Annotated in this window: 55 protein-coding genes, 2 tRNA genes and 2 pseudogenes (2 of these 59 running past the window's edge); 35 read left to right on the top strand and 24 right to left on the bottom strand. The window is 37.1% G+C overall.

All coding sequences use genetic code 11. The annotated features are described in order from the left end of the window. The 5 genes in view from ileS to murJ are tightly spaced (at most 46 nt apart) and all read right to left on the bottom strand, a layout consistent with a single transcriptional unit that may run on beyond the window. Positions 1-2,380, bottom strand: the 5' portion of a protein-coding gene (gene ileS, locus KKW16_RS05270; RefSeq protein ID WP_215768011.1) for an isoleucine--tRNA ligase. It extends 446 nt beyond the left edge of the window; only the first 2,380 of its 2,826 coding nucleotides appear in the window; its start codon is at positions 2,378-2,380; its stop codon lies beyond the left edge, outside the window. A gap of 26 nt (positions 2,381-2,406) precedes the next feature. Next, on the bottom strand, positions 2,407-2,655 hold the full coding sequence (locus KKW16_RS05265) for a DUF2442 domain-containing protein (protein ID WP_005639170.1): 249 nt from the start codon (positions 2,653-2,655) through the stop codon (positions 2,407-2,409). Then, positions 2,639-2,881 (bottom strand): DUF4160 domain-containing protein, encoded by a 243-nt coding sequence (locus KKW16_RS05260; RefSeq protein WP_106013899.1) that lies wholly within the window; start codon positions 2,879-2,881, stop codon positions 2,639-2,641. Before KKW16_RS05260 ends, KKW16_RS05265 begins: the two co-directional genes overlap by 17 nt. 2 nt (positions 2,882-2,883) lie before the next feature. After that, positions 2,884-3,810, bottom strand: coding sequence for a bifunctional riboflavin kinase/FAD synthetase (ribF, locus tag KKW16_RS05255; protein ID WP_215768010.1), 927 nt, complete (start codon positions 3,808-3,810; stop codon positions 2,884-2,886). 46 nt (positions 3,811-3,856) lie between these two features. Then, on the bottom strand, positions 3,857-5,431 hold the full coding sequence (gene murJ / locus KKW16_RS05250) for a murein biosynthesis integral membrane protein MurJ (protein ID WP_215768009.1): 1,575 nt from the start codon (positions 5,429-5,431) through the stop codon (positions 3,857-3,859). Between the two features lie 266 nt (positions 5,432-5,697). Here murJ and rpsT point away from each other — a divergent pair, with 266 nt between their 5' ends. Continuing rightward, entirely contained in the window at positions 5,698-5,961 is a 264-nt protein-coding gene (gene rpsT, locus KKW16_RS05245) for a 30S ribosomal protein S20 (protein WP_005548279.1), read from the top strand. Between the two features lie 54 nt (positions 5,962-6,015). On the opposite strand, the gene bamC is transcribed toward rpsT, so the two are convergent. Beyond that, positions 6,016-7,017, bottom strand: coding sequence for an NlpB/DapX family lipoprotein (gene bamC, locus KKW16_RS05240; RefSeq protein WP_215768008.1), 1,002 nt, complete (start codon positions 7,015-7,017; stop codon positions 6,016-6,018). Positions 7,018-7,104: 87 nt separating this feature from the next. Then, on the bottom strand, positions 7,105-8,001 hold the full coding sequence (dapA, locus tag KKW16_RS05235; RefSeq protein WP_048952704.1) for a 4-hydroxy-tetrahydrodipicolinate synthase: 897 nt from the start codon (positions 7,999-8,001) through the stop codon (positions 7,105-7,107). A 101-nt stretch (positions 8,002-8,102) separates the two neighbouring features. Here dapA and bcp point away from each other — a divergent pair, with 101 nt between their 5' ends. The 4 genes from bcp (at position 8,103) to KKW16_RS05215 (ending at position 10,410) form a co-directional block, all read left to right on the top strand. After that, complete coding sequence (gene bcp / locus KKW16_RS05230; RefSeq protein WP_048952705.1) at positions 8,103-8,570, top strand: thioredoxin-dependent thiol peroxidase; 468 nt, start codon at positions 8,103-8,105, stop codon at positions 8,568-8,570. 163 nt (positions 8,571-8,733) lie between these two features. Next, positions 8,734-9,186 carry a TonB-system energizer ExbB gene (exbB, locus tag KKW16_RS05225; protein ID WP_048952706.1) on the top strand — a complete coding sequence of 151 codons (453 nt, stop codon included), beginning with the start codon at positions 8,734-8,736 and terminating at the stop codon, positions 9,184-9,186. Between the two features lie 3 nt (positions 9,187-9,189). Then, a complete protein-coding gene (gene exbD, locus KKW16_RS05220; protein ID WP_065265468.1) occupies positions 9,190-9,627 on the top strand; it encodes a TonB system transport protein ExbD in 438 nt (145 codons plus the stop codon). A gap of 9 nt (positions 9,628-9,636) precedes the next feature. Beyond that, entirely contained in the window at positions 9,637-10,410 is a 774-nt protein-coding gene (locus KKW16_RS05215) for a TonB family protein (protein WP_048952708.1), read from the top strand. 85 nt (positions 10,411-10,495) lie between these two features. Here the strand turns inward: KKW16_RS05215 and KKW16_RS05210 are convergent, their stop codons facing one another. From KKW16_RS05210 to mutY, 7 genes are all read right to left on the bottom strand, one after another. Beyond that, the gene (locus KKW16_RS05210; protein ID WP_048952709.1) at positions 10,496-11,320 is read right to left on the bottom strand and encodes a class II glutamine amidotransferase; all 825 of its coding nucleotides are present in this window, start codon (positions 11,318-11,320) and stop codon (positions 10,496-10,498) included. Positions 11,321-11,422: 102 nt separating this feature from the next. Continuing rightward, the gene (locus tag KKW16_RS05205; RefSeq protein ID WP_048952710.1) at positions 11,423-11,800 is read right to left on the bottom strand and encodes a cytochrome b562; all 378 of its coding nucleotides are present in this window, start codon (positions 11,798-11,800) and stop codon (positions 11,423-11,425) included. A gap of 67 nt (positions 11,801-11,867) precedes the next feature. After that, positions 11,868-11,943, bottom strand: a tRNA-Asn gene (locus tag KKW16_RS05200). A gap of 2 nt (positions 11,944-11,945) precedes the next feature. Beyond that, positions 11,946-12,021: transfer RNA gene (locus KKW16_RS05195), tRNA-Phe, on the bottom strand. 239 nt (positions 12,022-12,260) lie between these two features. Continuing rightward, complete coding sequence (mltC, locus tag KKW16_RS05190; protein ID WP_048952711.1) at positions 12,261-13,334, bottom strand: membrane-bound lytic murein transglycosylase MltC; 1,074 nt, start codon at positions 13,332-13,334, stop codon at positions 12,261-12,263. Positions 13,335-13,348: 14 nt separating this feature from the next. Beyond that, positions 13,349-13,621, bottom strand: a complete 273-nt coding sequence (locus KKW16_RS05185; protein ID WP_048952712.1) for an oxidative damage protection protein — start codon at positions 13,619-13,621, stop codon at positions 13,349-13,351. Further along, positions 13,599-14,735, bottom strand: a complete 1,137-nt coding sequence (gene mutY / locus KKW16_RS05180; protein ID WP_215768007.1) for an A/G-specific adenine glycosylase — start codon at positions 14,733-14,735, stop codon at positions 13,599-13,601. The genes KKW16_RS05185 and mutY overlap by 23 nt, the downstream gene beginning before the upstream one ends. Before the next feature lie 173 nt (positions 14,736-14,908). On the opposite strand from mutY, the gene rpmE reads away from it, so the two are divergent. The 4 genes from rpmE to KKW16_RS05160 all read left to right on the top strand — a co-directional run bounded on the left by rpmE (position 14,909) and on the right by KKW16_RS05160 (position 17,747). Continuing rightward, positions 14,909-15,121 (top strand): 50S ribosomal protein L31, encoded by a 213-nt coding sequence (rpmE, locus tag KKW16_RS05175; protein WP_005625828.1) that lies wholly within the window; start codon positions 14,909-14,911, stop codon positions 15,119-15,121. Positions 15,122-15,216: 95 nt separating this feature from the next. Continuing rightward, a complete protein-coding gene (locus tag KKW16_RS05170) occupies positions 15,217-16,029 on the top strand; it encodes a glycosyltransferase family 25 protein (RefSeq protein WP_048952714.1) in 813 nt (270 codons plus the stop codon). A gap of 3 nt (positions 16,030-16,032) precedes the next feature. Beyond that, positions 16,033-17,004: a glycosyltransferase family 8 protein gene (locus KKW16_RS05165; RefSeq protein WP_048952715.1), complete on the top strand. Its 972-nt coding sequence runs from the start codon at positions 16,033-16,035 to the stop codon at positions 17,002-17,004. Continuing rightward, positions 17,001-17,747: a glycosyltransferase family 25 protein gene (locus KKW16_RS05160; protein ID WP_048952716.1), complete on the top strand. Its 747-nt coding sequence runs from the start codon at positions 17,001-17,003 to the stop codon at positions 17,745-17,747. The genes KKW16_RS05165 and KKW16_RS05160 overlap by 4 nt, the downstream gene beginning before the upstream one ends. A gap of 38 nt (positions 17,748-17,785) precedes the next feature. Here KKW16_RS05160 and hemN read toward each other — a convergent pair whose 3' ends face one another. From hemN to KKW16_RS05140, 4 genes are all read right to left on the bottom strand, one after another. Beyond that, entirely contained in the window at positions 17,786-19,153 is a 1,368-nt protein-coding gene (gene hemN, locus KKW16_RS05155) for an oxygen-independent coproporphyrinogen III oxidase (RefSeq protein ID WP_048952717.1), read from the bottom strand. Continuing rightward, complete coding sequence (locus KKW16_RS05150; RefSeq protein ID WP_048952718.1) at positions 19,153-19,599, bottom strand: DUF2489 domain-containing protein; 447 nt, start codon at positions 19,597-19,599, stop codon at positions 19,153-19,155. Before KKW16_RS05150 ends, hemN begins: the two co-directional genes overlap by 1 nt. Positions 19,600-19,602: 3 nt before the next feature. Beyond that, the gene (yihI, locus tag KKW16_RS05145) at positions 19,603-20,163 is read right to left on the bottom strand and encodes a Der GTPase-activating protein YihI (protein WP_048952719.1); all 561 of its coding nucleotides are present in this window, start codon (positions 20,161-20,163) and stop codon (positions 19,603-19,605) included. A 120-nt stretch (positions 20,164-20,283) separates the two neighbouring features. Further along, on the bottom strand, positions 20,284-21,810 hold the full coding sequence (locus KKW16_RS05140; protein ID WP_048952720.1) for a catalase: 1,527 nt from the start codon (positions 21,808-21,810) through the stop codon (positions 20,284-20,286). Between the two features lie 248 nt (positions 21,811-22,058). On the opposite strand from KKW16_RS05140, the gene KKW16_RS05135 reads away from it, so the two are divergent. The 9 genes and pseudogenes from KKW16_RS05135 (at position 22,059) to KKW16_RS05100 (ending at position 34,063) form a co-directional block, all read left to right on the top strand. Further along, complete coding sequence (locus tag KKW16_RS05135; protein WP_215768006.1) at positions 22,059-23,216, top strand: EmrA/EmrK family multidrug efflux transporter periplasmic adaptor subunit; 1,158 nt, start codon at positions 22,059-22,061, stop codon at positions 23,214-23,216. Between the two features lie 9 nt (positions 23,217-23,225). Then, positions 23,226-24,758: a DHA2 family efflux MFS transporter permease subunit gene (locus KKW16_RS05130; protein ID WP_215768005.1), complete on the top strand. Its 1,533-nt coding sequence runs from the start codon at positions 23,226-23,228 to the stop codon at positions 24,756-24,758. Positions 24,759-24,884: 126 nt separating this feature from the next. Continuing rightward, a complete protein-coding gene (locus KKW16_RS05125; RefSeq protein ID WP_226385908.1) occupies positions 24,885-26,045 on the top strand; it encodes a CRISPR-associated endonuclease Cas3'' in 1,161 nt (386 codons plus the stop codon). A gap of 2 nt (positions 26,046-26,047) precedes the next feature. After that, complete coding sequence (locus tag KKW16_RS09040) at positions 26,048-26,347, top strand: HD domain-containing protein (protein ID WP_288144745.1); 300 nt, start codon at positions 26,048-26,050, stop codon at positions 26,345-26,347. A 333-nt stretch (positions 26,348-26,680) separates the two neighbouring features. Further along, positions 26,681-27,247, top strand: a complete 567-nt coding sequence (locus tag KKW16_RS09035; RefSeq protein ID WP_353886248.1) for a CRISPR-associated helicase/endonuclease Cas3 — start codon at positions 26,681-26,683, stop codon at positions 27,245-27,247. Further along, positions 27,217-27,387, top strand: a pseudogene (locus KKW16_RS05115) (aminopeptidase PepB); the annotation flags it as partial. The gene KKW16_RS09035 and the pseudogene KKW16_RS05115, both read left to right, overlap by 31 nt. 16 nt (positions 27,388-27,403) lie before the next feature. After that, positions 27,404-27,661, top strand: a pseudogene (locus KKW16_RS05110) (nucleoside-diphosphate kinase); the annotation flags it as partial. A gap of 259 nt (positions 27,662-27,920) precedes the next feature. Continuing rightward, positions 27,921-29,516, top strand: a complete 1,596-nt coding sequence (locus KKW16_RS05105; protein ID WP_048952724.1) for a ShlB/FhaC/HecB family hemolysin secretion/activation protein — start codon at positions 27,921-27,923, stop codon at positions 29,514-29,516. A gap of 173 nt (positions 29,517-29,689) precedes the next feature. Next, the gene (locus KKW16_RS05100) at positions 29,690-34,063 is read left to right on the top strand and encodes a two-partner secretion domain-containing protein (RefSeq protein WP_215768004.1); all 4,374 of its coding nucleotides are present in this window, start codon (positions 29,690-29,692) and stop codon (positions 34,061-34,063) included. A 91-nt stretch (positions 34,064-34,154) separates the two neighbouring features. Here the strand turns inward: KKW16_RS05100 and ligA are convergent, their stop codons facing one another. Together ligA and zipA are read right to left on the bottom strand one after the other, a co-directional pair. Then, the gene (gene ligA, locus KKW16_RS05095; protein ID WP_139989621.1) at positions 34,155-36,173 is read right to left on the bottom strand and encodes an NAD-dependent DNA ligase LigA; all 2,019 of its coding nucleotides are present in this window, start codon (positions 36,171-36,173) and stop codon (positions 34,155-34,157) included. 110 nt (positions 36,174-36,283) lie between these two features. Further along, positions 36,284-37,267: a cell division protein ZipA gene (zipA, locus tag KKW16_RS05090; RefSeq protein ID WP_139989622.1), complete on the bottom strand. Its 984-nt coding sequence runs from the start codon at positions 37,265-37,267 to the stop codon at positions 36,284-36,286. Positions 37,268-37,419: 152 nt separating this feature from the next. Here zipA and cysZ point away from each other — a divergent pair, with 152 nt between their 5' ends. From cysZ to pnuC, 6 genes are all read left to right on the top strand, one after another. Beyond that, positions 37,420-38,238 (top strand): sulfate transporter CysZ, encoded by an 819-nt coding sequence (cysZ, locus tag KKW16_RS05085; RefSeq protein ID WP_139989624.1) that lies wholly within the window; start codon positions 37,420-37,422, stop codon positions 38,236-38,238. 99 nt (positions 38,239-38,337) lie between these two features. Further along, positions 38,338-39,288, top strand: coding sequence for a cysteine synthase A (cysK, locus tag KKW16_RS05080; protein ID WP_139989626.1), 951 nt, complete (start codon positions 38,338-38,340; stop codon positions 39,286-39,288). Between the two features lie 154 nt (positions 39,289-39,442). Then, positions 39,443-40,216 carry an amino acid ABC transporter substrate-binding protein gene (locus tag KKW16_RS05075; protein WP_065265444.1) on the top strand — a complete coding sequence of 258 codons (774 nt, stop codon included), beginning with the start codon at positions 39,443-39,445 and terminating at the stop codon, positions 40,214-40,216. Next, complete coding sequence (locus tag KKW16_RS05070) at positions 40,200-40,916, top strand: amino acid ABC transporter permease (RefSeq protein ID WP_215768003.1); 717 nt, start codon at positions 40,200-40,202, stop codon at positions 40,914-40,916. The genes KKW16_RS05075 and KKW16_RS05070 overlap by 17 nt, the downstream gene beginning before the upstream one ends. A gap of 9 nt (positions 40,917-40,925) precedes the next feature. Next, complete coding sequence (locus tag KKW16_RS05065; RefSeq protein ID WP_215768002.1) at positions 40,926-41,693, top strand: amino acid ABC transporter ATP-binding protein; 768 nt, start codon at positions 40,926-40,928, stop codon at positions 41,691-41,693. Positions 41,694-41,844: 151 nt separating this feature from the next. Next, positions 41,845-42,522, top strand: coding sequence for a nicotinamide riboside transporter PnuC (gene pnuC / locus KKW16_RS05060; RefSeq protein ID WP_140581959.1), 678 nt, complete (start codon positions 41,845-41,847; stop codon positions 42,520-42,522). A gap of 71 nt (positions 42,523-42,593) precedes the next feature. Here the strand turns inward: pnuC and gorA are convergent, their stop codons facing one another. The 3 genes from gorA to ispB form a co-directional block, all read right to left on the bottom strand. After that, a complete protein-coding gene (gene gorA / locus KKW16_RS05055) occupies positions 42,594-43,964 on the bottom strand; it encodes a glutathione-disulfide reductase (RefSeq protein ID WP_215768001.1) in 1,371 nt (456 codons plus the stop codon). 156 nt (positions 43,965-44,120) lie between these two features. Next, positions 44,121-44,858 carry an epoxyqueuosine reductase QueH gene (locus KKW16_RS05050; protein WP_111407966.1) on the bottom strand — a complete coding sequence of 246 codons (738 nt, stop codon included), beginning with the start codon at positions 44,856-44,858 and terminating at the stop codon, positions 44,121-44,123. A gap of 50 nt (positions 44,859-44,908) precedes the next feature. Beyond that, on the bottom strand, positions 44,909-45,898 hold the full coding sequence (gene ispB, locus KKW16_RS05045) for an octaprenyl diphosphate synthase (RefSeq protein ID WP_111407965.1): 990 nt from the start codon (positions 45,896-45,898) through the stop codon (positions 44,909-44,911). 213 nt (positions 45,899-46,111) lie between these two features. Between ispB and rplU the strand changes: the two genes are divergently transcribed. From rplU to KKW16_RS09060, 5 genes are all read left to right on the top strand, one after another. Continuing rightward, positions 46,112-46,423 (top strand): 50S ribosomal protein L21, encoded by a 312-nt coding sequence (gene rplU / locus KKW16_RS05040; RefSeq protein WP_005626416.1) that lies wholly within the window; start codon positions 46,112-46,114, stop codon positions 46,421-46,423. A 20-nt stretch (positions 46,424-46,443) separates the two neighbouring features. Next, positions 46,444-46,701, top strand: a complete 258-nt coding sequence (gene rpmA / locus KKW16_RS05035; protein WP_005626413.1) for a 50S ribosomal protein L27 — start codon at positions 46,444-46,446, stop codon at positions 46,699-46,701. Positions 46,702-46,781: 80 nt separating this feature from the next. Next, positions 46,782-47,702 (top strand): DMT family transporter, encoded by a 921-nt coding sequence (locus KKW16_RS05030; protein ID WP_111407964.1) that lies wholly within the window; start codon positions 46,782-46,784, stop codon positions 47,700-47,702. A 27-nt stretch (positions 47,703-47,729) separates the two neighbouring features. Beyond that, the gene (gene cgtA / locus KKW16_RS05025; RefSeq protein WP_111407963.1) at positions 47,730-48,902 is read left to right on the top strand and encodes an Obg family GTPase CgtA; all 1,173 of its coding nucleotides are present in this window, start codon (positions 47,730-47,732) and stop codon (positions 48,900-48,902) included. A 4-nt stretch (positions 48,903-48,906) separates the two neighbouring features. Beyond that, on the top strand, positions 48,907-49,074 hold the full coding sequence (locus tag KKW16_RS09060) for a hypothetical protein (RefSeq protein WP_226385906.1): 168 nt from the start codon (positions 48,907-48,909) through the stop codon (positions 49,072-49,074). A gap of 64 nt (positions 49,075-49,138) precedes the next feature. Here KKW16_RS09060 and typA read toward each other — a convergent pair whose 3' ends face one another. Continuing rightward, entirely contained in the window at positions 49,139-50,989 is a 1,851-nt protein-coding gene (gene typA / locus KKW16_RS05020) for a translational GTPase TypA (protein ID WP_215768000.1), read from the bottom strand. Between the two features lie 251 nt (positions 50,990-51,240). Between typA and glnA the strand changes: the two genes are divergently transcribed. The 6 genes from glnA to KKW16_RS04990 form a co-directional block, all read left to right on the top strand. Then, positions 51,241-52,659, top strand: coding sequence for a glutamate--ammonia ligase (gene glnA, locus KKW16_RS05015; protein ID WP_215767999.1), 1,419 nt, complete (start codon positions 51,241-51,243; stop codon positions 52,657-52,659). Positions 52,660-52,773: 114 nt separating this feature from the next. Continuing rightward, on the top strand, positions 52,774-53,565 hold the full coding sequence (locus KKW16_RS05010; RefSeq protein ID WP_065265435.1) for an ABC transporter permease: 792 nt from the start codon (positions 52,774-52,776) through the stop codon (positions 53,563-53,565). Continuing rightward, on the top strand, positions 53,565-54,299 hold the full coding sequence (locus KKW16_RS05005; protein ID WP_049380793.1) for an ABC transporter ATP-binding protein: 735 nt from the start codon (positions 53,565-53,567) through the stop codon (positions 54,297-54,299). Before KKW16_RS05010 ends, KKW16_RS05005 begins: the two co-directional genes overlap by 1 nt. Positions 54,300-54,301: 2 nt before the next feature. Then, positions 54,302-55,411, top strand: a complete 1,110-nt coding sequence (locus KKW16_RS05000; protein ID WP_215767998.1) for a hypothetical protein — start codon at positions 54,302-54,304, stop codon at positions 55,409-55,411. 28 nt (positions 55,412-55,439) lie between these two features. Further along, a complete protein-coding gene (locus KKW16_RS04995; protein WP_215767997.1) occupies positions 55,440-56,381 on the top strand; it encodes a hypothetical protein in 942 nt (313 codons plus the stop codon). Between the two features lie 2 nt (positions 56,382-56,383). Continuing rightward, positions 56,384-57,671, top strand: partial view of a glycosyltransferase gene (locus tag KKW16_RS04990; protein ID WP_111304559.1) — the 5' portion only. The gene runs 461 nt beyond the window's last position; the window shows 1,288 of its 1,749 coding nt (coding positions 1-1,288); the start codon lies at positions 56,384-56,386; the stop codon falls past the right edge of the window.

Raw genomic sequence — 57,671 nt, 5'->3', positions numbered from 1 at the left:
CTTCAGTAAATACGAATTCTGCACGACCACTTTCGGTTTGTGGCAAGTGTTGCCAAATTTCATCGGCAGTGAAAGATAAGATCGGTGCCATCCAACGAACTAATGCTTCAGCAATATACCATAACGCAGTTTGGCAACTACGACGAGCAAGGCTGTCTGCTTTAGTGGTGTATTGACGGTCTTTGATAATATCTAAATAGAATGAACCCATTTCCACAGAACAGAAACGCATTAAACGTTGTACTACTGTATGGAATTGATAGTTATTGTAGGCATCTTTGATTTCTTTTTGTGCATCTAATGCACAAGCTACCGCCCAACGATCTAGGCTAATCATTTCTTCTGGTTTGACTAAGTCACGTTTTGGATCAAAACCATTTAAGTTCGCTAATAAGAAACGCGCGGTGTTACGAATACGACGATAGCTGTCCGCGGCACGTTTTAAAATTTCATCAGAAACGGTCATTTCACCAGTATAGTCGGTAGAAGCGACCCATAAACGTAAAATATCCCCCCCGAATTTATCCATCACTTCTTGTGGTGTCACGATGTTACCGATAGATTTTGACATCTTACGGCCTTGACCATCCACGGTGAAACCATGGGTTAATACTTGTTTATACGGCGCTTTACTGTCTGTTGCCGTAGAAAGCATCAAAGAAGACATAAACCAACCACGGTGTTGGTCAGAACCTTCCAAATACATATCGATATCTTGACCGTTAAATTCTGGGCGATTTGCGACAACAGAAGAATAGGTTGATCCTGAGTCAAACCATACGTCAAGGGTATCAGGTACTTTACGATAGGTTTCGGCATCCGCGCCTAATAATTCTTTTTCATCTAAATCCCACCATGCTTGAATACCGGCTTTCTCTACACGTTTAGCCACTTCTTCAAGTAATTCTAAAGTACGCGGATGAAGTTCTTCGGTTTCTTTGTGCACGAATAAGGTCATCGGCACGCCCCAAGTACGTTGACGGGAAATACACCAGTCAGGGCGGTTTTCAACCATTTTCTCGATACGTGCTTGACCCCAATCTGGAATCCAGCGAACTTGTTTGATTTCGCCTAACGCTTGTTGGCGTAAACCCTGTGTTTCCATGCCGATAAACCATTGCGGAGTCGCACGGAAAATAATCGGGGTTTTGTGACGCCAGCAGTGTGGGTAACTGTGTTTGATTTTCTCAACTTTTAATAAGTTGCCCACTTCTTGTAATTTTTCAATAACCAATGGATTGGCTTCAAATACACCTTTGCCTGCGAAGAATTCAGTCGTTGAAATAAATTTACCGTCATTCGATACAAGACCCGCCATTGGTAAATTATATTTTTGTCCAACAATAAAGTCGTCTAAACCGTGGTCTGGTGCGGTGTGAACTAAACCTGTACCGCCATCAGTGGTCACGTGATCACCTAAAATTACTGGTACCGTAAAATCATAGAACGGATGATGGAAACGGGTTAATTCAAGATCTGTACCTTTTACAGAACCCAGAATTTCAACGCTCTCAATCCCCACCGCTTTTGCCACAGACTCAACTAATTCAGCGGCTAAAATCACACGCTCATCGCCAAGTTGTACTAAGTTGTATTCTAAGTCTGAATTTACCGCAATCGCACGGTTAGATGGCATTGTCCAAGGTGTGGTGGTCCAAATGACTGCTGATAATTTGCCATGGCCTTTGCCTACTGCGTTAAATTTCTCTTCAATTTCGACCGCACTTACGGCAGGAAAACGAACGTAGATAGACGGAGAAACTTTGTCTTCGTATTCCACTTCTGCTTCCGCTAAAGAAGAGCCACAATCCAAACACCAGTGCACCGGTTTTGAACCTTTGTATAAATGACCGTTAGCAATCACTTTACCGAGTGTGCGGATGATGTTTGCTTCGGTATCGAAGTTCATCGTTAAATAAGGATTATCCCAATCGCCTAACACGCCTAAACGGATAAAGTCTTTTTTCTGACCTTCTACTTGTTCTGCAGCGTATTCACGGCATTTTTGGCGGAATTCAGCTGCGGTCACTTTCTCGTTTGGTTTACCCACCAAACCTTCTACTTTTAATTCAATTGGCAAACCATGACAATCCCAACCCGGGATATAAGGCGAATCAAAACCTAATGCAGTTTTAGATTTAATAATAATATCTTTCAGAATTTTATTAACGGCGTGACCAATATGAATGTTACCATTCGCATACGGAGGGCCATCATGCAAAATAAAAGATTTTTTGCCTTTGCTCGCTTCACGAATTTTTTGATAAAGATTTTTATCGTACCAATTTTTCAACATATCAGGTTCGCGCTTAGCTAAATCACCGCGCATTGGAAAGCTGGTTTCCGGTAGGTTAAGAGTGTTTTTGTAATCGACTGTCATTTTATTTTCCAATTTTTAAATTAAATTTAAGCAACTTTTTGTGGTTTATGTGTGACATCTCCACGTCCCGCAAGTAAACCATCGATAGAGATATCTTCATCAAGACAATCCCAATGAATGCCTCTACGACTCAACTCATAGTTTTCTAATTCACTTTGGGTAGCATGTAATAATTTAGGAAACCACACTAAGGGTACACCCAAAATACGCGCATCATTTAACTCCACCCACATAGTGTTTTCATCAAAGCGAATGCTTTTAGCTGAAATAGTCATACCACGCCTCCGTGAATTGCGTTCTATGTGTTTCAACAATAACAAAAATTTCTTTTAATTCTTTTGAATTAAATCCATCGTTTCTTGCTAAAGAAATATCGGATTCCAACCAAAATTTTGCTTCCGACTCCGCGTTGCGCACATGAATATGCGCAGGCTCAAGAGGATTTCCTTCATTAGAGTAAAAGAAAAAAATATAGCCTTTAAAACGTAAAATAACTGGCATATCTACCCTTTAAAAAAGCCTTTCGCTGTGTTTACATCCCGTTCAATTTGTTTTTTTAAAGTGTCAAAAGACGGGAATTTAATCTCGTTTCTAATCTTGTGGCAGAATTCCACTTCCACTATTTGGCCATAAATATTCTGAGAAAAATCAAATAAATGAACTTCTAATAATTGCATTAATCCATTTATAGTTGGGCGTTTTCCAATGTTTGCCGCGCCGTTAAAAATTTCACCAGATTTTAACCGCACTTTTACAGCATAAACACCTTTGATTGGATTGACTTGTCTATGCAAACGAATATTTGCCGTTGGAAATCCTATTGTTCTACCTAACTTATTACCATGGATCACACGTCCGAAAATACGATAAGGTTTACCGAGTAAATTTTCTGCAAGTTGTAAGTCATCATTCGCTAATGCTTCGCGAATTGCAGTGCTACTAATTCGCTGTTCATCTAGACAAAAACTACGGTTATCTTCAACAATAAAACCGAAATGCTTACCTGCTGCTTGCAACATTGCAAAATTGCCTTGGCGTTTTGAACCGAACTTGAAATCATCGCCAATGCTTAAAAATTTCACATGTAGATGATTAACAAGCGTTTGTTCAATAAAAACATCGGCTGGTTGCTCAGCAAAAGTGCGGTCAAATTTCGCCACAATTACGACATCAACCTTGGCCTTTTCTAGATAATAAATTTTGTCACGCAAACGCATTAAGCGCGCTGGTGCATTTTCTCCCATAAAATATTCACGAGGCTGTGATTCAAACAACAATACCGCCATGGGTAAATTTAATTCGTCAGCTTTTTGGCGCAAATGACGGAGGACCGCTTGATGCCCTAAATGCACACCATCAAAGTTGCCGATCGTTAGCGCACAACCTTGTAAAACACGATTTGCATTATGAAGCCCGCGAATTAATTGCATGTCCTTATCCATGAAAATAAGAGAATTTCGGCATTATAGCGAGAAGTTAGTTTTTTGTCAGCAAATGGTGCTTTCGAACGCCTAATAAAATCAACGTTGCGCCATAAACTATTGCGGCTAATACAATCAACCAAACAAGCCAATAAACACGCATGAAGAAATCCATTTTCGCCCATTGGTTGATTTCAGGCACGTAATACCAAACTGCTGCGCCCATTGCGATTGCTGCCAATAAAACTTTTCCAAAAAAGACCGCACTTTTACGTGAAAAATGATAGACATCCGCTTTGGCTAAGCCGCGATAGAGTAAATAGGCATTAAGGGTTGCCGACATTGCTGAAGCAATAGCTAAACCCACATAACTGAAAGGAATCGCCAATAAGTTAAACCCCATATTACTCACCATGGCAATAATGCCGATTTTTACTGGCGTTTTGGTATCTTGGCGGGCGTAATAGCCATTGGCGAGGATTTTAATCAACATAAAGCTAAGTAAACCCGCATTAAATGCCCATAAAGAATAAGAGGCGGCATGAACATCATTTAGAATGAAATTTCCACGCATAAATAGCGTAAGTAACATCGGTTGAGCCAATACTGCAATACCAATGGCTGCGGGAACGCCAAGTAGTAAAATCATTCGCACGCCCCAATCCATTGTATTACGAAAATCAACCGCACTTTTAGCTGAATCGCCTTCACGATTAACATGGTGACGAGCAAGTGTTGGCAAAATTACGGTAGAAATAGCAATACCAAATAAACCGAGAGGAAATTCCAGTAAGCGATCGGAATAATACAACCAGCTAATTGAACCTGTCATTAAAAAGCTTGCAATCACTGTATCCAGCAAAAGATTAATTTGACTTACCGATACACCAAATAACGCAGGGATCATTAATTTGCGGATTTTAGTTACGCCTTCATCCCGCCAAGCCCATTTGGGTTTCACCAGTAAACCGGCTTGTTTCATAAATGGAATTTGAAATAAGAACTGTAATAAGCCGCCTAGAAAAATACCGATAGCCAATGCAAGATCTGGATTATCCATTTGTGGTGCAAGGAAAAGTGCGGTGGCAATCATCGCTATATTTAATAACACGGGTGAAAAGGACATCACGCCGAATTTCCCAATCGTGTTAAGCACAGCTCCAGAAAGGGCTACAAAAGTGATAAACCATAAATAGGGAAAAGTTATTTTAAGAAGAAGAGAGGCTTGTTCAAATTTATGTGCATCAGGCCCATCATTCATCCAATCGGTAAACCAGCCCATCCCAAATAAAGCAGCAACGACAGGCGAACCAACCATCGCGAGGATCGTAACAATACTCACCAATCCTCCAAGGGTACCAGAAACTTTTCCAATAAATTCTCGGGTTTTATTAATATCACCAGATTTTTGATATTCTGCGAGAACAGGGACAAAAGCCTGTGAAAAAGCCCCTTCAGCGAATAAACGACGAAGAAAATTTGGAATACGATTAGCAAATAAAAAAACGTCCGCCGCAGCACCTGCACCAATGAGATGAGCGATAACTACATCGCGCACAAGACCTAACACTCTTGATAATAAAGTCATAGAACTAACAACAATGCTAGATTTTAAAAGTCGTTTACTCAAAATATTCTTCTCTACCCTAAAATTTTTGCCTAATTGTATAGAAATTTTGTTTTTACGCTATATTCCGTGAAAAAAAACTGATAAAATCCGCCGCACATCGTTTGTGTGAGCCCATATTGAAAGAGCTTGTAAAAATAACGATACTTACTTTCGGTTGTGTCTCACCGAAATCAACACAAATTTTTCATTGACAAAAGTATAAAAAATCGGCATATTGACGCCCTTTATTTTGTCTATCAATCAACAGAAATTTTAGGAGTTTGACCTTGGCTAATATCAAGTCAGCAAAAAAACGCGCGGTTCAATCTGAAAAACGCCGCCAACATAACGCAAGCCAACGCTCTATGATGCGTACTTACATCAAAAAAGTATATGCTCAAGTAGCAGCAGGTGAAAAAGCAGCAGCTGAAGCAGCATTCGTTGAAATGCAAAAAGTTGTTGACCGTATGGCTTCTAAAGGCTTAATCCACGCTAACAAAGCAGCAAACCACAAATCTAAATTAGCTGCACAAATCAAAAAATTAGCGTAATTTTTAGCTAGAAAGAATGAAAAATAAAACCGCACTTTAAAGTGCGGTTTTTCTTTATCTTGATATGATATTACTTATCGCCTGATAGATCTTTCTTGCATCATTTCCTGAAAGTGAATGCCCTTTTTCATCAGAGATAACCATTGAACTTTGTTTGCCATGATCCGAGATTTGCATATTGTAAATACCGTTATCTATTTTGGGGGATTCGATACCTAAGCGTAGCCAGTCTTCTTTATTTAAAGAGGAATATTTCAATTCGCGATATCCTCTGCCAGAGGTTTCAGATTTAATCGCAAAACCCACTTTAGGTAAGGCATAGCCTAATTTTTCCCATGCTTGGTTAAATGTCGTATTCATTGCTAAAGCGATTTGACCATTTAGATCTTGAATAATGTGTGATGAAATAGCCCCGACAGAAGCGTTAGACAAATCTTGCTGTTGTTTTGTATAAGCTGATGTTAATGCATATATGAGACGATTCAGACGATCAGAGGTATAACGCTGTTTTTCAGACACACTTGGTGTGAAGATGATACCATCACGACGTGTTTGTAACACCGATACGGCAAGTGCACTAGAACGGCGATCGGTAACATGCTCTATTTGATATTTAATTTCGACATTTTTATCTCCAATACGATCAGTTGGTGACCAATCCGTCGTTAAAACACTATCCTGAACAGTGGATGAAATATTTTCTTCTTTCAGTAGACGTTCAACTTGCTTTAAATTATAGATGCTTGTTTGTTCTTCTGGATATACTATAAGGGCTCGTTCACCGTCAAATTGTGTTAATGAATTTTGAATAATTGCTAATGGTGTTGATGGTGGACGGATATCGATATTTTCCCCTTTTTTGAAGGCAATATTAGGTAATGCATAAGTGTTGTCTGCAACAGGTAAGTTAACGCCTCCTGTTGCTAATGGAGAGAAACCTGGAATACTGGCTTCTGATTTTTGGAATGTATCATTAGCGGTTTTTAGCTTTTCTGGATCAGATGAACAACCACTTAGCACAACAATTGCAGCCAAACCTAATATTATTTTTTTCATGTTTAGAATCCTATAAAATAAACGAAAAATCAATAATACTTTTGCGATAATAAAAATATGGGGACAATGTTCTGCCCCTTATTTTATTTATAATAATCCCGCAAATTTTAATGCTTCTTCTACTTTGGGTTGAACGTTTTCGCTTAATATGGTTAGCGGTAAACGTAAGTGAGGAGATTTAATTAAACCTAAACGATAAGCTGCCCATTTAACTGGTATTGGATTGGATTCAATAAATAAATCATTGTGTAAGCGTATCAGGCGAGCATTAATTTCTTCGGCTTTAGTAAAATCACCTGAAAGTGCATAACGACACATATCAGCCATATCTTTTGAGGCAAGATTATTAGTAACGGAAATAACCCCTTCAGCACCTAATTTCATTGCTTCTAAACTAGTTGCATCGTCGCCACTTAAAACAATGAAATCTTGACCAGCAAGTGCTTTAATTTTTGTTACACGACTTACATCGCCTGTTGCTTCTTTAATACCTACAATATTTTTAATCTGGGCTAAACGAGCAACTGTTTCAGGTTTCATGTCACTACCAGTACGTCCTGGTACATTGTAAAGAATTTGTGGCAGATCGGTACATTCAGCAATGGCTTTAAAATGTTGGTACATACCTTCTTGAGTCGGCTTATTATAGTAAGGAACGACAGATAAACAACCAGCGACACCACTATCGCGTAATAATTTTGTCATCGTTATTGCTTCACTAGTAGCGTTTGCGCCAGCCCCCGCAATAATTGGAATACGTCCTTTCGCAAATTCTACTGTCTTCTCAATAACCTTTACATTTTCTTCAATACTTAATGTGGCAGATTCACCGGTTGTTCCTACAGAAACAAGCGCATTAGATCCGGCATCAATATGATGCTCAACTAATTTTTCTAAACAAGCAAAATCAATTTCGCCATAGTTATTCATTGGTGTGACAAGAGCCACAATACTGCCAGAAAATAAAGGATTTTGAGCTGACATAGAACCTCCGTTTATCTTTTCGATTTTATTATTTGGTATAGCTCTCTATAGTCGCTAAAATGGCTTGAATTTGCAAATCTTTTTTTTCAAAGGAGTCTTTTATGAATAGATTGATTGCGGGAAACCAAGCACCGGCTTTTACATTATTGAATCAACAAGAAAGTCCTATTTCTTTAAGTGATTTTAGGGGGAAAAAAGTGCTTGTCTATTTTTATCCTAAAGCACTTACCCCAGGGTGTACGAGTCAAGCATGTGGATTACGTGATAGCAAGTCTGAGTTAGATGAATTAGGGCTTGTTATATTGGGGATTAGCCCAGATATGCCGAAAAAATTGGCGCAATTTATTGAGAAAAAAGCACTTAATTTTACGCTACTTTCAGATCCTGATCATCAAGTCGCAGAAATGTTTGGCGTATGGGGGGAGAAGAAATTTATGGGAAAAACCTATGACGGTATTCATAGAGTCAGTTTTTTAATTGATGAAAATGGAAAAATTATGCATGTATTTGATAAATTTAAAACTACAGTTCATCACCAAGTTATCGTAGATTATCTTAAAAATCTTTAAACCTTTTTCAAAACTTACCGCGCTTTATGTAAAGTGCGGTAAAAAAGCATTATTTTTTAGTTCCATATTTACGTCTAATCCTAGCTTTGCTAAAATTCTCTACAATTGAAATTCATTCTCAATTATATTTCCAATAAAATTCTCAAATAATAAGGACAGAAAAATGTTACAGCTTTTTGATTTTTTACAACAATACAGTGATTTTATCATTATTGGTTTACTGCTACTGATGAGTGTGACGATGTTAGCAATGGTAACCGAGCGTTATATTTTTTTACGTAAAGTTAATGTTGCACATTACTCAACTATTCATGAGTTAGATATTGATTTGAATCGTAACATGACCACGATTTCAACAATTGGAGCTAATGCGCCTTATGTTGGATTACTAGGAACGGTTATCGGAATTTTGCTTACTTTTTATCAAATTGGCCACGGTGGTGGTGATATTGATGCAGGCATTATTATGATGCATCTTTCACTTGCGTTAAAAGCAACAGCATTAGGGATTCTCGTCGCAATTCCTTCTATGGTATTTTATAACGGTTTAGGACGTAAGGTAGAAGTTAATCGTTTGAAATGGAAAGTGTTAAACGAACCAAAAGATAAGGAATAGTCTGTGAAAAAATTTGATGAAATCAACATTATCCCTTTTATCGATATTATGTTGGTGTTACTTGCTGTCGTCTTGATTACAGCATCATTTATTTCTCAAGGTAAAATTCAAGTAAATGTGCCAAAGGCGAGTACTGCTGTGGCATTCAAATCTGATGATCTCGCTAAATTATTAACGGTTACAGCGGATAAACAACTCTATTTTAATGATAAACCTATTTCGCAAGAGGCTCTTGAGGCTGAGGTTGCACGCTGGAATAAGGATCAGAAAGTCACCTTGAAGATTGATGCAGAAGCATCTTTTCAGGATTTTGTAACAATCACAGATATGCTTGCTAAAAATGATATTAAAAATGTTGCGATTGTTTCAATGAAAGACAAAGGGCAGGGAAAAAGTGGCCGGGCTCCCGTCTCTACTCAATCTATTTCTACCGCACCTTAAGGAATCATTATGCAGCAAACAAAACGTTCGCTCTTAGGTTTGCTAGTTTCTTTATTGGTACATGGCATTATTGTTGGTTTACTTTTATGGACTTGGAATAAACCAAGTGATAGCGCCAATAATGCTGCAGGAGACATTGCAACGAGCATTTCTATGGAAATGGTGCAGGGAATGGTTATGGAAGAGCCTGCACCTGAGCCTCAAAATATGCAGAAAGAACCTGAGCCGGAGAAGAAAGAGGTTGTGGAAGATCCCACAGTGAAGCCTGAGCCTAAAAAAATTAAAGAGCCAGAAAAAGAAAAGCCTAAGCCTAAGGAAAAGCCTAAAGAAAAACCAAAGGATAAACCTAAGAAAGAGCTTAAACCTCAAGATAAGCCTATTAATAAAGATTTACCAAAGGGTGATAAAAATATTGATTCTACTGCGAATGCTAATGCAAAAGCGACAACAACGAGTACAGCTAATAGCAATGCTCAAGTAGCTGGTTCAGGGACTGATTCGAGTGAAATAGCCGCTTATCGTTCAGCAATTCGCCGTGAAATTGAACGTCATAAACGTTATCCAACTAGGGCAAAAATGATGCGTAAACAGGGTAAAGTCAGCGTATCCTTTAATGTTTCGGGTGACGGTTCATTAACTGGTGCACATATAACTCAGTCATCCGGTGATGAAAGTTTAGATAATGCGGCGCTTGATGCGGTGAATAGTGCGAGCCCTGTTGGTGCAAGACCTGCTGGATTTCCTTCGGGATTAAATGTGCCGATTAGTTTTACGCTTCAGTAATAAAAATAAAGGTATATAGGACAAAATAAAAGTGCGGTTAAAATCAATGAAACTTAACCGCACTTTTATTCTGACTAGAAAATAGTTAGATTGTTCTATTACCTAATGTGCCATCATCAATTGCTGCTTTGGGTGTACCGATGACTTCAGCGATTTTATCTCCATTTTTAAAAAAAACAAATCCGCCATTTTCCATTTTTGTCCAGGTTTCATCTTTGGTAAGTGGAAAGGTTGTAATGATGTTTACCTTATCGCCCTCTTTCGCATAATCGCTAAAATCAATGACGCCGTCGTCATCAATACGATGTGCTTTTCCAAAAGGCGCTTTTCGCATTAAATAATGCAGGTTAGTGGAGCAGTGAGCAATCATCCATTCACCATTGGATAAAATAAAGTTGAACGTACCGTGTTGAGCTAGCTCTTTTGTCACTTTTTGAATTGCCTCAAAAACTTCCATTTCGCTAGGTTTTTGGCGGTAGGTATTTTTGAGATATTCTGCTAAATAACAAAAAGCAGCCTCAGAATCAGTAGAACCAATAGGTTGTAAAAAGTAGTTACTCATATCAGGTAAATTTTTTAAATTACCATTATGCGCAAATACCCAGTTCTCCCCCCAGATTTCACGAATGAAAGGATGGGTGTTTTCGATATTAACATCACCTTGAGTTGCTTTACGAATATGAGCAATAACGTTTAGTGATTTAATCTTGTATTGTTTGACGCAATCTGCAATAGGCGAGTTACTTGCAGGATGATTATCACGAAAAACACGTACGCCACGCCCTTCAAAAAAAGCGATACCAAAGCCATCAGAATGGCAATCTGTTAACCCTGCACGACGACGAAATCCCTCAAAAGAAAAGACGATATCCGTTGGTGTGTTGCAGTTCATTCCGAGTAATTGACACATAGTTTAGATATATAACCCCATAATATGTATTGATTTAACACCATTATAGGGGGGATTTCAAGAGAAGTGCGGTGAATTTTTATAATAAAACGTTACATTTTATTACTTATATAACTTATGGTACATTTGTCGTAATTCTGACATTTCATATAGCTTTGTTTTAGCCGCATCAAGTTTGCCTTCTTTAGCTAAATTAGAGGCCTCTGTGGCTACATCAATCACTTTTTGAATACCTTGTTGATAACCAGGAAATTGAGATTGATCTCCGTTCCATTTTGTCGGCATGGTTACTTTTGAGTGTTCGGCAGCATTAATAAATGCGCTTATGTTATTTTGGAATTCTTCTGATGAAGAGGCTTTTGATGCTAATACTAAACGTTGGGACATAATCATCATTTCGTCACGAAGATTAATAGGATTTGTTGCAAAAGTGGAAGAGGCAAATACAGCAAGGCCCATAAACGCAAAAAATTTTTTCATTTGTATACCCTTAAAAAATAAAAGATAGCAAAAAGCCGCTAAATTTCTTTAGCGGCTTTTTAGAATTTGGCTCCTCCTGCGGGACTCGAACCTGCGACATATGGATTAACAGTCCACCGTTCTACCGACTGAACTAAGGAGGAAATGGTGCCTCGAGGCGGAATCGAACCACCGACACGGGGATTTTCAATCCCCTGCTCTACCGACTGAGCTATCGAGGCGTTATCATTATCGGCTGCTGCCTGACAACGGAGCGTATTAAACTATTTTTTCGAGAGCCGGTCAATAACTAAATTTAAAAAAAATGAAAAAACTGTTTTGTTTGGATAGTTAATCATCAAAGTGTTTATTAAAACAACTAAAATTTATAATTTGCTTATTTATTTTACAATCATCTTTTTATAAAAAAATGCTCGTTGAAATGGTTCAACGAGCATTTAGTTATGATTAAAGGGCTGTATTATCGTCTTACGCGGAATTTTTTCTGTGCTTGATCTACTTTTAATAGGTAATTTCGTGCTTGAGCAGATGGATGAGCGGTTGTCAGAATGCGGAAAACTTGTTCCGGATACATTTGATTGATTTTATAAATCGCTTCATCTTTATCATTATCAAATACACGTAACACCGCACCTGCACCACTATTATAAGCAGAAATCATAGCAAAGCGTTTTGATGTTGGATTGGTAATTCCATCTAAATATTGGTTTTGAAGAAGCCATAAATAAGAGACGCCCGAATCAATATTATTTGCTGGATCGTATAAATAACGCTCTGATGGCTGCCCACTTTTCCCTTTCATAGCAAATACATCACGGCCCGCAGTGCGTGGAACAACTTGCATTAAACCAATAGCATTTGCATAGCTAATTGCATAAGGGTTAAAGCTTGATTCTGTTTGCATAATACCTAAGATCAGACTTTCATCAATGCCATAACGTTCAGATGCTTTACGAACTAATGGTAAATATTTCTGAGCGCGGACTTCCACGTGGTTTGCAATCATAGGAATTGCAACAAATTGCACGGTATGACCATTTTGTAGGCGGCGTGTTTGTAATTTATTTTGGATCAAATAAGTTGCAAAATTACTTGCAATAAATTGGTTTGCAATTTGCTGGCCTTGGTGGTCTACCACCTGTCCTAAAAGAAACGGACGAGAGCTAATGGGAACGTCACCTGAGGCAAATAAATCAATCCCTTTTGCATCTGCTCCCATTAATAACGTATGAACAATTGCATTATGTAAGCGATTAAGGTCTTGTTGTGTTTCAATGACAATATTACCTTCATCGAAACTTACGTGGCTACGTGTATAAAAAGAATCGGTATATTTTACGTAATCTTTACGGCTGGCAACTAATAATTCATTTACACCCCAAATACGATCAATATTATGTGAGAATTGTCCAGTAAGAATGTCTAAACCTTGTGTATCTTTTGCAAAGGCTTCATCGTAATTAATACTGCGGTTCGGAGAGTCGCTACAAGCATATAAAAAAGGCAGTAATGCTAATAATAAATACTTTTTCATTGTGTTACAGGCAATTAATTTGATGGTGGAACATAACCTTCAATATGCACATCTTTTCCTTCAAACAAAAAATTGATCATTTCTTGTTCTAATAATTTACGATGCTCGGTATTCATCATATTGAGTTTTTTTTCATTAACCAGCATTGTTTGTTTTTTAATCCATTCTCCCCAAGCCTGTTTGCTGATTGAATCAAAAATACGTTTTCCGAGTTCACCAGGATAGAGCTGGAAATCTAAACCTTCTGCTTCTTTTTTAAGATATTCACAAAATACTGTTCTTGCCATAATGATTCCTTACAAATTGAATTAAAAGATTTTTTACCGGTTGAGCAAGCCCGATCTGTTCAGGATTTTGCGGATCATACCAATATTTGACCGTACTGGATAGATTTGATTGATATTCTTTTGGATTTTCCGAGATTTTATGCCAATCATCATTTTCTTGTTCAATATGTAAATTATCATTAACTTCTGCGTAAATTGGGTGAATATCTAAATGAAAATGACTAAAAGTATGTCGAAAACTTGGCCAGGCTTGATAATGGGAAATACCTTCTTGTATGAGGTGGTTCAATAACGTTGATTTATCCTCAAATTGAGGAAAGCAAAATAATCCTCCCCATAACCCCGAATTTTCTCTTTGTTCTAACCAAACTTTTCCTTTGTTTGATAATATTAAAAAATAGGTTTCTTTTTCTGGTATGGTTTTTTTAGGTTTTTTATTTGGAAATTGCCCCCAATTTTCATGTTTATTCGTCAAACAATCCTTATTTAAAGGGCAAAGTTCACATTTTTGTTTTGTTCGTGTGCATACCATTGCACCAATATCCATCATCGCTTGGTTAAAGTCAGCAACGCGTGTTACAGGCGTGACTTGTTCAGTTAAATGCCACAGGTAATTTTCCACTTTTTTTTCACCCGTCCAGCCTTCAACTTCAAAATAGCGGGCAAGTACACGTTTTACATTACCATCTAAAATGGGGTAAGGTTGATTTAAAACGGAAGATAAAATAGCACCCGCTGTGGAACGCCCTATGCCAGGCAATGCCCATACTTGTTCAAAATTAGTTGGAAAATTCCCATTAAATTCATCCCGCACTTTTTGGGCTGCTTTATGTAAGTTACGTGCGCGCGCATAATAGCCTAAGCCTGTCCATAAATGTAAGACTTCGTCTTGTGATGCATTAGCAAGTGAGGTAATAGAGGGAAATTTTTTTATAAATTGTTTAAAATAAGGTATAACAGTGGCTACTTGTGTTTGCTGTAGCATTACTTCAGAAAGCCATACGCCATAGAGCGTTTTATCTTGTTGCCAAGGCAAATTCTTACGCCCGAATTTGTCGTACCAAGCCAAAACAGATTTAGCAAAAGAAGTATGTATTGAAGATTGTGCTTGCATAAGGAAAAGTTTTGTTAAGGATGTTTTTGATTCTACACTAAAATGGGGCTTGTTTATCTATGTTTTTTCAGTATAATTCACAGCCTATTTGGTGCCAGATATGGCGTATTATTCACTCACGCGGTGTAGGGAGAAAGTTCTTATAGCGGCGTGGCTTCATTTTGAGGTTTTCTATGAAACAAGGTATTCACCCAGAATATAAAGAAATCACGGCAACCTGCTCTTGCGGTAACGTGATCAAAACTCGTTCAACTTTAGGCAAAGATATCAATCTTGATGTGTGCGGTAACTGCCACCCATTCTACACAGGTAAACAACGTGTTGTAGATACTGGCGGTCGTGTTGAACGCTTTAACAGCCGTTTCAAAATCCCAAGCACAAAATAATTTGAACTTGCTTCGAAACCCTGCCAAATGGTGGGGTTTTGTTTTATCTAGAGAACGTATAAAATAGTTAAATCTAAATTGAATAAGAAATACCTATGCATACCAATTATGTTATAAGCCTTTCATCTGCTTCTCAACGTCGTGAACATATCATCAAAGAATTTGGTAAACATCATATTCCTTTTGAGTTCTATGACGCTATAACCCCATCAGAGTGCCTTAATCAACTCATTCAAACTTATTTGCCAAATCTTGCTCATGCTAAACTTTCAGAAGGGGAGAAAGCATGTTTTATGAGCCATTATATGCTATGGAAAAAATGCATAGATGAAAACCTTCCTTATATATATATTTTTGAAGATGATGTATTGCTAGGTGAAGATGCTTATTCATTTTTAGCTGAAGATGAATGGTTAAAGGAACGATTTACTTCAGATGATAGCTTTATTTTGAGATTTGAAACTTTTTTGAAACCAGCCAAATGTGAAAATGTAAAGATCTCATCATTTAAGAGTAGGTTAATTTTAAAATTAGTCGAAGAGCAGTATGGATTAGCTGCATACGTTATATCCAAAAATGCAGTTATCAGTTTGTTTAGGCAAATGTCCAGGCTTACATCGGATGATATTGATGCGATTGATATTTTGGCATTTAGAGATTTTCTGAATTTAGATAATGTATATAGTTACCAAATTATACCAGCTATAAGTATTCAAGAATTACAATGGAAAAAGAGTAAAAGTGTTTTATATAGTCAGTTAGAAGATGAACGTTATAAAATATTAAAAGATAATAAAGTTAAAAATTCAAAGAAAACATTAATAGAACATCTCTTTCGATTAATAACCAAACCTAAGAGACTCTTATATAAGAGAAAGAGAAAAAAATATATAGTACCATTTAGATAGATTATGTTTAGTAATATTAAATTAGTTAATAAAAGATTAGATTTGATTATTAATCATGATAATAATCATAATAATATAGTATTCTCATCAGATTTTAAGTATTCTAAATATATCGGTGTGTCAATATTATCAATTTTAGAGAATAACATTCATGAGAAGTATAATTTTCATATATTTGTTAATGATATTGATATATTAGATTTAAACAGAATAAGATTATTGCCATATAAAAATATAAATATTTTCTTTTACTGGTTAGACGATAGTATTGTTGAGGGGTTACAAACAACTCAACATTTTTCAAAAGGTATGTATTATAGGCTGCTTATCCCTTATATTTTACATAGGAAAGTAGATACTTTTTTGTATTTAGATACAGATGTTATATGTGTTGGAGATATATCTGAAATATTTTCTACCAATTTATCTAAAAAGGTTGTAGCAGCTGTAGCTGATACAATAGAAGAATATCATTTATATAGGCTATATGAATTAGGATTTAAAAAAGAATCAACATATTTTAATTCTGGAGTAATGTATATAAATACTAGTGAATGGGTTAATAATAAAATCACAGAGAAGTTTCTTAGTTTAATTGGTATGAGTTCTTATGTTTATCCAGATCAGGATGTACTGAACCTGATATTAAATAATAGTTCTGTTGTATTTTTATCAGAAAAGTTTAACTACCAAAAATGGTTAAAACTATCTAGGGAAGATTTTTATGAAGAATGTAAATTAGTTTCTTTAGTCCATTTTATTGGACCTCATAAACCTTGGTCGATATCTGGCTACAATAGAATCTATAATTATTATAAAAGTAGATCATTTTGGAAAAAGCAAGAATTTGAAAATATTGATACAACATTAGGGTTAAAAAAAGCATCTAAATGCTTTTGGAAGGATGGTAATAAATTTATTTCAGTATGGTATCATGTCAGATATTTAATAAGAAAGTTAAAGAGACTAAAATGAAAAAATTGCCTATCTATATTATTAACCTAGAAAAATCTACTGATCGTAAAGCTTATATGCAGGCTCAGTTTGATCAATTATTTTTGGATAACACAGAACAGGCTATTCATTTCTTTAAGGCAATTAATGGAAAAGAAAATCCGAATCACCCCTTATTTCAACGTTATAACGAGAAGAAGAGACTGAATGTGAAAGGGTATCCACTCACACGCAATCAACTAGGGTGCTATGCTAGCCATTATTCAATGTGGGAAAAATGTATTGAGTTAGATAGTCCAATTATTGTGTTGGAAGATGACGCTAAGTTTAAAGATAATTTTCTAGACGTGCTTGATTTTATTAATAGTGAGAAAAATACCTTTGAGTTTTTCTGGCTACAGCCTGATCGTTTAAAAAATAAAAGAAAATTAGTGGCGGATTTTGGGCATTTCTCTGTTTATCAATTTAGTAAAGGTTTTATTGGGGCGACAGGTTATTATTTAACACCTAAAGCGGCTAAGAAATTTTTAGCGCAAAGCCAAGAATGGTATTTAACTGTAGATGTGACAATGGATCGTTTTTTTGAAAATAAAGTCCCACCTTATGCAATTGTACCGTTTTGCTTAGAGGCTGATTATGAAATTGAATCAACTATCTTTGAAAAGCAGAAGAAAGTCAAGACATTAAAAACAGTGATTGCAAGAGAGTTATTTAATATTAGTACCAGTATTAAAAGGAATATTTATAATTTGTTGCATCCATAAATGACAAAGTGCGGTAAAATTTTTACCGCACTTTTTTGTTATATTATTCTTGAAAATTGCTGACGTTTTGCTGCTTCACGTGAGTAAGTATCAAAACACAAACAGATGTTACGAATTAATAGCCTTCCTTTTGGCGAAACTTGGAGACCCGTATGAGTGAGTTTGATGAGCTCATCATCGATTAATGGTTTTAATAGTGCTAAATCTTCGGCAAAGTGAGTGGCAAACGGAACGTTATATTGCGCCTCGATCGGTGAGAAATCGAGTTTAAAGTTACAAATTAATTGTTTAATAACATCACGACGTAAGCAGTCTTCTTGTGTTAATGCTAAACCTTTATGTAGAGCATTGCCTTGTTCTTCAATGAGGGCATAATAGCGCTTTAAGTCTTTTTCATTCTGTGCGTAGGTATCACCCAATAAGCTAATAGAAGACACACCAAGCCCTAATAAATCACATTCTTCTTGCGTTGTGTAGCCTTGAAAGTTTCGGTGCAATACGCCTTGGTCCTGCGCAATGGCAAGTTCATCATGGGGTTTAGCAAAGTGATCCATACCAATAAATTTATAACCTGCATTACCTAGTGTTTCGATCGTTTTTTGCAAAATGGTTAGTTTTGTTTCTGGCGCGGGCAGTTGATATTCTTTAATTTTTGCTTGCCCAGGTACGCGACTTGGTAAATGTGCATAATTAAACACACTTAATCGATCTGGATTGAGTGCAATTACTTTTTCAAGGGTGAACATAAAACTTTCTACAGTCTGTAATGGCAAACCATAGATTAAATCAAGGTTAGTTGATTGAAAGCCTAATTCTCTAGCGTGATCTAACAATGCATGAATAAAATCTTCATCTTGTTCACGGTTTACTGCTTTTTGCACATCTTTATTAAAGTCTTGTACACCCATGCTCATGCGGTTAAAACCAAGGTGACGTAAATGATCAAGCATAGAAAGTTCAATTCTACGAGGATCGATTTCAATTGAAATTTCAGCTGTCTCAGATACTGTAAAATGTTTTTTTAGCATTGCCATTAAACGAGCTGATTGGGTTTCACTCAGATAGGTGGGTGTACCGCCACCCCAGTGAATTTGGGTAACGAGACGATGTTTAAATAATGCTGAGCGTGCACTAATTTCTTTTTCAAGGTAATCTAAATAAATATCAGCCTTATGTTGATGGCGAGTGATCACTTTATTACAGGCACAGAAATAGCAGAGCTGGTGGCAAAAAGGAATGTGAACGTATAAAGAGAGCGGACGATTTGGATAGCGTTTTACGGCGGCTTCAAAATCTTGCTCAGTATAATTTTCATTAAATTCTAGGGCTGTAGGATAGGAGGTATAACGCGGGCCTGATTGATTGTATTTTTGAATAAGTGCGCTATCCCAAATAATTTCTGACATTAAATCACTCCAATCTGTTTAATATCGTCTAAAAACTGACGTAATTCTTCTTTAATTTCGTGTTCAAATTTGGCTTCGGCTCTTTCACGTGCTAAATCTAAACGCATTCTTTCTTTTTTTTCTAATTGTTTACGAGTATCATGAGTTGGCATGTTACGTACGATTTCGTGTAATTGCGCCATACTGGGGTATGGAGTAAGCGTTTTACCAAAGGGCATTAATAACATGGTAAGGCGAATTACACCCTCTGAGTGATTACATTCGCCAGACTGCATTGCTCGAGCAATGATTTCAATACTTTCCTTTAAGCGGGCTTCCCTTATCGCTTTGGATTTAGCTATCATAATGTTTTGTTGTTTTAGCTGTTTTAGTAAACGAATTGTATATCCACTTAACCCTAGAACAACAATAAGTGCAACAATACTTAAAATAATGATCCAAATCATAGATTATCTAAATTGATTAATATCAATACGTTCAAAAGTGCGGTATAAATCATCTTCGTTTTCGTCTTCCTCTTCGATGCCTAGTTCTTCCATTAATTCGGCAATTCTTTCGAGACATTCATCCACAAATTGTTGATCTGCTTTGGTAATTGCTTTACCTTCATCTAAGGCATCTAATAATTCATTCAGAATCTCATTATTTTCAAGCTTTTCAAGCTCTTGCATTGGATCTAACTTTTTCACCTGTTTTACGACAGGAATCGTTTGTCCTTTTTCTGGCTTATTAACAAATTCCACAATTAATGGTACTTTTTTCTTGCTACCAATTTTAGGATCTTTAATTTCTTGTTGGATTTTGTTCGTTTTATCTTCTATTGCGCTATGACGAGAACCTGATGCTAAACCTTTATGTTTTCGTTTTTTCTTATCTTCACGTGCTTTGGCATCTAATTCATAACGTGTGAGTTTTTTTCCAGGACGAGAGTTGGAGATTTCGGGTTTCTTATCCGCTTTACGGATTGGCATAACATCAGTGATGCGACGTGTTTTTTTCTTACGAGCCATTCATAGTTCCTTTTTATAAAATTTTGTGGATTGTATCATTTTCATGTCTAAATTTATAGGCAAATAAAAAACGGAAGCACGTCACTTCCGTTTTTCTTTATCAGTAAAAACTGATTACAATTATAACAATCCACCTTGTCCTAATGCGGGATCAGTATCACGAGCTTTTAATGCATCTTCTACTGTTAATCCTAATGCTTTTGCAACACCAGCGCCGTATGCAGGATCACACCAGTGACAATTACGGATATGACGGTATTTGATGAAGTCAGGCGCATCCCCCATTGCCGCTGCAGTATTATTAAATAATGCTTGTTTTTGTTCAGCATTCATTAAGTTAAATAATGCACGAGGTTGGCTGAAGTAGTCATTATCATCTTGGCGATAATCCCAGAATGCAGCATCACCATTGATACGAAGAGGTGGTTCTGCAAAATCAGGTTGTTGTTGCCATTGGTTGAAGCTGTTTGGTTCATAGTGTGGTAAGCTTCCGTAGTTACCATCAACACGACCTTGACCATCGCGTTGGTTGCTATGAACTGGGCAACGTGGACGGTTTACTGGAATTTGACGGTAGTTCACACCTAAACGGTAACGTTGTGCATCCGCATAGTTAAATAAACGAGCTTGTAACATTCTGTCAGGACTTGCACCGATACCTGGAACTAAGTTGCTTGGTGCAAAAGCAGATTGCTCTACATCAGCAAAGAAGTTTTCTGGGTTACGATTAAGTTCAAATTCACCTACTTCAATTAATGGATAATCTTTTTTCGGCCATACTTTTGTTAAGTCAAATGGGTGGTAAGGCACTTTTTCAGCATCAGCTTCAGGCATGATCTGTACAAATAGTTTCCATTTAGGGAAGTCACCGCGTTCAATTGCTTCATATAAATCACGTTGGTGGCTTTCACGATCATTGGCGATGATTGCAGCAGCTTCTGCATCGGTTAAATTTTTGATACCTTGTTGAGTATGGAAGTGGAATTTAACCCAGAAGCGTTCACCAGCTTCATTCCAGAAACTATAAGTATGTGAACCATAACCATGCATATGACGATAGCTTGCTGGAATACCACGCTCGCTCATTACAATGGTAACTTGATGTAACGCTTCCGGCAATAATGTCCAGAAATCCCAGTTGTTCGTTGCTGAACGCATATTAGTGCGAGGATCGCGTTTTACCGCTTTGTTTAAGTCTGGGAATTTACGAGGATCACGTAAGAAGAATACCGGAGTGTTGTTACCCACTAAGTCCCAGTTACCTTCTTCAGTATAGAATTTTAATGCAAAACCACGAATATCACGTTCAGCATCTGCTGCACCTCGTTCTCCCGCAACAGTGGTAAAGCGCGCGAACATTTCTGTTTTTTTGCCAACTTCACTGAAAATTTTTGCACGAGTATATTTAGTAATATCGTGTGTGACAGTAAAGGTACCAAAAGCACCAGAACCTTTTGCGTGCATACGGCGCTCAGGAATTACTTCACGAACAAAATCTGCTAGTTTTTCATTTAACCATAAATCTTGTGCAAGTAATGGGCCGCGAGGTCCTGCTGTTAAGCTGTTTTGGTTATCGGCAACAGGGGCACCGTTACCCATGGTAAGATTAGAGCCACTTAAATGTGAAAAAGGGCATTGAGAACTCATAGAATACTCCTTGTAAAGTAAATAATCGTTTGGTTGAAATAAATTTCTTGGGTATCATACAAAAAGGTTTTGACGATTGAAATCTATTGAATCAATTCAAAAAAACTATTTTAAACTTTATCTATATTGAGTTCCTTTTGATAAAGTTTCATAATGAAGCATTTCGATCTTTCATAGCGTTTAAAGATTAGCTTTAAATTTTTTTAATGAGTTAATTTTGAGCGCGATTCCTAATTTAGGATTAATTTATGGCTGAAATTAAACAATCTGATATTCCTAATCAGGCAAAACGTAAAAAAAGTCTCGGTATTTTTATCGTTATTTTACTTATTTTAAGTATCACTTGTACTTTGTATTGGTTTTTCTTCTTGAAGGATTTTGAAGAAACAGAAGATGCTTATGTGGGTGGAAATCAAGTAATGGTGTCATCACAAGTTGCGGGCAATGTAGCGAAGATTAATGCGGACAATATGGATAAAGTCCATGCAGGTGATATTCTAGTTGAATTGGATGATACGAATGCAAAACTTAGTTTCGAACAGGCCAAAAGCAATCTCGCCAATGCTGTGCGTCAGGTAGAACAGCTCGGTTTTACTGTGCAGCAATTGCAATCGGCTGTACACGCTAATGAAATTTCTTTAGCTCAAGCACAAGGCAATTTGGCGCGCCGAGTTCAACTTGAAAAAATGGGCGCGATTGATAAAGAATCTTTCCAACACGCAAAAGAAGCCGTCGAGCTTTCTAAAGCAAATTTAAATTCCTCTAGAAATCAATTAGCTGCTAATCAGGCTTTATTGAGTAAGGTTCCATTACGTCAACAACCGCAAATACAGAACGCAATGAGTTCACTGAAACAGGCTTGGTTGAATTTACAACGTACAAAAATTAGAAGCCCAATTGATGGCTATGTGGCTCGTCGTAATGCTCAGGTTGGGCAAGCCGTTTCAGTCGGTGGCGCATTAATGGCAGTGGTATCTAATGAACAAATGTGGTTAGAAGCTAACTTCAAAGAAACCCAATTAACGAATATGCGCATTGGCCAGCCGGTGAAAATTCATTTTGATTTATACGGTAAAAATAAAGAATTTGATGGCGTGATAAATGGCATTGAAATGGGGACTGGCAATGCGTTTTCTCTTTTGCCTTCACAAAATGCTACGGGTAACTGGATTAAAGTGGTGCAACGTGTGCCTGTGCGAATTAAATTAGATCCACAACAATTTGCTGAAACCCCATTACGAATTGGTCTTTCTGCAACGGCAAAAGTAAGAATTGCAGATTCATCTGGCCCAATGTTGCGAGAAAAAGCAGAACCGAAAACTTTATTTGCTACTGATACACTTAAATATGATGAAAGTGCGGTAGAAGATTTGATTGAATCTATCATTCAGCAAAACAGCCATTAAGGCGGCGTTATGGAAAATTCCGCAAAAAAATTTCCGCCAATTCAAGGTGGCGCCTTGATTTTATTGACGCTGGCTTTATCTCTCGCCACCTTTATGCAAGTATTAGATTCTACGATTGCAAATGTGGCGATTCCTACTATTGCGGGCGATCTTGGCGCATCTTTTAGTCAAGGTACGTGGGTAATTACTTCTTTTGGTGTGGCAAATGCGATTTCTATTCCAATAACGGGTTGGTTAGCAAAACGTTTTGGCGAAGTGCGGTTATTTTTAGTCTCAACTTTTTTATTCGTTGTTTCTTCTTGGCTTTGTGGGATTGCGGATAGCCTTGAAGCATTAATTATTTACCGAGTCATTCAAGGTGCAGTCGCAGGCCCGGTGATCCCTCTTTCGCAAAGTTTATTATTAAATAATTATCCACCAGAAAAACGAGGAATGGCATTGGCATTTTGGTCAATGACTATTGTTGTTGCTCCTATTTTTGGCCCAATTTTAGGCGGATGGATTAGTGATAATATCCATTGGGGATGGATCTTCTTTATCAATGTTCCGATTGGTTTATTAGTTGTGCTAATCAGCTGGAAGATTTTGGGGAACCGAGAAAGTGAAATTATTCATCAACCTATTGATAAAGTCGGTTTAGTTTTACTTGTCTTAGGTGTGGGATGTTTACAATTAATGCTTGATCAGGGCCGAGAGCAAGATTGGTTTAATTCTAATGAAATCATTATATTAGCTGTTGTTGCTGTCGTTTGTCTGATTGCCTTGGTTATTTGGGAATTGACAGATGATAATCCTGTAGTAGATATTTCGCTTTTCCATTCTCGTAATTTTAGCGTAGGGTGTTTATGTACCAGTTTAGCCTTTTTGATTTATTTAGGTTCTGTGGTATTAATTCCGCTCTTGCTACAACAAGTCTTCCATTACACCGCGACGTGGGCTGGGCTTGCGGCTTCCCCAGTTGGATTATTCCCAATTTTGCTTTCACCGATTATTGGGCGTTTCGGTTATAAGATTGATATGCGAGTTTTAGTGACGATAAGTTTTATTGTATATGCAATAACATTTTATTGGCGAGCGGTGACTTTCGAGCCATCAATGACTTTTGCTGATGTGGCTTTACCACAATTAGTGCAAGGTTTAGCGGTAGCCTGTTTCTTTATGCCACTTACCACGATAACCTTGTCTGGTTTACCTGCGCATAAAATGGCTTCCGCCTCTAGCTTGTTTAACTTTTTGAGAACTTTGGCAGGTTCAGTAGGGACATCTCTAACCACATTTATGTGGTATAACCGTGAAGCTGTTCACCATACTCAATTAACAGAACACATTAATCCTTATAACCCAATTTCCCAAAGTTTTTACCATCAAATGAATCAATTTGGTTTAAGTGATACCCAAACTTCAGCTTACCTCGCTCAACAAATAACATCGCAAGGATTTATTATTGGTGCAAATGAAATATTTTGGCTATCAGCTATGGGATTCTTAGGATTGTTTATTGTGATTTGGTTTGCAAAACCACCTTTTGGCGGTCGTCATTAGTATCATATTATTCAAAATTTGAATGATTTAACCTCAAAATGTATCAATGTAAACGTTGTTGACATTAAAACAGGATTAGGAGTAGATTAGGTCAAATAATAATCATAAATATAAAGGATTATTTTTATGCCTGCTAAGCCTCTGTACTACGCCCATTCTGCACAAGACGAACTCAGCAATCTTTTACCTTACGAACATTGGCAAACCTTACAAAGCCATTCGGTAAATGTTGGCGAAATGGCGTCGGAGTTTGCTCAGGTATTTGGTGCGCAGGAAATTGCCTGCCAGACGGGACAGCTGCATGATTTGGGGAAATATTCAGAAGCCTTTAATCACCGATTACATGGTGGCCCCTCAGTCGATCACGCTACTGCCGGCGCAAAAATTGCAGTCGAACGCTGGGGAAATGTGATCGGCAAACTAATGGCGTTTTGCATCGCGGGGCATCATGCCGGGTTGGCAAATGGAAACGGTGAAGGCGATAACCGCCGCACGTTAAAGGATCGTTTGGCGTTGCAATTTGGTGCAGATATTCCCGCCCTCGATAACCTGTGGCAACAAGAAATCAAGCTCCCTCAAAACCTGTCCGCCCCGCCACTCAAAGCCAACGCGCATCATCCTTTTTTCTCCTACGCCTTCTTCACCCGAATGCTCTATTCCTGCTTGGTGGATGCCGATTATCTTGATACCGAAGCCTTTTATTCAAACCTAGAAAACAAAGCCGCCAAGCGCGGCGGCTATCCCGATTTAAACGCCTTACAACATAATTTCAATCAATTTATCAACGATTTCAGACGGCGTATCGCACAAGCTCCAGCGCAAACTGAAGCCGAAAAACGCAACGCCTCCTTAAACCGCCTGCGCAGCGAAATTCTTGATTACGCCGTAGAACAAGCGGCACAACCGCAAGGATTGTTCACGCTCACCGTACCGACCGGCGGCAAAACCTTCACTTCCATGGCGTTTGTGCTGGAACACGCCAAACGGCACGGTATGCAGCGCGTGATTTACGTCATCCCGTTCACCAACATCATCGAACAAAATGCCGCCGAATTCCGCAAAGCCTTTGGCGAATTAGGCGAACAAGCCGTGTTGGAACACCACAGCACCTTTGACGACGGCAAACTGCAAAATAAGGCCACCAAAGACAAATTGTGCCTTGCCCGAACTTACTACCCAAGCAGCCCTGATGCGCTTGACTGCCGACAGCTTTTCGATTTCTCAACACCTCAAGCTATTTATATGACTTGTTCGTTAAATTTTGCACGTTTTAAATTTGGAGAATAGATGTGAATTTCGACTATATAGCCCATGTCCGCAAAGCAGACGGGCAGCCTCAATGTTTACAAACGCATCTAACGGAAACTGCCGAGATCGCCAAATTATTGGCAGCTAAGCTGGATTTAGATCAGGCGGGCGAGTTGCTCGGCCTCATGCATGATTTCGGTAAATATTCCCGAAAATTCCAAAATATATCCACGATGAAACGGGTTTGTTTAATCCCGATTTGGATGATGAGGAAAGTACGCCTAACGGCAGTAAAGTGGATCATTCCACCGCTGGTGCGCAATGGGTTTACCGAGAATTGAGAAAGTTTGGTGCAGCACAGGGCATCGGCGAATTTTTCGGACAAATGCCGGGTTTATGCATTGCCTCACACACGGCGAAGGCTTAATTGACTGTTGTTTCCTGTTTAGTTGTCTGATTGATGCCGACCGTATCAACAGTTCGGATTTTGAACGGGAGGCGCCAAAAGAAATCCGTCGCTTGACGGAAAACCTGATTGGCAAACGGCGATTGATCAATTGGAAACCAAATTAGCAGGTTTTGAAAACCGTTATCCCATTGATGGAATCCGCCGTCGGATTTCAGGCGACTGCCTAAAAAGAGCGGTCGATTTTCAAGGTATTTATACACTGACTGTGCTGACCGGCGGCGGCAAAACATTGGCTAGCCTGCGCTACGCTCTACACCATGCGCAAAAGCATAATCTTGATCGCATTATCTACATCATTCCCTACACTTCCATCATCGACCAAAATGCCCAAGCCGTACGCGAAATTCTCGGCGAAAATTGGGTGCTGGAACATCATTCCAATTTAGAACCTGAAAAACAAAGCTGGCAGGATAAACTGCTGTCTGAAAACTGGGATAAACCTATTGTCTTTACCACCATGGTGCAGTTCTTGGATGCTTGGTTCGGTGGCTGTACACGCGGTGCACGCCATATTCACCCGATGACAAATAGTGTCTTGATTTTCGATGAAATCCAAACCCTGCCGATAAAATGCGTGCATTTGTTTTGCAACGTATTGAACTGGTTGACGACATTTGGCAAAAGCACGGTAGTTTTATGCACGGCAACGCAGCCTCTTCTCGGTGAATTGGGTGTACAGAATTTCCCTGAAGGCAAGAGGGGAACCATTATCGCTCGTGGTTTATTAAAGCTGCCTGAAAAACTGCAACTGCATTTTTATCGTATTTTGTGAAAAATTATCAACAAAATTGGTTGCATATTGATTGTTCAGCGACTTATCGTAAATCGGGTAGTGATTTATGGGCTGTTGGGGCAACAGGGATTGGTGTGCAAACTTTAGCAAATTTAATGTTATCAAAATCATTGAAGTAAGGAGATATGATGACAGAAAGAATTTTTTGCTCCTTTAGTCGATTATATGATGTCTTCACCGATAGTGGTGTCCGTTTTTGAAAAAGAAAATGCAGTGAAAGATTACCGCACTTTGATTGGTACAACGAATCCAGAAACTGCACCAGAAGGTACAATTCGTAAAGATTTTGCATTAAGTCAGCGTGAGAATTCGGTTCATGGTTCGGATAGTGTGGAAAGTGCAAATCGTGAAATTGCCTATTTCTTTACTGATTCTGAAATTTTTGAGCGTTGATGCTTAACTTATAAAAAGTGATATACATTAAAGGCTAATGCAATTTTGAATTTAAATTGATTTAGTCTCACTAGGCGCCATTTATATAAATTTTATCGGATTCAGGATTCAGTATCTTGAATCTATAAATGTATAAATGGCGTTTTAGCATTATTAGAACGTTAGTTTTAATTATAGTTATAAGCACTTCCCGTATTAAATTAAGAGGTAGATTCCGATATACTGAATATAAACTGTAATTGTTATGAAGCTTTCTCATATGAAATACCTTTCTTTCTCATTTCTTTTACTTGCTACTTCACCTGTGGTTTTAGCAGACAATTTGACTCAATCATTTCAACAAACTAAACAGCAATTCAATGAATTTCAATCTTTGAATCAAAATCGTTGGATTCAACAACATTCTTTTCAATCTGCTACTCAACAATCAAAAAATGATTCTCTTTCAAAAGCTTGTTTAAATTATCAAGGCATTCAATTTAAGGGCGTGACACTTGTTAAGGCAGACCACTTATTACCAAAGAAAGAAGAGTGCATAAATGAGGAAAGACTTAATCAACTTAGTCAGCAGCTTACACAGGAATATATTGATAAGGGATATATTCATAATCCATTCCAATTTGAAGATGATCACTCAGGTTTCTTAACTTTGCATGTTTTTGAAGGAAAAACTGCAGCATTAGAAAGTGATGATAAGCAACTTAATTTAAATCAATTGTTACCAAATGTTTTGGGTAAACCACTTAAAGTGCAAGATCTTGATCAAGCACTTGACCAAGCGAATCGTATACCTGGAAACAATGTGACCGTTGATGTTTTACCCGCTAAAAATGGTGAAATAAAATTAGCTTTTAATAATCAGGTAACTTCTCGTATTTCAGGCTCTATGGGTATAGATGATCGAGCATCAAAAAATTATGGACGTTGGCAAGCACGTGCTGCTGTGAACATTGGAAATCCGTTTGGTTTATCCGATACGTTATATTTAAGTGGAGCACATACTTTAAAATCCCATTATCAATTTAACCGCTCTTTGTTACTTCATTATTCTTTACCATACGGATATTGGACATTTAGTAGTTTTGCATCCTCCTCACAATTTAAATCACCTTTAATACTGGAAAACTTTTCTTTACAGCAAAATGGTCGTACTGTTCAAGCTGGAATTTCAGCTGAATATGTTTTCCATCGAGGAGCAAACCATATATCCACATTTTCTACCCAATTTGAAAAACTCAATAGTAAGAACCGTCTTGAAGACGTAGTGTTGGCATTACAAAGTCCAAAACTTTCTAGTATTTCTGTCGGTATCAATCATCTTCAATTATTTGAAAATGGAAACTTAGTTGTCGATATTCGTTATGAACAAGGAAAAAATAAAGCAGAGGAGCAACCTGAATCTCAATTTAAACGTTGGAACTTGGATCTGAAATTTAATCGTTATCAAGCATTAGGTAGCGAAACTTTCCGTCACTCTCATCAGCTCACTGGGCAGTATGGTTCGCATTATTTACCATCGGTAAAACAAGAGGATTTAACAGGGTATAATCGTGTTCGTGGTCTAAATGATGTAAATCTATCAGCTGAAAAAAATCTTGTATCACATAACGATATTGCTTGGATCAAGCAAACGAAAATAGGAACATTTTCGCCTTATTTGGGGTTCGATTTAGGCGTACAGAAATCTGTTGATGAAGATCAACGTGAAAAAGCACTTGCTTATGCGATAGGATTAAATTGGTCTCGTAAAGCATTTCAAGCAAATCTTGAATGGGCAACTGGACGATTATTTGGTAAATCAGATGGCGTAAAGCAAGAACGTTTTATTTCAACGAATTTTGTCTATTTGTTCTGATGTAATCAATAAAAAATCTTAATCCTGTGATACAGATCACGTTTTCTAGATTTTAAATACTGGTCGAACTTCTCTGATTTTGTTTTAATACAAACACTTCTCATAACTAGCAAGAGGCACTGTAGCCATACATGAGTGTCTCTTGAATTCTTTTTCATTTTAGAGGTAATAATATGTCTAAATTTTACTCATTAAGTAAAATTTCTCTCGCCATTACATTAAGTATTGCAGGGCAGTCAGCTTTCGCTGATATTAATGTTGCAGACAGTAACACTCAAGTTAGTAAAAAACAAAATATTGAAATCATCAATATTGCCAATCCAAGTAATTCAGGGCTTTCTCATAACCGATATAATAAATTTAACGTAGAGCAAGCGGGCGCTGTTTTAAACAATGCGCGTCAAAATGGAAAATCCCAACTTGCTGGAGATCTTAATGCTAACCCAAATCTCAAAACTCAATCTGCAAAAGTTATCCTTAATGAAGTGATTAGTCGTAATCCTTCTAAAATTGCCGGTAAACAAGAAGTTTTTGGGGATAAGGCTGATTATGTACTAGCTAACCCAAATGGTATTAGCGTTGAAGGTGGTGGTTTTATAAATACACCTAGAGCTTCTTTAGTCGTTGGTAAACCTCAAGTATCGACTGGAAATTTAAATGGTTATGATGTTACTGGTGATAAGGGATTGAATACCAATGGCAAAATTACAACAAGTGGTGATATTGATTTAATTGCACCGCAAGTAAATGTTGCAGGTCAAATCACAACAAGTGAAGGGGTAAATGTGATTGCGGGTAAAAATAAAATTACTCGAGAAGATAACGGTACACTAAAAATCACTACAACAGAAAAAACAGGGCAAGTATTAGATGGGCGAGTGGTTGGTAGTATTCAAGCTGGCAGAATTCGTATTCATTCCGCTGATGATCGAGCCACAATTACAGCTCAAGCAACAGAGCTAAGCGCAAAAGAAATTAGTATTACCGCCGGTAAAGCCAATATAAATGGAAAAGTAAGTCGTGGAGATGGTTATAGTTCAGGTAAATCTGGCAAAGTAGGAACCGTTAATGTTCGTGAAGAACGCAGTGGTACCTCTGAAAATTATCAAGCGACACATATTAAAGCAGATAAACTCAATATTAATGTTATTAATCAATTGAATATTAATGGTGCTGATATTCAAGCTAAAACTAGCCAAATCAATGGTGGTGGCGTTCATTTAGGTTCAGAAAAAACAGTTGTTGCGAATAAATCCAGCACGTTTCAAAGTAAAGGTGGTTGGTATCGTAATGAATTGGATAGCAACAGAATAGAAACTACTCACCGTACGACTATCTCAAGCGACAATATCAATATAGTTGCTACAAAAGGTAAAGTGACAACTGAAGGCGCAAAACTTTCAGCAAAAACAACCGCACTTTATGGGGAGCAAGGTATAACTTTACGTGGAGCAAGTGCTACTCAGTCTCAAGCAGCTTATGCTGATTTTAAAAATGAAACGGCTCGTTTAAAAACGGGCACGAGCAATCAAGATAGTCATATTCAACGTTATACAGCAACTGAAATTTCAACACAAGATGACCTTGTTTTAGGTGGCAAAGGCGATGTTAATCTTATCGGCGTGGTTGCGAAGGTTGATGGAGCATTATTAGCTAAAAATGAAGGAAATTTAGCTTTTAATGCAGAAAAAACAACGGAACATTACAGCTTAAATGACCATATGCGTTTCTGGGGAGGCTTGGCAGGTTCTAAAACTGTGGGGACAGGGAGAAACGCTGAGATTATTCATGGCTCAGATCTCACAGTAAGAGGTGATGCTGTATTAGATGCGAAAATAGGCGTCCATATTACTGGTAGCCGAGTGGTGACTGGTGGTAATGGTATTGTAAAAGGAAATGCAGGTTCCTTAACTATTGATAGTGCTCACGCAAATAAAACTTCGAGTGATTATGCTCGTCAGGGGACGATTTTTGATATAACTAAAGCTCGTAAAAGCAGCTATGAACATACTTCCACTGCACGTGGTTCAACACTTAAATCAGAGTCAAACCTACAGCTTTCCACTAATAAAAATGTCAGTATTATAGGCTCAAATGTTCAATCTGCTGGTTTATTAGATATTGCTGCGAAAAGTGGTATCGAGATTAAAGGTGCGACTAATCATATTGAAAAATTTTCAAATGAAGCAGGCTTCAGTCTTTTTGGTGGATTTGATAGTTTAAAAACTACATTCCAGCATGGACATTTAACAGCGAACTTAAATATAGATAACAGTAAAGGTAAACCAAGTGTTGATTCTGATGCTGAAATCAGTATTGATAAAAAGCCTGATGCTGTAAAAGCAGAAGGCAAATTCCATGTAGGTTTGCATGCGTATAACAATAGTCAAAATAGCCAAGCTACGACGCATACTGCCTCAACATTAAAAGGTGGGGACGTCTCTTTAACTGGAAAAAAAGTGGTGATTTCTGGTAGTGAAGTTGCCGCAGCAAAAGGTAATTTAGCTATTCAAGCTGATCACATCACTACGAAAGCAGATTCCAACGAATCCATCAAAAATAGTGTAAAAAACGAGGTGAATATCGGTTTAAGTGGTACTGTAACAGAAAGTAAAGTTAGTGCTACTTTAGGTTCAAGCGTGAATCATTCACTTAATTCATCTGTAGATAATAAAGCGCAAGTGAGTAAGCTTTCCGCTGTAAATAATGTTCAACTTAATGCAAATCGTATTGAGCACCAAGGTACACAAATACAGGCTAATGGAAATATTCAAGAAAATGCCAAACAGATTGTTCATTCTACCGCACAGGATAGCCATAATGGTTTCGGCAATAATGTGAATGTAGGAGTAACAGTTTCAGCCAGCATTGATAATAAAAAAGCATTTAGCGTTCAAGCAGATCTTTCTGCAAAAGGTGGGCGTGAAACATCCTCAAGTGTTACTCATCATGCTTCAGCATTGCAAGCGGGTAAAAATGTGGATGTAACGGCAAATCATATTCAAGATAATGCAACGAAATATAATGTTGGTGAAACGGCTCAATTTAACTCACAAAATCATCAACTTGTTGCTGTCGCTAATCAAGCTTCAACAGACAAAATGAATGCTGGAGCAAGTGTTGGTGTTTCGGCTAATACGACTGATTTTCAACGTTTTAATGTATCCGCTAATGTTGGCGCAAATTACAATCAATCAAGTAATCATGAAAGCAATTCAGTACAAGGTTCTGTTAATGCTAAAAATATAAACATCAACACAGGTAAATTAAATAGCCAAGCAAATATTCATGGAAAAGAAAACGTGAATATTAATGCTCAAACTGCACAATTTAATCAAGCAACAAACAGTAAGAACCAATCTGGTGGTGGTTTTGATGCTAAGTTAGGCGTCGGAGCTATGGTTGTACCGTCGGCGGGGGCAGCAGTACCATCTATTGATGTAAGTGTGTCTGCAAATGGTAACCAAGGTAATCAAAGCCAAGCAGTAACAGGCTCTATTTCTGGTAAAAACGTGAATGTCCAAACCCAAGGCGTGCTAAGTTTGCAAGGAACGAATGTACAGGCTACAGAAAATGCCAATTTATCTGGTAAGCGAGTAAATATCACCGCAGGCAATAATCATAATCAAAATACGGCAGCAACTGTTGGGTTAGGTGTAAATATTGGTGCTGATGTATCTAATGTTGGCTTTAATGCGAATGTTGGTGTGAATGTTGGTAATAGCCAAACCCATACTGGCGTTTCAGTAAATGGCAAGAATGTGAATATTACCGCACAGAATGGGGTGAATTTACAAGGTGTAAATTCTCAATCTCAAAACCTTAACTTAAATGCAGGTAAAGGTAATTTATCACTTACAGCAGCAAAAGATAATGTGAACAAAACCGATGTATCCGTAGGATTAAAATTAGGTGGAGGTGTTAGTGAGCAAAAATGGATGCCATCATCTGGTAGTGGAAATTTATCAGTAAATGTTATTCGTAATGAAACTCATACGGAAACCGCTATGAATACCAATACAGCGACAATTAATGCTGGTGGTAACGCTAAATTTGTGGGTGGTTCAGTTAATGCAAATCATGTAAACGGTACAATTTCTGGGGATTCTCATACTGAACAACTAGCAAATAAGGTGAATGAAGTGAGTGTCAATCTTTCTGCTAATGGCAGTGGAAAACTCACTGTTCCAACAGCAGATAAATGGGCTGAAACAGCTAAAAAAGATTGGGATAATGGGACTATTGCTGGTGTGAAAGCAGAAGCAAAAGTTGAAGTTAATGCGAAAAAACAACAAACTGCAACTAATGCTGGGGTGAATGCTAAGCATAATCAGGTTGTAGTAAAAGGTGTCAAAACCCGCACTGAAATGAAAAATGCTCATAGCCGTCAACTTCATTTTAAAGTAGATGCTACAACACAAATTAAACAACGTGTCGAAAGCAAACTTCCAGAGAGTGTGAAACCAATAGTCAAACCTATACGAGGTCTCCACTTACAATTGGTAAAAAATAATAAGCCAAGTGTTAAAGTGCGGGTAAAACACTAGAAATTTTCATCTAAGGTATCTCCTTTATATAATAAAAGCACCTAAACAATAGTTTAGGTGCTTTTAAGTTATTTATACGATTTTAATTTAACTAATTTAAAATATTAACCTGCTCTAAAAATTCTTCTTCTGTTAATACTGCAATATTTAGTTCCTGCGCTTTGGCTAGTTTAGAGCCAGCAGCGTCGCCTGCGATGACAAAGTCCGTTTTACTGGAAACAGAACCACTTACTTTTGCGCCTAGCTGCTGTAGTAATACTTTTGCTTCGTTGCGACCCATTTGAGTGAGGGTGCCAGTGAGGACGACGGTTTTATCTTTGAATAAGTTTTCACTGGCTTCTTTTACTTCCACTGTTTCCCAATGTACACCTTGTGCGATTAAATCATCAACAACGGCAACATTATGTGCTTCACGCCAGAATACAAAAATTCTGTTTGCTACAACTTCACCCACATCAGGCACTTGTTGAAGCTGCTCAAGATCAGCGGCTTTAAGCGCATCTAAGGTTTTGAAGTGATTCGCAAGATTTAATGCAGTGGCTTCGCCTACTTCACGTATGCCTAAAGCAAAAATAAAGCGAGCAAGGGTCGTGCTTTTGGCTTTTTCAAGACTATTGAGAGCGTTTTCTGCAGATTTTGCGCCCATTCTTTCTAAGCGTGTGAGCGTAGTTAAATCAAGTTTAAATAAGTCCGCTGGTGTATGAACCAGTTCGCGATCGACTAATTGCTCTATTAATTTTCCACCCACACCATCAATATCCATTGCTTTACGAGAGACGAAATGTTTTAACGCTTCTTTGCGTTGTGCAGCACAGAATAATCCTCCCGTACAGCGAGCCACCGCTTCGCCTTCAATACGAATAATTTGAGAGTCGCACACAGGGCAATTTATTGGGAAAATAATTGGTTTAGCATTATCAGGGCGACGTTCATGTAATACTCCGATAATTTGTGGAATCACATCCCCCGCTCGACGAATGACAACAGTATCGCCAATAGCAATGTTTAAGCGTTCAATTTCATCACCATTGTGTAAGGTGGCATTGCTTACTGTGACACCTGCAACAAATACTGGTTCTAATTTAGCGACTGGTGTGATTGCACCCGTTCGGCCAACTTGGAATTCAACATCATTCAGCACCGTTAATTCTTCTTGGGCTGGGAACTTATAAGCAATCGCCCAACGAGGTGCTTTGGAAATAAATCCTAGTTCATTTTGTAAGGCTATATCATTGATTTTTAATACAGTTCCGTCAATGTCATAACCTAGTGAGCTTCGTTTATTTTGAATATCCCGGTAAAAATCTAAAACTTCATTTGTGCCATTACATAAACGAATTTCTGGATTCACTGGAATACCGATAGATTTTAGCCATTGCAAACGAGCATAATGAGTGTTTGGTAGTTCAACGCCTTCAGCAATCCCAATGCCATAAGCATTTAATACCAATGGGCGTTTACTTGTAATATTAGGATCAAGTTGACGCAAAGAGCCTGCTGCCGCATTACGAGGGTTAGCAAAGGTCTTTTCACCATGTTCTAGTGCATATTCATTTAAACGCTCAAATCCTGCGTGTGGCATAAAAACTTCGCCTCGCACTTCTAAGCGTGTGGGAGGATTGTCCGTTAGAAGTTGTAATGGGATATTACGAATAGTGCGGATATTGGCTGTAATATCTTCGCCTGTGGTGCCATCACCACGAGTGGCTGCTTGGGTGAGCACGCCATTTACATACAAAATACTCACTGCTAAACCATCAAGTTTAGGTTCGCAACAGAAGGTAAGCGGTTTAGGTAATATGATTAAACGATCTTCAATGCGTTTTACAAAGGCATTGAATTCTTCATCGGAAAAAGCATTATCTAAAGAGAGCATGGGAATTTCATGACGAATTTGGCTAAACCCAGAAAGTGGTTTTGCACCAACACGTTGAGTTGGGGAGTCTGAAGTAAGAAATTCTGGATGTTCTAGTTCTAACGCTTTTAGCTGATGAAATAGACGATCATATTCGCTATCAGGCACGGTTGGATTATCTAGAACGTGATATTCATATTCATATTGGCGCAAGGTTTTGCGTAGATTGTCTATTTGAGTTTGAATATTTGTCATAAAATTCTCGAGGAAAAATGACCGCACTTTTTGTTTGTTTATAGTGAAAATAGACAGGCATAAAGCCTGTCTCAATAAAGATAAAAGTGCGGTAAATTTAAGGTATGAATTTACACGCGAGCAAGATATGTTTGCTCTGCATTTTCATCAAAGATTTCTTGTTCTTCAGTAAGCACTATGCCTTGTAAATCTTCGGCTAATGTATGAGCAGCGCGGATCATCATTCGTAAATTAGCGAGATTATTACCTGGTGATGGTAGTTGCATAAAGAATACAATTCCCATTGTGCTGAAATCTACTAAGTTGTAAGAATCAAATGTTCCAGGCTGTTCTAAATTTGCCACGCTAAAGAGAACTGGACTTGCCACACTTAAATCTAAGTGGCGGTGATACATTTCATCCTCACCCAAGATAAACCCTAAGTTTTCAAGTGCTTGTACTAATTTCGCACCGTTAAATTGGTCGCTAGATTTTGGAATAAGATAAAGTTGAATATATCCAGTTGTTTGTTTCGGTTTAGCTGTTGTTTCTTTTGGTTCATTAAAAGATACGTTGTAGTCCACTTGACGTTCTTCGTGAGCTAATTCTGCAAGTTGCGCTCTTAATTCTGGTGATGATGAATTAATTCCATCGAAACTAGTATTTTTGCTTTGTTCTTCAATTTGTTCCAATGTCATATTCGCAACGCTATTTGATGTTGGCATATCATATTGTGGTTGAGTCGGCTTTAACGGCTCAGAACGATGATTTCCCATATCATAAACAGGTTGAACATTTGGAATTGAAATCTTAATGTCATCGACACTTTTTTCACTTTGTCTATAATCAACAGGTTCTTGATTTACTGCTGCATTAGGCATTACTTGATGACGAATTGGTGCATTTGCTTGCGCTGTAGTGACGTGAGACAAATTAGCATTTGTTGGTTGCGTTTCTTCTTGCGTATGGGATCTTTGCACATGAGAAGTGCGGTCAAATTTATTAGCTTTATCAAAATATTTTGATTTCTCACGACGATTTGACCATAATCCGTGCACGATTAAGGCAACAAGTGCCAAAATGCCCACAATAATCAAAATTGTATTTAAATCCATCTTTATTCCTTACGCGTGCTAGTCCTGCGAGAATGCTATTAATGGCGCTAATCCTACCATATTTCAGTAGGTGAAAAAATACTTCAATGCGTGGAATTTTAAGGGAAAAGAGCGGTCTGTTTTAGGCGTATTTTTATTGAAAGGAAAGAAAAATGTTGAATCCTAATGAATTAAAATCTGGTTTCCATTATTTTGTAATGGGGTGGCATTACATTACACAAAAAGGTTTGCGTCGGTTTGTTATTATTCCAATTTTGCTCAATACCGTTTTGCTTTGTGGTTTATTTTGGCTTTTTATTAGCCAAATCACGAGTGCGATTGATTGGGTGATGAATTTTATTCCAGACTGGCTTAGTTTTCTCAGTGTAATTTTGTTAACCCTGTCCATTTTAACAATTTTATTGCTCTTTTATTTTACTTTCACCACACTTTCTGGCTTTATCGCCGCACCTTTTAATGGCTTGTTAGCGGAAAAAGTAGAAAAAATGCTGACAGGTGAAAATATTAATGATGATAGTCTTGTGGATGTAATGAGAGATGTGCCTCGTATGCTTGCTCGAGAGTGGCAAAAATTACGTTATAGTCTACCCAAAATTATCGCCTTGTTTTTACTGAGTTTTATTCCTTTGGTTGGGCAAACCATCGTGCCTGTACTTACTTTCTTGTTCACTTGTTGGATGATGGCAATTCAATATTGTGATTATCCTTTTGATAATCACAAAGTCTCTTTTGATATCATGAAAAATGTGCTTGGCTATCAACGAACTCAAAGTTTAACTTTTGGTGGATTGGTAACTTGTTGTACATTTGTGCCTGTGATTAATTTATTAATTATGCCCGTTGCAGTATGTGGTGCGACCGTAATGTGGGTGGAAAATTATCGTAATGACTTACGTTTTAATATGAATAGTGATTCTTCATCTCAAGCGGGGCTTGAGGTTCGTTCAGAAAATACAGGGATTGTTAAATAGCTTACGGTTATAAAATAGATCAAATAACTATTTTTTTAATCAAAAGTGCGGTGTTATAAATAAACCAACATTAACAAAGCCTAACGAAAGGGAAATATTATGACAATTTATGCAGACAATTCTTATTCTATCGGAAATACGCCACTTGTGCGTTTAAAACACTTTGGTCACAATGGCAATGTGGTGGTGAAAATTGAGGGGCGTAATCCAAGCTACAGCGTAAAATGCCGTATTGGGGCGAATATGGTGTGGCAAGCTGAAAAAGATGGTACGCTCACGAAAGGAAAAGAAATTGTAGATGCAACGAGCGGTAATACTGGTATCGCTTTGGCTTATGTTGCAGCTGCTAGAGGTTATAAAATCACGCTCACTATGCCAGAAACTATGAGTCTTGAAAGAAAACGCTTATTGCGCGGATTGGGTGTGAATTTAGTGCTTACCGAAGGCGCAAAAGGAATGAAAGGCGCGATTGCGAAAGCAGAAGAAATTGTTGCTTCGGATCCAAACCGCTATGTCATGCTTAAACAATTTGAGAATCCAGCCAACCCACAAATTCATCAAGAAACAACAGGCCCTGAAATTTGGAAAGATACGGATGGTAAAGTCGATGTTGTTGTTGCTGGCGTAGGGACAGGTGGTACGATTACGGGGATTTCTCGCGCGATTAAATTAGATTTTGGTAAACAAATCACTTCTGTTGCGGTTGAGCCAGTGGAATCTCCCGTCATTACTCAAACTTTAGCGGGTGAAGAAGCAAAACCAGGCCCACACAAAATTCAAGGCATCGGAGCAGGTTTTATTCCTAAAAATTTAGATTTATCTATTATTGATCGCGTAGAAACTGTTGATAGCGATACCGCACTTGCCACAGCTCGTCGCTTAATGGCGGAAGAAGGCATTCTTGCAGGGATTTCATCTGGTGCAGCTGTCGCAGCTGCAGATCGTTTAGCTAAATTGCCAGAATTTAAAGATAAATTAGTTGTGGCTATTTTACCTTCGGCATCAGAACGTTATTTAAGTACCGCATTATTTGAGGGCATTGAGGGATAGGTTATATTACGGGTAAAGTGCGGTAAAATTTTGCTGCACTTTTAATGTTCTTCTTATAACTAAAAAATCTAACTCATTACATAATCGTCTTGTTTTTCTATTAATTAGACTTTTATAATCAAGCTAATTCAAACATCATATAAGGAATACAATTATGAAAAAACTATTTTTTACAACCGCACTTTTGGCTGCGGGTTTAACATTTTCTACACTTTCAAACGCAGGTGAAATTTCAGAACGCGTTGAGAAAACAAAGACATTGCTCGTAGGGACAGAAGGGACTTATGCGCCATTTACTTTCCATGATAAAAGTGGAAAATTAACAGGCTTTGATGTAGAGGTTATTCGTAAAGTGGCTGAAAAGCTCGGTTTGAAAGTAGAATTTAAAGAAACACAATGGGATGCAATGTATGCGGGGTTGAATGCAAAACGTTTTGATGTGATTGCAAACCAAACTAACCCAAGCCCAGAGCGTTTAAAAAAATACAGTTTCACAACGCCTTATAATTATTCTGGTGGGGTGATTGTAACAAAATCATCGGATAACAGTATTAAATCATTTGAAGATTTGAAGGGTCGTAAATCTGCGCAATCTGCAACAAGTAATTGGGGTAAAGATGCAAAAGCTGCAGGCGCGCAGATTCTTGTAGTGGATGGTTTAGCACAGAGCTTAGAGCTTATTAAACAAGGCCGTGCAGAAGCAACAATTAATGATAAATTGGCTGTATTAGATTATTTTAAACAACACCCGAATGCTGGTTTAAAAATTGCTTATGATCGTGGGGATAAAATTCCAACAGCCTTTGCTTTTTTACAAGGTGAAGATGCATTGATTACAAAATTTAATCAAGCACTTGAAGCACTTCGCCAAGATGGTACATTAAAACAGATTTCAATTGAATGGTTTGGTGATGATATTACTCAATAATTGGTTGGCGAGTCTTCCATTTATGAGCGCAGAACGAGCTGATTATGTAATCAGCTCGTTTTGGCCTATGTTGGAAGCAGCAATTTTATACACATTGCCATTGGCAGTCATTTCCTTCTTCTGTGGTTTGCTTATTGCAGTGATTGTTGCAGTTATTCGTACTTTGCCTAGCCCTAATTTACCCTTAAAATTGTTACAGGCTTTATGTCGAGTGTATATCTCTATAATTCGAGGTACACCGATGTTAGTACAAATTTTTATTATTTTTTATGGATTACCTGAAGTTGGTATTACTTTAGAGCCCTTCCCGACAGCGATTATTGCATTTTCTATTAATATTGGTGCTTATGCAGCAGAGACAGTTCGAGCTTCAATTATTGCTATACCTAAAGGGCAGTGGGAAGCTTCTTATGCGATAGGTATGAATTATCGACAAGCATTTATTCGTACAATTATGCCACAGGCTTTACGTATTTCAGTACCATCACTTTCTAATACTTTTATTAGTACAGTGAAAGACACTTCACTAGCTTCTCTTGTTTTAGTGACAGAATTATTCCGTATCGCACAGAATATTACGGCAGCAAACTATGAATTTATTTTAATTTATAGTGAGGCCGCTTTAATTTATTGGATTTTCTGTTTTGTTTTATCTTTCTTACAAGATCGTCTTGAAATTCGCTTATCTCGCCATTTATAAGGAATGTTTATGTTAAAAGTAACCAATATTCAAAAAAACTTTAATGGCAATCATGTATTAAAAGGCATTGATTTTGAGATAAATAAAGGTGAAGTTGTCGCTATTTTAGGTCCCTCAGGCTCAGGAAAAACGACATTTTTGCGTTGCCTAAATTTGTTAGAGCGCCCAGAGCAAGGTAAGTTAGTTTTTACTGATGGTGATTTGAAAATTGATTTTAGTCGAAAAATTACGAAATCGGATGAATTAAGTTTACGCCGTCGTTCATCAATGGTATTTCAACAATATAATTTATTTCCTCATCGTACAGCACTTGAGAATGTAATGGAAGGGATGCTGGTGGTTCAAAAACAACCGAAAGAGCAGGCTCGAAAAAAAGCATTAATGTTGTTAGAGAAGGTTGGGTTAAGAGCTAAAGCAGATTTATTTCCATCACAACTTTCTGGTGGGCAGCAACAACGAGTTGGTATTGCTCGTGCCTTGGCGGTACAACCAGATTTAATTTTATTAGATGAACCTACATCTGCGTTGGATCCTGAATTAGTAGGCGAGGTATTGCAAACCCTTAAAATGCTTGCACAGGAAGGATGGACTATGATTATTGTTACTCATGAAATGCAGTTTGCGAAAGATGTTGCTGATCGTGTGATTTTGATGGCGGATGGGCATATTGTAGAACAAAATACAGCAGATAAATTCTTTACTTGCCCAAAACAAGAACGCACTCGACAATTCTTAATGCAAGCTAAAATGCCTTTAGACTTAGATTACTGTATTTAACTTTCTTATTACTTTGAAAAGAGAGTGACTACTCGTTTTCATTGGATAAAATTTGGTGTACAAATAACGTTTAGAATAATCTGATAGAATGTTTTACATAAAAAAAATAATTGTGTAAAAATACCGACCTGAAAACCTAAAAGGAGTAAAAATGACTTTAATTGAACGTCTTAAGCAAGAGTTTATTACTGGCTGGAAGCCTTTTGAAGTAATATGGCTTGCGCTTTTCATTATTGCGCAGATTTGGGCTTATGTACAAGCGCCAGATTCTTGGTTAGCAATGATTTCTGGTATTTCCGGTATTTTGTGTGTGGTATTAGTAAGTAAAGGTAAAATTAGTAATTATTTCTTTGGATTAATTTTTGCTTACACTTATTTTTATGTCGCTTGGGGATCAAATTTCTTAGGCGAAATGAATACCGTACTCTATGTATATTTGCCATCTCAATTTATTGGTTACTTCATGTGGAAAGCCAATATGCAAAATAGTGATGGTGGAGAAAGTGTGATTGCCAAAGCTTTAACTGTTAAAGGATGGGGGACACTAATTGTTGTGACTACGGTTGGTACTTTGCTTTTTGTTCAAGCATTACAAGCGGCTGGCGGCAGTTCAACTGGTTTAGATGGTCTAACTACAATTATTACGGTTGCTGCACAGATTTTAATGATTTTGCGTTATCGTGAACAGTGGTTGTTATGGATTGCTTTAAATATCCTTTCTATTTTCTTATGGGCAGAAACACCAGCCATGTACTTAATGTATTCAGCCTACTTACTTAACTCGTTGTACGGTTATTATAACTGGACGAAATTGGTTAAACGTAGCTAAACATACTTAAGCAAAATTAGAAACAAAAAAAGAGCGGTAATTTTACCGCTCTTTTTTCTTTGCTTTGAAGATTAACGCATGGTCACGAATTCTTCTGAACCCGTTGGGTGAATAGCCACGGTGTTATCAAAATCAGCTTTTGTTGCGCCCATTTTGATTGCTACGGCAAATCCTTGAATCATTTCATCTACACCGAAACCAATACCATGTAAACCCACAACTTTTTCATCTTTACCCACACAAACCAATTTCATTTTGCACGGTTGGCGATGTTGAGTGACTGCGGTGTACATCGCTGTGAAAGAGGATTTATATACCTTAACATTTTCAGCACCATATTGTTCAATAGCTTGAGGTTCAGTTAAACCTACAGTGCCGATTGGTGGATGGCTGAATACAACGGTTGGAACTAAATTGTAATCTAAATGTTCAGTCGGTTTATTATTGAATAAACGCTCAGAAAGGCGTCGACCCGCTGCAACTGCAACTGGTGTTAATTCAATGCCGTTTTCGATAATATCGCCTACTGCATAAATGCCTTTCACATTAGTATTTTGATATTTATCTACTTTGACATAGCCGTGTTCATTCGTTTCTACGCCAGCATTTTCTAAGCCAATTTTATCTGTCGCTGGAACACGACCTGCAGCCCAAATAACGCAATCTACAATAACATCAGATTGACCATCACATTTTACTGTAAGTGAACCATCTGCATTTTTAACAATCTCAGATGGTGTGGAATTGGTATGTAATTGAATTCCATCTTGCGCAAGTACTTCCACTAATGTTTCTACGATTAATGGATCTTGATTACGCATTGGCGCATGGCGACGCACTAATAAATGGGTTTCCACGCCTAGGCTGTTTAATACACCAGAAAGTTCAACGGCAATATAGCCGGCACCGATAACCGCAGCGCGTTTTGGTAATTCTGTTAATGCGAAGAAACCATCTGAATCAATGCCGTATTCTTGTCCTTTAATGTTTGGACGATATGGGCGGCCACCTGTTGCGATTAAAATATGATCTGCGGTTACTTGTTCTTTTTTACCATCAGCAAGTGTTACTTCAATAGTATGCGCATCGACAAATTTTCCGAAACCGTTAATTACATCAATGTTATTTTTTGCTAATACATTGTTATAAGATGTATGAATACGACCAATATAGGCTTGGCGACTTTCAATCAGTTTTGAAAAATCAAATTTTTTCACTTCAAAATCAAAACCATAATCTGGCGCATAATTGTTAATTGCTTCTGCAATATGTGCACCATAAAACATTACTTTTTTAGGTACGCAACCTACATTTACACAAGTACCTCCAAGATGTTTTGCTTCAATGATTGCGCATTTTTTTCCATAGCTTGCAGCACGATTTAGAGAAGCAATACCGCCACTGCCACCGCCAATAGCGATGTAATCATAATGTTTAGTCATAGTTTGATCCTTTTTTAAACTCAAAAATTTTCCGTATTTTGCCTAATTTTTATGAAGAATGCTATAAATTGATGTAATTGGTCTTTTTAAATGTCTATCAATCTTAATTTTAAAAGAAAATAAGGCTGAAAATATCAGCCTTATTAAAGAGGGAGCTTAATCTGGCGTATAATAAAGTTTACCAATTTCAATTTTTTGACGCCCCGTCTCTTCTCGCCATTTATTACTATCACGTAAAGAATACACACAACCGCAATATTCCTGTTGATAAAACCGTTCACGCTTACTAATCTCAATCATGCGTTGCGAGCCACCTTCTTTTCGCCAGTTATAATCCCAATAAATAACATTATCATATTTTTCCGCAGCGCGATGCCCACAGCCATTGATTTGATCCATATCCTTCCAGCGAGAAATGCCCAGGCAGCTAGTAAATACAGGGAAACCATGTTCATGAGCATATTCAGCAGCTTTTTCAAAGCGCATATCAAAACACATAGTACAACGAATTCCCCTCTCTGGCTCCCATTCCATTCCTTTGGCACGATCAAACCAATTTTGACGATCGTAATCTGCATCAATAAATGGAATGCCAAATTTTTTAGCAAAACGAATATTTTCTTCTTTACGAATTAAATATTCTTTGAGTGGATGAATGTTTGGATTGTAAAAATAAATTGTAAATTCAATGCCAGATGCAAGGATTGCTTCCATCACTTCCCCCGAGCAAGGCGCACAGCATGAGTGTAAAAGGAGTTTATTATGTCCATCTGGCAACTCAAGTTTTTCACGAATAAAAGGTGCATTAGGATCTTTGCGTACCTTTTGTTTACGAGTTTTGCCTTGAAAATTAACCGCACTTTGCTCAGGTTTAGATTGAAGTTCTGTATTCATAAAGTTTAATTAAAATTAATTGGTATCAAGTATATAAGCTAAATTAAGGGCTAATAATTTCTATCTACAGACAAATATGCTAAAGAAATCAATGCCTTCTTATAATCACTCTCTGGCAACATTGCAATTGCATCTACTGCTTTTTGAGCTTCTTCTTTTGCACGATTCATCGCGTAATCTAAAGACTTATGCTCAGCCATAATAGCTAATACTTCATCAATAGCTTCTCGTTTACCACCTTGCTCAATCGCTTCACGAATTAAAGCCGCCTGTTGAGCATTACCATGACGCATAGCGTGTAGCAGAGGAAGAGTTGGTTTTCCTTCAGCTAAATCATCGCCTACATTTTTACCTAGAGCTTGCGCATTTGCACTATAATCCAATACATCATCCACGAGCTGGAATGCAGTTCCAAGATAACGCCCATAATCTTGTAAAGCCTTTTCTTGAGCTTCTGTTCCACCCGCCACAATTGCCGCAGCCTGACCAGCCACCTCAAACAAACGCGCAGTTTTGCTATAAATTACACGCATATAATTAGCTTCGCTCGTTTCAGGATCATTAACATTCATTAACTGCTGAACTTCGCCTTCTGCTAAAACGTTAGTCGCATCGGCCATAATGCCCAAAATCTTCAATGACTCTAATTGTGCAACTAATTGAAATGCACGCGTATAAATAAAATCTCCTACAAGTACACTTGCAGCATTCCCAAATTCTGAATTCGCCGTAGCGCGCCCACGACGCATATCGGACTCATCCACTACATCATCATGTAATAAAGAGGCAGTATGAATAAATTCAACAAAAGTAGCACAAGTAATTGAATTAGATCCTCCAAATCCTAAAGATCGAGCAGCGAGAACTGCGATCAATGGACGGATCCGCTTACCGCCACCTTGAACAATATAAAAACCTAACTGTCCTATTAATGGAACATCTGAATTAAGCTGAGCAAGGATACTTTGATTAACTTTTTGCATATCGGGATCTGCAAGTTTCTGGATCTCGTCTATGCTCATAAGATCTTGTTTCTTCATTTTTTCATCAATTATTAGTCAAAAGTGCGGTACATTTTACCCGAATTTTCAAACTTTCTGAAATCAATCTGCAAATGAAGGGAATTTTTTTATTTTATTGTAAATAAATTCTTGCCATAGGTAGGATTTTTCCGTAGAATTTGCGACCTATTTATATGAATTTTTAAGTGTGGACTGCTAAAGAGCAGGGAAACACAATTAAGCGGAGTATTTATGTACGCAGTTTTCCAAAGTGGCGGTAAACAACACCGTGTGAGCGAAGGTCAAGTTGTTCGTTTAGAAAAACTTGAACTTGCAACTGGCGCAACAGTTGAGTTCGATTCTGTGTTGATGGTCGTTAATGGTGAAGATGTTAAAATCGGTGCACCAGTAGTTGCTGGCGCAAAAGTAGTGGCTGAAGTAGTTGCACAAGGTCGTGGCGAGAAAGTTAAAATCGTTAAGTTCCGTCGTCGCAAACACAGCCGTAAACAACAAGGTCATCGTCAGTGGTTCACAGAAGTGAAAATCACTGGGATTCAAGCATAATTTCAGAGGAGATCAAGTAGATGGCAACTAAAAAAGCTGGTGGTTCAACTCGTAACGGTCGCGATTCTGAAGCTAAACGCCTTGGTGTTAAACGTTTCGGTGGCGAATCTGTATTAGCAGGTAGCATCATTGTTCGTCAACGTGGTACTAAGTTCCACGCGGGTAGCAACGTAGGTATGGGCAAAGACCACACCTTATTCGCAACTGCAGATGGTAAAGTTAAATTTGAAGTAAAAGGCGAGAAGAGCCGTAAATACGTAAGTATTGTTACTGAATAATTTAAAATCTATTCGATTGAAACGCCCTACAATTTTGTGGGGCGTTTTGTCTTTTTTAATTTCACATAAGCGAGCAAGCAATGAAACAACAACCTTTATTAGGCTTTACCTTTGCGCTTATTACCGCTATGGCTTGGGGATCCTTACCTATCGCTCTCAAACAAGCTTTATCTGTAATGAATGCGCAAACTATCGTATGGTATCGTTTTATTGTAGCGGCGATCTCATTATTAGCCCTACTTGCTTATAAAAAGAAATTACCTGAACTAATGAAAGTTGGCCAATATGCTTGGCTTGCTCTTATTGGAGTAATTGGTCTTACCGGCAATTTTCTATTATTTAGTAGTTCGCTAAATTATATTGAACCTTCAGTTGCACAAATTTTTATTCATTTATCCTCTTTTGGAATGCTTATCTGTGGTGTACTGATCTTCAAAGAAAAATTGGGGCTGCACCAAAAGATTGGACTTTTCTTATTGTTAATTGGTTTAGGCTTATTCTTTAATGATCGTTTTGATGTATTTGCCGGACTAAATCAGTATTCAACAGGTGTCATCTTAAGCGTAGCAGGATCCCTTATTTGGGTCGCTTATGGAATGGCGCAAAAATTAATGTTGCGTAAATTTAATTCGCAACAAATCTTGCTAATGATGTATTTAGGCTGTGCCATAGCCTTTATGCCGATGGCTGAATTCTCGCAAGTAAAAGAACTTACACCTTTAGCTCTGATTTGTTTTATTTACTGTTGTTTAAATACCTTAATTGGATACGGCTCTTATGCGGAAGCACTTAATCGTTGGGATGTATCAAAAGTCAGTGTTGTTATCACACTTGTACCTCTTTTCACGATCCTATTTTCCCATATTGCCCATTATTTTAGCCCAGCAGATTTTGCGGCACCAGAATTGAATAACATTAGCTATATTGGTGCATTTGTTGTAGTATGCGGGGCAATTTTATCCGCGATTGGACATAAATTATTACCGCACAAAACTCATTAAAGTGCGGTTTATTTTGGAGAAGTTTTAATGAAATTTATTGATGAATCCCTTATCCGAATTGAGGCTGGGGATGGTGGCAACGGTTGCGTAAGTTTCCGTCGAGAGAAATTTATTCCTAAAGGCGGCCCTGATGGTGGAGACGGTGGAGACGGTGGTGATGTATATTTACAAGCTGATGAAAACCTCAATACCTTAATCGATTACCGTTTTAATAAACGCTTTGCTGCAGAGCGTGGAGAGAATGGGCGGAGTTCAGATTGTACAGGGCGTCGCGGTAAAGATATTATTTTACCTGTTCCCGTAGGAACTCGCGCTATTGATAACGACACCCAAGAAACCTTGGGGGATTTAACCCAACACGGTCAAAAAATGTTGGTAGCCAAAGGTGGTTATCACGGTTTAGGGAATACTCGTTTCAAATCATCAGTAAACCGTGCACCGCGTCAAAAAACAATGGGAACACCGGGTGAAAAACGCGATTTATTACTCGAATTAATGTTGCTTGCCGATGTGGGAATGCTCGGTTTACCTAATGCAGGTAAATCCACTTTTATTCGTGCCGTTTCAGCCGCCAAACCAAAAGTTGCAGATTATCCATTTACTACTTTAGTACCAAGTCTCGGTGTTGTGAAAGTAGACGACTCACATAGTTTCGTCGTTGCTGATATTCCAGGATTAATTGAGGGTGCAGCAGATGGTGCTGGGCTAGGAATTCGCTTTTTAAAACATTTAGAACGTTGTAGAGTGCTTATTCATTTAGTCGATATTGCTCCAATTGATGGCTCTAATCCAGCAGATAATGTCGCTATTATTGAATCTGAACTTTTCCAATACAGTGAAAAATTATCAGAAAAACCACGTTGGTTAGTATTCAATAAAATTGATACGATGAGCGATGAAGAAGCTGAAGAGCGGGCTCGAGAAATTACTGAACAATTGGGTTGGGAAGAAGATTATTACCTAATTTCAGCTGCAACAGGGAAAAATGTTCCACCACTTTGTCGTGATATTATGGACTTTATCATAGCGAATCCACGAGAAGCTGAAATACAACAAGTTGCACCTGAAGAAGTAAAATTCAAATGGGAAGATTATCATCAGGAACAACTAGCGGAGCATCAACTTGATGTTGACGAAGATTGGGATGATGATTGGACCGAAGAAGATGATGAAGGTATAGAGTTTATCTATAAACCTTAATAAAATGGCGGTTCTAGCAGTTCATCAGCTATATGCTTCTAAATACTTAAAAGAGCTTTGTGATATAGGTGTTTTGAGTGAGATATCTTTGGGAAGAGATAAATTATTTATTCATCCTAAATTGATGTCGTTATTACGAGGTGAAAATAACGAATTTACACCTTATATATAATTTTCATAAAACTTTATGATGGATTTAGGAAAATAAAAATGGGATCGCAATGATCCCATTTTTGTTAGTGAGTACTCGTGCTGGTTGTAGTACGGTTTGCACGTTTACGATCGTTTTCCGTTAAGAGTTTTTTACGGATACGGATCGATTCAGGTGTCACTTCCACTAACTCGTCGTCATCGATAAACTCAATAGCTTGTTCAAGGGTGAATTTCACCGGCGTGGTTAAGACGATGGCATCATCTTTACCTGATGCACGCATATTGGTGAGTTTTTTACCTTGTAAACAGTTAACAGTTAAGTCGTTTGTACGGCTATGAATACCGATAATTTGACCCTCGTAAACTTCTACGTTGGCTTCGATCATTAATTTACCACGTTCTTGTAAACCAAATAGCGCATAAGCGAGTGCTTTACCTGTTGCGTTAGAAATTAATACACCATTTTTACGTTGGCCGATTTCACCTGGTTTGATGTCATCGTAGTGATCAAAGCTAGAGTAAAGTAAACCGGTACCAGACGTCATGGTCATGAATTCACCACGGAAACCGATTAAGCCACGGCTTGGGATGATGTATTCTAAACGAACACGGCCTTTTCCATCTGGCATCATATCGCGAACTTCGCCTTTACGGATACCTAATGCTTCCATGACAGAACCTTGGTGTTGTTCTTCTACGTCGATAGTCACTTGTTCGTAAGGCTCTTGTTTTCTGCCGTCGATTTGACGATAGATTACTTTAGGACGAGAAACTGCAAGCTCATAACCTTCACGACGCATATTTTCAATTAATACAGAAAGGTGTAATTCACCACGACCAGAAACACGGAATTCATCTGGGTTTGGTGTTTCTTCTACGCGTAATGCCACGTTGTGAACTAACTCTTTGTTTAAACGTTCAAGAATTTGACGAGAAGTCACATATTTACCTTCTTGACCTGCAAACGGTGAAGTATTTACACAGAAGAACATGGTTACAGTTGGTTCATCAACAGTTAATGAAGGTAAGGCTTCAACGGCATTGATATCACAAATAGTATCCGAGATATTTAATTCACCTAAACCGGTAATGGCAATGATGTCTCCTGCGTAAGCAATATTTTCTTCATAACGTTGTAAACCAAGGTGACCTAATACTTGTCCCACACGGCCTTGACGAGTTTTACCTTCGCCATCAATGATAGTCACCGGTTGATTTGGTTTGATTGCACCACGTTTGATACGACCGATACCGATAACACCCACATAGCTGTTATAGTCTAATTGGGATATTTGCATTTGGAATGGTGCATCTAATTCCACTTTTGGTGGTTCAACATGTTGAACGATCGCTTCAAATAACGGCGTCATATCTTCCGCTAATTCTTCGTGTTCAAGACCTGCTACACCATTTAATGCAGAAGCATAGATAATAGGGAAGTCTAATTGCTCATCCGTTGCGCCAAGGTTAACGAATAAATCGAATACTTGATCCACCACCCAATCAGGACGTGCGCCTGGGCGGTCAACTTTGTTGATAACTACGATTGGTTTTAAACCGTGAGTAAAGGCTTTTTGGGTTACGAAACGCGTTTGTGGCATTGGACCGTCAAAGGCATCTACCACCAAAAGTACAGAATCTACCATAGAAAGCACACGTTCTACTTCACCACCGAAGTCCGCGTGTCCTGGGGTGTCGACGATGTTAATGCGATAACCATTCCAGTTAATTGCGGTATTTTTTGCAAGAATGGTAATACCACGTTCTTTTTCGAGATCATTTGAGTCCATTACGCGTTCATCAACATCACCACGAGTGGATTCAAATGTACCAGATTGTTGAAGAAGTTTGTCAACGAGGGTGGTTTTACCATGGTCAACGTGAGCGATAATTGCGATATTGCGCAATTTGTTAATATCAATGTCGTTTTTCATTTATTACTTTCTTAAAGTTTAAGTTTTATAAGGTGGAATTTTAACACCACCGAATAGTCCAAGTAGTTTAAATTGGTGAGTAGAACTCACCCTACAAGAGAATGTTGAAAGGGCAAAAATTATACACGATATTTCGTTGATCTGCTATGCTGGGTGATAAAATAAATCCAATGAAAAAGGTAAGTGGTTACGTTATAATGCGCCTTTCATTTTTGTAAAGATTATACACATAGCAAAATAGAGGACTCCTTATGCCAAATGCAAATGCAATTGCCAACGTATTTAAACTGATCGAAGAGAACGATATTAAGTTCGTGCTACTTCGTTTCACCGACATTAAAGGTAAAGAACACGGTGTTTCTATCCCGGTTAGCCTTGTCGATGAAGATATGTTTGAAGATGGCAAAATGTTCGATGGCTCTTCTGTTGAAGGTTGGAAAACCATTAACAAAGCCGATATGCTTTTAATGCCAATTGCTGAAACTGCAGTAGTCGATCCATTTGCGCAGATCCCAACACTTTCAATTCGTTGTAGCGTTTATGAGCCAACAACCATGCAAAGCTATGATCGTGATCCACGTTCAATCGCTATTCGAGCAGAAAACTATATGCGTTCAACAGGTGTTGCAGATCAGGCATTCTTTGGTCCAGAACCTGAGTTCTTCTTATTTGATGATGTGCGTTTTGATGTATCAATGAATCGTGCTTCTTTCACCATTGATGACATTGAAGCTGCTTGGAACACCAATAAAAAATATGAAGGCGGTAACAATGCTTATCGTCCATTGAAGAAAGGTGGTTATTGTGCGGTGACACCAATTGATACAGCTCATGATATTCGTTCTGAAATGTGTTTAATTTTAGAAGAAATGGGTTTAGTCATCGAAGCTCATCACCATGAAGTGGCAACAGCAGGCCAAAACGAAATTGCAACGAAATTCAACAGCTTAACCTTAAAAGCAGATGAAACACAAATCTATAAATATGTGGTGCAAAACGTTGCCTTAGAACACGGCAAAACCGCTTGCTTTATGCCAAAACCAATCACAGGTGATAATGGTTCAGGTATGCACTGTAATATGTCATTAAGCAAAGATGGCAAAAACATTTTCCAAGGTGATAAATATGCAGGCCTTTCTGAAACCGCACTTTATTATATCGGCGGTATCATTAAGCATGCAAAAGCATTAAATGCATTCACTAACCCAAGTACTAACTCATACAAACGTTTAGTGCCTGGTTTTGAAGCACCAGTATTATTGGCTTACTCTGCAAGTAACCGTTCTGCTTCAATTCGTATTCCGGCAGTAACTAGCCCGAAAGCGATCCGTATTGAAGCACGTTTCCCAGATCCATTGGCAAACCCATATCTTGCCTTTGCTGCATTATTAATGGCGGGCCTTGATGGCGTAGTGAACAAAATTCATCCAGGTGATGCAATGGATAAAAATCTTTACGATCTTCCACCTGAAGAATTAAAAGATATTCCTGCAGTTGCAAGCTCATTAGAAGAAGCCTTGAATTCATTAGAAAAAGACTATGAATTCTTAACGCAAGGTGGTGTGTTTGCGAAAGACTTTATCGAAGCATTTATTAACATTAAACGTAAAGAAGTAGAACGTTTAAATATGACACCACATCCAGTTGAGTTTGAGATGTATTATGCTTAATTAGATTAGATATTGAACAAGGTAAGTGCGGTAATTTTTGACCGCACTTTTTGTATGTGATATAGCTTTGAATTAGTGTATAATCAGCATCTGGTTATAGATAGGATATAGATTATGCTAAATAAGTTTTTAGGTAAATTTCGCCGATTCTTGGCTTTCGATGAATTGCTAAAACAATTGATTATAAGGGATGTAAAACTTAAATATCGTCGTAGTTATTTGGGGTATCTGTGGAGTATTTTGAATCCATTAATGTTAATGATGGTTCTTGTTGTTGTTTTTTCTAATCTATTTCGATTTGATATTCCTAATTACCCTCTTTATATGATTTCAGGACAGTTTTTATTTACTTTTATGACTGAAGCAACAAATATGTCTGTTGGATCCATATCTGGAAATGCTTCTTTAATAAAGAAGACCTATGTGCCTAAATATATTTTCACGATATCAAAAGTTGGAAGTTCTCTTGTTAATTTGTTTTTTTCTCTAGGTGCATTAGTGATTGTTATGGTTTTTACTAATGCAGAATTTTCTTGGTGTCTTTTATTTTTTCCAATAGTTATTTTACAAGTATTTATTTTTAGTTTAGGTTTGGGCTTATGGCTCGCTTCAATTACAGTATTTTTTAGAGATATCCAATATTTATGGGGCGTTTTTATTTCTATGTGGGTTTATATGACACCTTTATTTTATCCGGTGTCAATTATTCCTGAAGAATACCGTATATTATATCAAAATGCTAATCCTATGTATGGTTATATAGAACAATTTAGAGATATTATTCTATATGCAAGATTTCCAAATCTAGAAACTATACTAATTGGCTTTATAACTGCTCTTATTGTCTTGTATTTAGGAGCTTGGTATTTTAATAAAAAACAAGATGAATTTATTTTATATATATGATGAATACTGAAACAATAATTAAAGTAAAAAATGCAACAGTTAGATTTAATAAAGCGACTGAAAACTATAATGGCTTAAAAGAATATGTGATTAAGATGCTAAAAGGTGAGCTTATGTTTCAAGAGTTTTTAGCATTAAAAGAAGTTAATTTTGAAGTTAAAAAAGGGGAATCTTGGGGGGTAATCGGTGCCAATGGTTCGGGAAAGTCGACACTTTTAAAGTTGATTTGTGGCATTTTGAAACCTTATAAGGGGACTGTAAAAGTACATGGTAAAATTGCTCCACTTATTGAGCTAGGAGCTGGATTTGACCCACAGTTAACAGCTAGAGAAAACATTTATCTAAATGGTGCATTATTAGGGCATAAAAAAGCTTTTATGGAGATGCATTTTAATGAAATTATTGAATTCGCTGAACTAGGTGATTTTATTGATGTCCCAATTAAGAACTTTTCTTCTGGTATGGCTGCTCGGCTAGGATTTGCTGTAGCCACAATTGTTAAACCTGACATTTTAATTGTGGATGAGGTACTTGCAGTAGGAGATATAGCATTTCAAGAAAAATGCAGGAAGCGTATGGAGTCATTACTTCAAAATGGTACGACATTACTTTTTGTATCTCATTCTAGTAAGCAAGTGAAAGAGCTTTGTCAAAATGTAATTTGGTTGGATAAGGGACATGTCGTAGCGCAAGGGAGGGCAGAAGATATTATTCAAAAATACGAGGGTAAATAAACATGATAAAAGGTAAGTATATTTATTTAGGTTGTAATTTATATAAGTTCGTAAATCCTCATAAGTTTGATTTATCTGAAGCAGTTTCTTTAATAAATGTGATGACAGGAGAGTTTGCTCGTCATCGAGATGGTATTATTATAGATTCATCATATGAGGCAGATGAATTATTTTTATACGATTCAAGTTTCAAGTTTCAAGTCATTGATAATTCCGTTACTTTATTCTGTACAAATCCAGGGATGCAAATGTATTATATTGCTGATTGTAATGGTATTTTAAGAATTGTTCAAGGTGAGCAATTCAGTAATTATTTATCATTATTTCCAATATTAGATAAAGAAGCAACATTTGTTAAGGATAGCTTACCTATTCAGAATGAGAATGAGAGAAAAGTTGTTGCTTTTGGTTCATCTTCAACAGAAATTTTTGATTATATCTTTGGTGATAATGAGAATTACTTGCCATTTTGGGCTTCAGGCTGGTCTGCTAGAGGATTAAGAAAAATTAATGAGCAAATGAAACCATATTTGAATACATTAATTAAAATTCCCAAAGATAGTGTTATTTTACTCCATTTTGGTTCTGTTGATACTGATTTTAATTTACCGTATAAAATGGCTAATTCTGGTTTTTATGATATTCCGCTATTTATTAAGGAGATGATTGATGGAATCTTGGCTCTCAAAGAGTATCTGAATAATTTGGGTTTTTGTCATATTTATGCCGTATTTACATCTCCTCCTCCTGAATTACCAAAATCATTCTGGAAAGATGTTTTTGGCTTGGATCAAATTTCAGAGTTAGTTAGAGGGAAGATATTATTTGATTTTGCTGTTAAATTGTCAGCATTACTACCAGTAATCAATTGTTTACCAGACTTTGTTTATTCTATGGATAAACTGGTTTGTAATAAACAATTTTCTAGAGATGAATATGATCACCACATTGATTTTATATCAGCTCAGGATATTGTTTATGATAAACTTAAATATATAGAAGGTATTCTTCCTAGAAGATTAGAAAAACATACTAGTTTATATAGGCATTTAGGGTGTGATGTTAGTTTTATTAGAAAAAATAATAAACCTCGATTAAGAAGTTGTCGTTAAATCAATATATTAATTTTATAGGTATTTTATGTATATAATTTCATTACTTGTGCATGAAAAAAAGGATATTATTTTGGAGCAGCTTTTGAATATTCAAAAGTATTTCCCTTCAGCAAAAGTAGTTGTCCATGTTTCTAAGTCAGCAAATTTTGCTTTATCTGAACTAGAAGAGTATTTAAAAGGTAAAGTAGATAACTATCATGTAAACCCTAATCAAGCTCAAACTACTTGGGGAGGGATTATTTCAGCCCATTTTTTAAATATTAAATATATTTATAATAATATCAGTTCTGATGCTCATGTTTTGTTTCACTCATCTAATGATATGTTTGTTAAATTAGGAATAGAAGAATATTTGAAAGGTAAAGATTATCTATTTAATTTCAGAAGGGTAAATTCATTTTTTACTTATTGGTGGGTCGGTGCTGTAGCAAAGCAAGACAAAAAACTCCTTAATTTATTAAAATTGCATAATTCATCAATGATCATAGGTTCTCAAATTGAAGGGAGTATGTATAAGATTGATTTACTTATGAGAATAATAGAGTTATGTGAAAAGCATAATTTATTAGAGAGCCAGCTTCACTATCCTAGAGAAGAAATCGTATTTTCATCGTTGGCAAATGCTTTGAATATAAAGTCAGATGGATTACCTTACGTATTATCAGAAGTACACCGATTCGATAGCAAATTGTGGAAGTTCTTTATGAAGTACAAAAGAATTCATCGCAATGACCTATTAAGAAAGATTGTAAATGCAATTTTCTTTAGGAGTAAATTTTATGAGATTAAACCTAAGGATATTGAGGCAATTAGAAATAATGATATCAAATACTTAGAGAAATTTGAGTATTTATACGATGGTGATAATAAATGGAAAATATTTAATTCAAATAATCTTTTTGCAGTAAAAAGAGTTGAGAGAGAGATTAATAATCCATTAAGAATTTACATTAGAGGTCTGAATTAAAAATGTCTATTGTTTTACAAAATGTTATATTTTATCCACATTCTCTAGAGCTTTCTCATTTATATGTACGAGGAAATAACTATGCTTTATTGAATAATGAAACGATTAAAATTAAGGCATATAATAGTATTGCATTTGATACTTACTTTAACTTTTTTTCTATTGAAAAATGGTTAAGATATTGTTCTCTAGATAATCTGTATCTAGAGTTTTCCTTTAAAGGAAATATTCAGATTAACTTGATAGGGTTAGATTATCGCCATACATTCTATCAATATGAGCAGGATTTACATCAAGAAATTTTATCTTCTGATAAAGAAAAACATCATAAGATTAGAATTGATCAATTCAATATGCAAAAAGTGCTCTATGTAAGTGTTAGAGCAAATGATGTGGATAGTATTATTAGTAATGTTTGCTTTACTACAGAGTCGGAAGTTGTTAATAAAGAATATAAACTTTCTTGTTGTATTTGTACTTATAATAGACAAAGCTATATTCAAAAATCAGCTGATGTTCTTGAAACAGGTATCGATAAAAATGGATTGAATATGGATGTAATAATTACAAATAATGGTGATCCAATTCAACTGAATAAAGAGTACAAAAATATTCATATCTATAAAAGTAAGAATATGGGAGGCGCAGGTGGTTTTACGCATTCTATTTGTAAAGCAATTGAGTCAAATAGTTCCCATGTGTTATTAATGGATGATGATATCAACTTTCACTTTGAATCTTTATTAAGAACCTATCGTTTCTTTCAATTTATTAGACCTGAGTATTTTGATGTGATGTTGGCTGGTTCAATGTTTTCATCAGATGAACGTTGGTTGCAATATGAACGAAATACAATTTTAGATAATAATGGCTTTCACCACCAAGGACATTTCCAAGATATGCGGGATCGTGGGGTTGCATTAAATAATACATTTTCAGAAAGTATCTACGGCCTATCTGGTTGGTGGTTTTCCGCATTTTCAACTAAATTAATTAAAGAAAATGGGTTGCCTTTACCAATCTTTGTTAGAGGTGATGATATTGAATTTTCAATGAGAAATAATAAAGAAATTGTTTCTTTAAATGGTATTAATGTTTGGCATGATCCATTTATCTTAAAATATAATGAAATTATGGAAGATTATTATCTTCCACGTAATATGATTATGAATGCCCTTCTTTCTTACCAAAGATATTATAATTTGATTAAATTATTTTCATTGAAAAAATTTATAAAGAATTTGATTACATTTAATTATGTGGCTGCTGAATTTAATGTGTTAGCATTAG

Origin of the sequence: Haemophilus sp. SZY H8 (assembly GCF_018829755.1) — a bacterium.
GTDB lineage: Bacteria > Pseudomonadota > Gammaproteobacteria > Enterobacterales > Pasteurellaceae > Haemophilus > Haemophilus haemolyticus_K.
Note: the sequence above shows the minus strand (reverse complement) of the source record. Positions and strands in the feature narration are given on the sequence as shown.

Coding starts and splice junctions, on each gene's coding strand:
- ribF (WP_215768010.1), bottom strand. CDS start 3,810: ATGCAATTAATTCGCGGGCTTCATAATGCAAATCGTGTTTTACAAGGT.
- ispB (WP_111407965.1), bottom strand. CDS start 45,898: ATGAAGAAACAAGATCTTATGAGCATAGACGAGATCCAGAAACTTGCA.
- typA (WP_215768000.1), bottom strand. CDS start 50,989: ATGAAAAACGACATTGATATTAACAAATTGCGCAATATCGCAATTATC.
- hemN (WP_048952717.1), bottom strand. CDS start 19,153: ATGTCAGAAATTATTTGGGATAGCGCACTTATTCAAAAATACAATCAA.
- glnA (WP_215767999.1), top strand. CDS start 51,241: ATGCCAAATGCAAATGCAATTGCCAACGTATTTAAACTGATCGAAGAG.
- zipA (WP_139989622.1), bottom strand. CDS start 37,267: ATGGATTTAAATACAATTTTGATTATTGTGGGCATTTTGGCACTTGTT.
- KKW16_RS04995 (WP_215767997.1), top strand. CDS start 55,440: ATGTATATAATTTCATTACTTGTGCATGAAAAAAAGGATATTATTTTG.
- KKW16_RS05170 (WP_048952714.1), top strand. CDS start 15,217: ATGCATACCAATTATGTTATAAGCCTTTCATCTGCTTCTCAACGTCGT.
- KKW16_RS09060 (WP_226385906.1), top strand. CDS start 48,907: ATGGCGGTTCTAGCAGTTCATCAGCTATATGCTTCTAAATACTTAAAA.
- KKW16_RS05010 (WP_065265435.1), top strand. CDS start 52,774: ATGCTAAATAAGTTTTTAGGTAAATTTCGCCGATTCTTGGCTTTCGAT.
- KKW16_RS05070 (WP_215768003.1), top strand. CDS start 40,200: ATGATATTACTCAATAATTGGTTGGCGAGTCTTCCATTTATGAGCGCA.
- KKW16_RS05140 (WP_048952720.1), bottom strand. CDS start 21,810: ATGAGTTCTCAATGCCCTTTTTCACATTTAAGTGGCTCTAATCTTACC.
- KKW16_RS05205 (WP_048952710.1), bottom strand. CDS start 11,800: ATGAAAAAATTTTTTGCGTTTATGGGCCTTGCTGTATTTGCCTCTTCC.
- KKW16_RS05185 (WP_048952712.1), bottom strand. CDS start 13,621: ATGGCAAGAACAGTATTTTGTGAATATCTTAAAAAAGAAGCAGAAGGT.
- exbB (WP_048952706.1), top strand. CDS start 8,734: ATGTTACAGCTTTTTGATTTTTTACAACAATACAGTGATTTTATCATT.
- rpmA (WP_005626413.1), top strand. CDS start 46,444: ATGGCAACTAAAAAAGCTGGTGGTTCAACTCGTAACGGTCGCGATTCT.
- KKW16_RS05150 (WP_048952718.1), bottom strand. CDS start 19,599: ATGATTTGGATCATTATTTTAAGTATTGTTGCACTTATTGTTGTTCTA.
- KKW16_RS05260 (WP_106013899.1), bottom strand. CDS start 2,881: ATGCCAGTTATTTTACGTTTTAAAGGCTATATTTTTTTCTTTTACTCT.
- bcp (WP_048952705.1), top strand. CDS start 8,103: ATGAATAGATTGATTGCGGGAAACCAAGCACCGGCTTTTACATTATTG.
- KKW16_RS05210 (WP_048952709.1), bottom strand. CDS start 11,320: ATGTGTCAATTACTCGGAATGAACTGCAACACACCAACGGATATCGTC.
- yihI (WP_048952719.1), bottom strand. CDS start 20,163: ATGGCTCGTAAGAAAAAAACACGTCGCATCACTGATGTTATGCCAATC.
- KKW16_RS05000 (WP_215767998.1), top strand. CDS start 54,302: ATGATAAAAGGTAAGTATATTTATTTAGGTTGTAATTTATATAAGTTC.
- KKW16_RS05065 (WP_215768002.1), top strand. CDS start 40,926: ATGTTAAAAGTAACCAATATTCAAAAAAACTTTAATGGCAATCATGTA.
- bamC (WP_215768008.1), bottom strand. CDS start 7,017: ATGAAAAAAATAATATTAGGTTTGGCTGCAATTGTTGTGCTAAGTGGT.
- KKW16_RS05130 (WP_215768005.1), top strand. CDS start 23,226: ATGGAAAATTCCGCAAAAAAATTTCCGCCAATTCAAGGTGGCGCCTTG.
- KKW16_RS05215 (WP_048952708.1), top strand. CDS start 9,637: ATGCAGCAAACAAAACGTTCGCTCTTAGGTTTGCTAGTTTCTTTATTG.
- KKW16_RS05005 (WP_049380793.1), top strand. CDS start 53,565: ATGAATACTGAAACAATAATTAAAGTAAAAAATGCAACAGTTAGATTT.
- KKW16_RS05050 (WP_111407966.1), bottom strand. CDS start 44,858: ATGAATACAGAACTTCAATCTAAACCTGAGCAAAGTGCGGTTAATTTT.
- KKW16_RS05125 (WP_226385908.1), top strand. CDS start 24,885: ATGCCTGCTAAGCCTCTGTACTACGCCCATTCTGCACAAGACGAACTC.
- KKW16_RS05075 (WP_065265444.1), top strand. CDS start 39,443: ATGAAAAAACTATTTTTTACAACCGCACTTTTGGCTGCGGGTTTAACA.
- cgtA (WP_111407963.1), top strand. CDS start 47,730: ATGAAATTTATTGATGAATCCCTTATCCGAATTGAGGCTGGGGATGGT.
- mutY (WP_215768007.1), bottom strand. CDS start 14,735: ATGCAAGCACAATCTTCAATACATACTTCTTTTGCTAAATCTGTTTTG.
- rpmE (WP_005625828.1), top strand. CDS start 14,909: ATGAAACAAGGTATTCACCCAGAATATAAAGAAATCACGGCAACCTGC.
- KKW16_RS05160 (WP_048952716.1), top strand. CDS start 17,001: ATGAAAAAATTGCCTATCTATATTATTAACCTAGAAAAATCTACTGAT.
- KKW16_RS05135 (WP_215768006.1), top strand. CDS start 22,059: ATGGCTGAAATTAAACAATCTGATATTCCTAATCAGGCAAAACGTAAA.
- KKW16_RS05105 (WP_048952724.1), top strand. CDS start 27,921: ATGAAATACCTTTCTTTCTCATTTCTTTTACTTGCTACTTCACCTGTG.
- KKW16_RS05100 (WP_215768004.1), top strand. CDS start 29,690: ATGTCTAAATTTTACTCATTAAGTAAAATTTCTCTCGCCATTACATTA.
- rplU (WP_005626416.1), top strand. CDS start 46,112: ATGTACGCAGTTTTCCAAAGTGGCGGTAAACAACACCGTGTGAGCGAA.
- cysK (WP_139989626.1), top strand. CDS start 38,338: ATGACAATTTATGCAGACAATTCTTATTCTATCGGAAATACGCCACTT.
- gorA (WP_215768001.1), bottom strand. CDS start 43,964: ATGACTAAACATTATGATTACATCGCTATTGGCGGTGGCAGTGGCGGT.
- KKW16_RS05030 (WP_111407964.1), top strand. CDS start 46,782: ATGAAACAACAACCTTTATTAGGCTTTACCTTTGCGCTTATTACCGCT.
- dapA (WP_048952704.1), bottom strand. CDS start 8,001: ATGTCAGCTCAAAATCCTTTATTTTCTGGCAGTATTGTGGCTCTTGTC.
- cysZ (WP_139989624.1), top strand. CDS start 37,420: ATGTTGAATCCTAATGAATTAAAATCTGGTTTCCATTATTTTGTAATG.
- ligA (WP_139989621.1), bottom strand. CDS start 36,173: ATGACAAATATTCAAACTCAAATAGACAATCTACGCAAAACCTTGCGC.
- KKW16_RS05265 (WP_005639170.1), bottom strand. CDS start 2,655: ATGACTATTTCAGCTAAAAGCATTCGCTTTGATGAAAACACTATGTGG.
- pnuC (WP_140581959.1), top strand. CDS start 41,845: ATGACTTTAATTGAACGTCTTAAGCAAGAGTTTATTACTGGCTGGAAG.
- KKW16_RS05165 (WP_048952715.1), top strand. CDS start 16,033: ATGTTTAGTAATATTAAATTAGTTAATAAAAGATTAGATTTGATTATT.
- mltC (WP_048952711.1), bottom strand. CDS start 13,334: ATGAAAAAGTATTTATTATTAGCATTACTGCCTTTTTTATATGCTTGT.